The organism is Jeotgalicoccus psychrophilus DSM 19085, assembly GCF_000425845.1.
Lineage (GTDB): Bacteria > Bacillota > Bacilli > Staphylococcales > Salinicoccaceae > Jeotgalicoccus > Jeotgalicoccus psychrophilus.
The window spans coordinates 1-57671 of sequence record NZ_AUEF01000007.1; the positions used below are offsets into that span (position 1 = coordinate 1).

Annotated in this window: 62 protein-coding genes, 1 rRNA gene and 1 riboswitch (1 of these 64 running past the window's edge); of the genes, 46 read left to right on the plus strand and 17 right to left on the minus strand. The window is 40.8% G+C overall.

All coding sequences use genetic code 11. The annotated features are described in order from the left end of the window. The first annotated feature begins 117 nt into the window (after positions 1–117). The 7 genes from rrf to H625_RS0102790 all read left to right on the plus strand — a co-directional run bounded on the left by rrf (position 118) and on the right by H625_RS0102790 (position 5105). Positions 118–232, plus strand: a 5S ribosomal RNA gene (gene rrf, locus H625_RS0102760). A 110-nt stretch (positions 233–342) separates the two neighbouring features. After that, complete coding sequence (gene tsaE / locus H625_RS0102765) at positions 343–804, plus strand: tRNA (adenosine(37)-N6)-threonylcarbamoyltransferase complex ATPase subunit type 1 TsaE (RefSeq protein WP_035785068.1); 462 nt, start codon at positions 343–345, stop codon at positions 802–804. Then, positions 785–1426, plus strand: a complete 642-nt coding sequence (gene tsaB, locus H625_RS0102770; RefSeq protein WP_026858543.1) for a tRNA (adenosine(37)-N6)-threonylcarbamoyltransferase complex dimerization subunit type 1 TsaB — start codon at positions 785–787, stop codon at positions 1424–1426. The genes tsaE and tsaB overlap by 20 nt, the downstream gene beginning before the upstream one ends. An 8-nt stretch (positions 1427–1434) precedes the next feature. Continuing rightward, positions 1435–1860 (plus strand): ribosomal protein S18-alanine N-acetyltransferase, encoded by a 426-nt coding sequence (rimI, locus tag H625_RS0102775; protein ID WP_051238955.1) that lies wholly within the window; start codon positions 1435–1437, stop codon positions 1858–1860. Further along, positions 1853–2875 carry a tRNA (adenosine(37)-N6)-threonylcarbamoyltransferase complex transferase subunit TsaD gene (gene tsaD / locus H625_RS0102780; protein WP_026858545.1) on the plus strand — a complete coding sequence of 341 codons (1023 nt, stop codon included), beginning with the start codon at positions 1853–1855 and terminating at the stop codon, positions 2873–2875. Before rimI ends, tsaD begins: the two co-directional genes overlap by 8 nt. A gap of 268 nt (positions 2876–3143) precedes the next feature. Beyond that, positions 3144–4601, plus strand: coding sequence for a ribosomal protection-like ABC-F family protein (gene abc-f, locus H625_RS0102785; RefSeq protein WP_026858546.1), 1458 nt, complete (start codon positions 3144–3146; stop codon positions 4599–4601). Positions 4602–4667: 66 nt separating this feature from the next. Next, positions 4668–5105 carry a VOC family protein gene (locus H625_RS0102790; protein WP_245573092.1) on the plus strand — a complete coding sequence of 146 codons (438 nt, stop codon included), beginning with the start codon at positions 4668–4670 and terminating at the stop codon, positions 5103–5105. A 335-nt stretch (positions 5106–5440) separates the two neighbouring features. On the opposite strand, the gene H625_RS0102795 is transcribed toward H625_RS0102790, so the two are convergent. Then, entirely contained in the window at positions 5441–7357 is a 1917-nt protein-coding gene (locus H625_RS0102795) for an ABC-F family ATP-binding cassette domain-containing protein (RefSeq protein ID WP_026858548.1), read from the minus strand. 126 nt (positions 7358–7483) lie between these two features. On the opposite strand from H625_RS0102795, the gene H625_RS0102800 reads away from it, so the two are divergent. From H625_RS0102800 to H625_RS0102830, 7 genes are all read left to right on the plus strand, one after another. Further along, on the plus strand, positions 7484–8116 hold the full coding sequence (locus H625_RS0102800; protein WP_026858549.1) for a redox-sensing transcriptional repressor Rex: 633 nt from the start codon (positions 7484–7486) through the stop codon (positions 8114–8116). A 41-nt stretch (positions 8117–8157) separates the two neighbouring features. Continuing rightward, entirely contained in the window at positions 8158–8388 is a 231-nt protein-coding gene (locus H625_RS0102805) for a twin-arginine translocase TatA/TatE family subunit (protein WP_051238956.1), read from the plus strand. Between the two features lie 45 nt (positions 8389–8433). Further along, a complete protein-coding gene (tatC, locus tag H625_RS0102810; RefSeq protein WP_026858551.1) occupies positions 8434–9183 on the plus strand; it encodes a twin-arginine translocase subunit TatC in 750 nt (249 codons plus the stop codon). A 24-nt stretch (positions 9184–9207) separates the two neighbouring features. Continuing rightward, positions 9208–10668 carry a glycoside hydrolase family 32 protein gene (locus H625_RS0102815; protein ID WP_026858552.1) on the plus strand — a complete coding sequence of 487 codons (1461 nt, stop codon included), beginning with the start codon at positions 9208–9210 and terminating at the stop codon, positions 10666–10668. A gap of 140 nt (positions 10669–10808) precedes the next feature. Beyond that, on the plus strand, positions 10809–11645 hold the full coding sequence (locus H625_RS0102820) for a MurR/RpiR family transcriptional regulator (protein ID WP_026858553.1): 837 nt from the start codon (positions 10809–10811) through the stop codon (positions 11643–11645). Between the two features lie 154 nt (positions 11646–11799). Further along, complete coding sequence (locus tag H625_RS0102825; RefSeq protein ID WP_026858554.1) at positions 11800–12876, plus strand: LPXTG cell wall anchor domain-containing protein; 1077 nt, start codon at positions 11800–11802, stop codon at positions 12874–12876. 213 nt (positions 12877–13089) lie between these two features. Next, positions 13090–14145 (plus strand): tartrate dehydrogenase, encoded by a 1056-nt coding sequence (locus H625_RS0102830; RefSeq protein WP_026858555.1) that lies wholly within the window; start codon positions 13090–13092, stop codon positions 14143–14145. Between the two features lie 135 nt (positions 14146–14280). On the opposite strand, the gene H625_RS0102835 is transcribed toward H625_RS0102830, so the two are convergent. Beyond that, positions 14281–15981, minus strand: a complete 1701-nt coding sequence (locus H625_RS0102835) for a M3 family oligoendopeptidase (RefSeq protein WP_026858556.1) — start codon at positions 15979–15981, stop codon at positions 14281–14283. Between the two features lie 165 nt (positions 15982–16146). Between H625_RS0102835 and H625_RS0102840 the strand changes: the two genes are divergently transcribed. Further along, positions 16147–16746: a LemA family protein gene (locus H625_RS0102840; RefSeq protein ID WP_026858557.1), complete on the plus strand. Its 600-nt coding sequence runs from the start codon at positions 16147–16149 to the stop codon at positions 16744–16746. After that, on the plus strand, positions 16746–17585 hold the full coding sequence (locus tag H625_RS13955) for a TPM domain-containing protein (RefSeq protein WP_026858558.1): 840 nt from the start codon (positions 16746–16748) through the stop codon (positions 17583–17585). The genes H625_RS0102840 and H625_RS13955 overlap by 1 nt, the downstream gene beginning before the upstream one ends. Positions 17586–17740: 155 nt before the next feature. Here H625_RS13955 and H625_RS0102850 read toward each other — a convergent pair whose 3' ends face one another. After that, complete coding sequence (locus H625_RS0102850; RefSeq protein ID WP_026858559.1) at positions 17741–18505, minus strand: CPBP family intramembrane glutamic endopeptidase; 765 nt, start codon at positions 18503–18505, stop codon at positions 17741–17743. Positions 18506–18694: 189 nt separating this feature from the next. Between H625_RS0102850 and groES the strand changes: the two genes are divergently transcribed. From groES to H625_RS0102865, 3 genes are all read left to right on the plus strand, one after another. Continuing rightward, entirely contained in the window at positions 18695–18979 is a 285-nt protein-coding gene (groES, locus tag H625_RS0102855; protein ID WP_026858560.1) for a co-chaperone GroES, read from the plus strand. Positions 18980–19018: 39 nt separating this feature from the next. Continuing rightward, positions 19019–20644, plus strand: a complete 1626-nt coding sequence (gene groL, locus H625_RS0102860) for a chaperonin GroEL (RefSeq protein WP_026858561.1) — start codon at positions 19019–19021, stop codon at positions 20642–20644. Positions 20645–21016: 372 nt separating this feature from the next. Next, the gene (locus H625_RS0102865) at positions 21017–22288 is read left to right on the plus strand and encodes a RidA family protein (protein ID WP_026858562.1); all 1272 of its coding nucleotides are present in this window, start codon (positions 21017–21019) and stop codon (positions 22286–22288) included. A gap of 41 nt (positions 22289–22329) precedes the next feature. On the opposite strand, the gene H625_RS0102870 is transcribed toward H625_RS0102865, so the two are convergent. The 3 genes from H625_RS0102870 to H625_RS0102880 all read right to left on the minus strand — a co-directional run bounded on the left by H625_RS0102870 (position 22330) and on the right by H625_RS0102880 (position 24269). Next, entirely contained in the window at positions 22330–22779 is a 450-nt protein-coding gene (locus H625_RS0102870) for a QueT transporter family protein (RefSeq protein WP_026858563.1), read from the minus strand. 9 nt (positions 22780–22788) lie between these two features. Next, a riboswitch (PreQ1 riboswitch) is annotated at positions 22789–22832 on the minus strand. Next, positions 22832–23605: an NRDE family protein gene (locus H625_RS0102875; RefSeq protein WP_026858564.1), complete on the minus strand. Its 774-nt coding sequence runs from the start codon at positions 23603–23605 to the stop codon at positions 22832–22834. It overlaps the preceding riboswitch by 1 nt. Then, positions 23592–24269, minus strand: coding sequence for an RluA family pseudouridine synthase (locus H625_RS0102880; protein ID WP_026858565.1), 678 nt, complete (start codon positions 24267–24269; stop codon positions 23592–23594). The genes H625_RS0102875 and H625_RS0102880 overlap by 14 nt, the downstream gene beginning before the upstream one ends. Positions 24270–24400: 131 nt before the next feature. Between H625_RS0102880 and H625_RS0102885 the strand changes: the two genes are divergently transcribed. Then, positions 24401–25843 (plus strand): phospholipase D family protein, encoded by a 1443-nt coding sequence (locus H625_RS0102885; RefSeq protein ID WP_035785073.1) that lies wholly within the window; start codon positions 24401–24403, stop codon positions 25841–25843. Between the two features lie 209 nt (positions 25844–26052). On the opposite strand, the gene H625_RS0102890 is transcribed toward H625_RS0102885, so the two are convergent. Next, positions 26053–26598 carry a cysteine hydrolase family protein gene (locus H625_RS0102890; RefSeq protein WP_211222569.1) on the minus strand — a complete coding sequence of 182 codons (546 nt, stop codon included), beginning with the start codon at positions 26596–26598 and terminating at the stop codon, positions 26053–26055. A 54-nt stretch (positions 26599–26652) separates the two neighbouring features. Further along, a complete protein-coding gene (locus tag H625_RS0102895; protein ID WP_026858568.1) occupies positions 26653–27543 on the minus strand; it encodes a fructose bisphosphate aldolase in 891 nt (296 codons plus the stop codon). 151 nt (positions 27544–27694) lie between these two features. On the opposite strand from H625_RS0102895, the gene H625_RS0102900 reads away from it, so the two are divergent. Beyond that, positions 27695–28633 (plus strand): aldo/keto reductase, encoded by a 939-nt coding sequence (locus tag H625_RS0102900; RefSeq protein ID WP_026858569.1) that lies wholly within the window; start codon positions 27695–27697, stop codon positions 28631–28633. A gap of 50 nt (positions 28634–28683) precedes the next feature. Here the strand turns inward: H625_RS0102900 and H625_RS13960 are convergent, their stop codons facing one another. From H625_RS13960 to H625_RS0102920, 4 genes are all read right to left on the minus strand, one after another. Further along, entirely contained in the window at positions 28684–28812 is a 129-nt protein-coding gene (locus tag H625_RS13960; protein WP_281170639.1) for a hypothetical protein, read from the minus strand. Between the two features lie 79 nt (positions 28813–28891). Next, positions 28892–30022 (minus strand): ABC transporter permease, encoded by a 1131-nt coding sequence (locus H625_RS0102910; RefSeq protein ID WP_026858570.1) that lies wholly within the window; start codon positions 30020–30022, stop codon positions 28892–28894. Beyond that, positions 30009–31061 carry an ABC transporter permease gene (locus tag H625_RS0102915; protein ID WP_026858571.1) on the minus strand — a complete coding sequence of 351 codons (1053 nt, stop codon included), beginning with the start codon at positions 31059–31061 and terminating at the stop codon, positions 30009–30011. The genes H625_RS0102910 and H625_RS0102915 overlap by 14 nt, the downstream gene beginning before the upstream one ends. Next, positions 31061–31990 carry an ABC transporter ATP-binding protein gene (locus H625_RS0102920; RefSeq protein ID WP_026858572.1) on the minus strand — a complete coding sequence of 310 codons (930 nt, stop codon included), beginning with the start codon at positions 31988–31990 and terminating at the stop codon, positions 31061–31063. Before H625_RS0102920 ends, H625_RS0102915 begins: the two co-directional genes overlap by 1 nt. 114 nt (positions 31991–32104) lie before the next feature. Here H625_RS0102920 and H625_RS0102925 point away from each other — a divergent pair, with 114 nt between their 5' ends. The 7 genes from H625_RS0102925 to H625_RS0102955 all read left to right on the plus strand — a co-directional run bounded on the left by H625_RS0102925 (position 32105) and on the right by H625_RS0102955 (position 39593). Beyond that, positions 32105–33163 (plus strand): sensor histidine kinase, encoded by a 1059-nt coding sequence (locus H625_RS0102925; protein ID WP_026858573.1) that lies wholly within the window; start codon positions 32105–32107, stop codon positions 33161–33163. Beyond that, positions 33144–33743 (plus strand): response regulator transcription factor, encoded by a 600-nt coding sequence (locus H625_RS0102930; RefSeq protein WP_026858574.1) that lies wholly within the window; start codon positions 33144–33146, stop codon positions 33741–33743. The genes H625_RS0102925 and H625_RS0102930 overlap by 20 nt, the downstream gene beginning before the upstream one ends. A gap of 14 nt (positions 33744–33757) precedes the next feature. Beyond that, the gene (locus H625_RS0102935) at positions 33758–34252 is read left to right on the plus strand and encodes a GNAT family N-acetyltransferase (protein WP_026858575.1); all 495 of its coding nucleotides are present in this window, start codon (positions 33758–33760) and stop codon (positions 34250–34252) included. Between the two features lie 77 nt (positions 34253–34329). Then, positions 34330–35274, plus strand: a complete 945-nt coding sequence (locus H625_RS0102940) for a nucleoside hydrolase (protein ID WP_035785075.1) — start codon at positions 34330–34332, stop codon at positions 35272–35274. Continuing rightward, complete coding sequence (locus tag H625_RS0102945; RefSeq protein ID WP_026858577.1) at positions 35267–36202, plus strand: nucleoside hydrolase; 936 nt, start codon at positions 35267–35269, stop codon at positions 36200–36202. Before H625_RS0102940 ends, H625_RS0102945 begins: the two co-directional genes overlap by 8 nt. A gap of 21 nt (positions 36203–36223) precedes the next feature. Continuing rightward, positions 36224–37108, plus strand: coding sequence for a ribokinase (rbsK, locus tag H625_RS0102950; RefSeq protein WP_026858578.1), 885 nt, complete (start codon positions 36224–36226; stop codon positions 37106–37108). Positions 37109–37592: 484 nt separating this feature from the next. Beyond that, on the plus strand, positions 37593–39593 hold the full coding sequence (locus tag H625_RS0102955) for a CocE/NonD family hydrolase (RefSeq protein ID WP_026858579.1): 2001 nt from the start codon (positions 37593–37595) through the stop codon (positions 39591–39593). 47 nt (positions 39594–39640) lie between these two features. Here the strand turns inward: H625_RS0102955 and H625_RS0102960 are convergent, their stop codons facing one another. The 4 genes from H625_RS0102960 to H625_RS0102975 all read right to left on the minus strand — a co-directional run bounded on the left by H625_RS0102960 (position 39641) and on the right by H625_RS0102975 (position 42777). After that, positions 39641–40144 carry a hypothetical protein gene (locus H625_RS0102960; RefSeq protein ID WP_169516107.1) on the minus strand — a complete coding sequence of 168 codons (504 nt, stop codon included), beginning with the start codon at positions 40142–40144 and terminating at the stop codon, positions 39641–39643. A 155-nt stretch (positions 40145–40299) separates the two neighbouring features. After that, on the minus strand, positions 40300–40764 hold the full coding sequence (locus H625_RS0102965) for an S-ribosylhomocysteine lyase (protein ID WP_026858581.1): 465 nt from the start codon (positions 40762–40764) through the stop codon (positions 40300–40302). Between the two features lie 139 nt (positions 40765–40903). Beyond that, entirely contained in the window at positions 40904–42196 is a 1293-nt protein-coding gene (locus H625_RS0102970) for a nucleobase:cation symporter-2 family protein (RefSeq protein WP_035785077.1), read from the minus strand. Next, complete coding sequence (locus H625_RS0102975) at positions 42196–42777, minus strand: xanthine phosphoribosyltransferase (protein WP_026858583.1); 582 nt, start codon at positions 42775–42777, stop codon at positions 42196–42198. The genes H625_RS0102970 and H625_RS0102975 overlap by 1 nt, the downstream gene beginning before the upstream one ends. Positions 42778–42984: 207 nt before the next feature. Here H625_RS0102975 and H625_RS0102980 point away from each other — a divergent pair, with 207 nt between their 5' ends. The 13 genes from H625_RS0102980 (at position 42985) to H625_RS0103040 (ending at position 54144) form a co-directional block, all read left to right on the plus strand. Then, positions 42985–43710, plus strand: a complete 726-nt coding sequence (locus H625_RS0102980) for a GntR family transcriptional regulator (protein ID WP_026858584.1) — start codon at positions 42985–42987, stop codon at positions 43708–43710. Positions 43711–43884: 174 nt separating this feature from the next. Continuing rightward, positions 43885–44304 carry a phosphonate C-P lyase system protein PhnG gene (gene phnG, locus H625_RS0102985; RefSeq protein ID WP_026858585.1) on the plus strand — a complete coding sequence of 140 codons (420 nt, stop codon included), beginning with the start codon at positions 43885–43887 and terminating at the stop codon, positions 44302–44304. A 10-nt stretch (positions 44305–44314) separates the two neighbouring features. Beyond that, positions 44315–44875, plus strand: coding sequence for a phosphonate C-P lyase system protein PhnH (phnH, locus tag H625_RS0102990; protein WP_026858586.1), 561 nt, complete (start codon positions 44315–44317; stop codon positions 44873–44875). Then, positions 44876–45955: a carbon-phosphorus lyase complex subunit PhnI gene (locus tag H625_RS0102995; RefSeq protein ID WP_026858587.1), complete on the plus strand. Its 1080-nt coding sequence runs from the start codon at positions 44876–44878 to the stop codon at positions 45953–45955. After that, positions 45952–46803, plus strand: a complete 852-nt coding sequence (locus H625_RS0103000; RefSeq protein ID WP_026858588.1) for an alpha-D-ribose 1-methylphosphonate 5-phosphate C-P-lyase PhnJ — start codon at positions 45952–45954, stop codon at positions 46801–46803. Before H625_RS0102995 ends, H625_RS0103000 begins: the two co-directional genes overlap by 4 nt. Then, positions 46790–47632: an ATP-binding cassette domain-containing protein gene (locus H625_RS0103005; RefSeq protein WP_026858589.1), complete on the plus strand. Its 843-nt coding sequence runs from the start codon at positions 46790–46792 to the stop codon at positions 47630–47632. The genes H625_RS0103000 and H625_RS0103005 overlap by 14 nt, the downstream gene beginning before the upstream one ends. Positions 47633–47645: 13 nt before the next feature. Beyond that, positions 47646–48821, plus strand: a complete 1176-nt coding sequence (phnM, locus tag H625_RS0103010; protein WP_026858590.1) for a phosphonate metabolism protein PhnM — start codon at positions 47646–47648, stop codon at positions 48819–48821. Positions 48822–48831: 10 nt separating this feature from the next. Beyond that, complete coding sequence (locus H625_RS0103015) at positions 48832–49530, plus strand: phosphonate C-P lyase system protein PhnL (protein ID WP_026858591.1); 699 nt, start codon at positions 48832–48834, stop codon at positions 49528–49530. Next, a complete protein-coding gene (locus H625_RS0103020; protein WP_026858592.1) occupies positions 49527–50345 on the plus strand; it encodes a PHP domain-containing protein in 819 nt (272 codons plus the stop codon). The genes H625_RS0103015 and H625_RS0103020 overlap by 4 nt, the downstream gene beginning before the upstream one ends. A gap of 95 nt (positions 50346–50440) precedes the next feature. Beyond that, entirely contained in the window at positions 50441–51496 is a 1056-nt protein-coding gene (locus tag H625_RS0103025; RefSeq protein ID WP_026858593.1) for a PhnD/SsuA/transferrin family substrate-binding protein, read from the plus strand. Positions 51497–51732: 236 nt separating this feature from the next. Beyond that, on the plus strand, positions 51733–52500 hold the full coding sequence (gene phnC / locus H625_RS0103030; protein WP_026858594.1) for a phosphonate ABC transporter ATP-binding protein: 768 nt from the start codon (positions 51733–51735) through the stop codon (positions 52498–52500). Positions 52501–52510: 10 nt separating this feature from the next. Further along, positions 52511–53323, plus strand: coding sequence for a PhnE/PtxC family ABC transporter permease (locus H625_RS0103035; protein ID WP_084135702.1), 813 nt, complete (start codon positions 52511–52513; stop codon positions 53321–53323). Continuing rightward, a complete protein-coding gene (locus tag H625_RS0103040) occupies positions 53323–54144 on the plus strand; it encodes a PhnE/PtxC family ABC transporter permease (protein WP_026858596.1) in 822 nt (273 codons plus the stop codon). Before H625_RS0103035 ends, H625_RS0103040 begins: the two co-directional genes overlap by 1 nt. An 85-nt stretch (positions 54145–54229) precedes the next feature. Here H625_RS0103040 and H625_RS0103045 read toward each other — a convergent pair whose 3' ends face one another. Then, positions 54230–54496 carry a hypothetical protein gene (locus H625_RS0103045; RefSeq protein WP_026858597.1) on the minus strand — a complete coding sequence of 89 codons (267 nt, stop codon included), beginning with the start codon at positions 54494–54496 and terminating at the stop codon, positions 54230–54232. Between the two features lie 111 nt (positions 54497–54607). Here H625_RS0103045 and H625_RS0103050 point away from each other — a divergent pair, with 111 nt between their 5' ends. From H625_RS0103050 to H625_RS0103070, 5 genes are all read left to right on the plus strand, one after another. Beyond that, positions 54608–55447, plus strand: a complete 840-nt coding sequence (locus H625_RS0103050; RefSeq protein WP_026858598.1) for an alpha/beta hydrolase — start codon at positions 54608–54610, stop codon at positions 55445–55447. After that, positions 55447–56037: a nitroreductase family protein gene (locus tag H625_RS0103055; protein ID WP_026858599.1), complete on the plus strand. Its 591-nt coding sequence runs from the start codon at positions 55447–55449 to the stop codon at positions 56035–56037. Before H625_RS0103050 ends, H625_RS0103055 begins: the two co-directional genes overlap by 1 nt. Then, the gene (locus H625_RS13550) at positions 56038–56202 is read left to right on the plus strand and encodes a hypothetical protein (RefSeq protein WP_156897177.1); all 165 of its coding nucleotides are present in this window, start codon (positions 56038–56040) and stop codon (positions 56200–56202) included. A 111-nt stretch (positions 56203–56313) separates the two neighbouring features. Then, complete coding sequence (locus H625_RS13855) at positions 56314–57666, plus strand: polysaccharide deacetylase family protein (protein ID WP_051238948.1); 1353 nt, start codon at positions 56314–56316, stop codon at positions 57664–57666. Further along, on the plus strand, positions 57663–57671 hold the 5' end (the start) of the coding sequence (locus H625_RS0103070; RefSeq protein WP_026858600.1) for a putative glycoside hydrolase. Its footprint extends 1293 nt past the window's final position; only the first 9 of its 1302 coding nucleotides appear in the window; the start codon lies at positions 57663–57665; its stop codon lies beyond the right edge, outside the window. Before H625_RS13855 ends, H625_RS0103070 begins: the two co-directional genes overlap by 4 nt.

Below are 57671 nucleotides of genomic sequence, written 5' to 3' on the forward strand. Positions count from 1 at the left end.
CGGACAAATACTAATCCATCGATGACTTATTCAAATGTAACAACAGAAATTAAAAGAGTGCGTTCACTCTTCTCGATACTTCTATCCGGTTTTGAATGTATATACATTCACTAATAGTCTGGCGGCGATGGCGGAGAGGCCACACCTGTTCCCATGTCGAACACAGCAGTTAAGCTCTCCAGCGCCGATGGTAGTTGGACTGACGTCCCGCAAGAGTAGGACGCTGCCAGGCGATTACATAAGATTTACAAAATGGATGCGATGAGCCGCATTGAGACCTTTCGAGGTCTCTTTTTTTGTATTATAATAGATTAATATATTATTTATTAGAGGAGTATCATCATGCATACTTTAAAATTTAATTCATTGGCAGATACTGAACGGCTTGCTAAGCTATTATCCGGTAAAATTTCCGGAGGTACTGTTATCCTGCTGTCAGGAGATCTAGGCAGCGGCAAGACGACATTTTCACAGTTTTTAGGTAAGTATTTAGGTGTGAAAAGACATATGACATCACCGACATTTAATATTATAAAATCATATAACGCGGATGTTAAGCTTCATCATATGGACTGTTACCGCCTGGAAGATTCAGAAGAAGACTTAGGCTTCGATGAATATTTTAACGATACTGATATCGCGCTTGTAGAATGGCCGCAATTCATAGCTGAATTTTTACCTGAAGATGCAATCAAGATTAATATTCAGTACGAAAATGAAAACGAGCGTCTTGTGACTATTGAAGCTACAGGAGATAATAATATTAAAATTGCGGAGGATGTCTATGATAAGTTTACTGCTTGATACAAGCAATCAGGCACTGTCGGTTGCGGTAAACCGCAATAGTAAAATGGCTGCAGAAATCAATACGAATTATAAGAAAACCCACTCTGAAACGCTGGTGGATAACATTCAAAAAGTCCTCTCAATTGCAGATATTAAGAAATCTGAGATAGATAGAATAATTGTCGCAAGAGGCCCAGGTTCATATACAGGAGTGAGAATAGGTATTACAGTTGCCAAGATGCTCGCAAAACAGCTTAATGTTCCTGTATATTCAGTATCATCATTATTTGTACTTGCTGTATCGAATCATGTTACAGGAAATACTGTGCCGCTTATCGATGCGAGAAGAGCGCATGTTTACGGTGCATTGTACAATATCGAAGAAGATGATTATACTGAAGTTATTGCACCATCATACGTTGAATTTAAGGCTTTATCAGCTGATGTTGATGAGGCTGTGTATTTACTGAACAGCCAGGAAAAAATTACAATTGATATTGATGAGTATACTCATGTAACACCTAGAATTTCAGAGGTAGAACGTTATGAAAAAGCATTAAAACTTGAAGATGCTGATCAGCTTGTACCTGATTATCTGCGCATCTCGGAGGCGGAAAGAAATTGGCAGGACAACCAGTAATTAGAGCAATGAAAGTTGAAGATTTAAACGCTGTATACGATATAGAAGTCGAAGCGTTTAAAAACTCAACGTGGACGATGGAAGCTTACACGAGAGAACTTGTAATGAATAAATTCGCTCACTATTTTGTAATGGAACTAGAGGGTGAGATTGTTGGTTATACAGGAATATGGCTGGTTGTGGACCAGTGTCAAATTACCACGGTTGCTGTTGCTAAGAAAGTGCGGGGTAAAGGATACAGTCATCTGCTTATCGAGCATATTAAAGAATATGTAAAGCCGCAGGCGGACGTTGTCTCACTGGAAGTGCGGGTCGATAATACACCGGCTATGAGACTGTATGAACGAAATGGCTTTAAATACGGCGGTGTACGTAAAAACTATTACGGAGAAGGACTTGATGCACACGTGATGTGGGTGAATCTTAATGAGTAAAGATATTAAAATACTGGCGATAGAAACGAGCTGCGACGAGACTGCAGCCAGCGTTATTCAAAATGGGAATGAGATTTTATCGAATGTAGTAGTGAGCCAGATAGACAGCCATAAACGATTTGGCGGCGTTGTGCCGGAAGTTGCATCACGTCATCATGTAGAAGCAATTACACACGTTATAGATCAGGCACTAGAGGATGCAGAGCTTGAGCCTTCAGACTTAACGGCAGTTGCTGTGACTGAAGGGCCCGGACTTATAGGGGCACTGTTAATCGGTATTAATGCAGCGAAAACATTTGCTTATGTGCACGACCTGCCGTTAGTACCGGTACATCATATTGCCGGGCATATTTACGCGGCACAGCTTGAAAAGCCGCTCGTATTCCCCCTTATAGCACTCGTTGTGTCAGGCGGGCATACAGAGCTTATATATATGAAGGATCATATGTCATTTGAAATTATCGGTGAGACGAGAGACGATGCTGTCGGAGAAGCTTTCGATAAAGTGGCGAGAGTAATAGACCTGCCTTATCCCGGCGGCCCGCATATCGATAAGCTCGCACAGAGCGGAGAAGATACCTTTAATTTTCCGAGAGGATTAATGAAAGAAGAGACGTTTGATTTCAGTTTCTCAGGCTTAAAATCTGCGGTGATTAATAAACTTCATAACTATAATCAAAAAGGTATTGAAGTGAATAAGAACGATGTGGCAGCGAGCTTCCAGGCAAGTGTCACTGACGTACTGACAGCGAAAACATTCGCAGCATTGAAAGAATATGATGTTGAAAACCTGATCATTGCAGGCGGTGTTGCAGGCAACAGCGAAATACGCAGCAGATTTTCATCGATGTGTATTGATAAAAATATTAATCTGCAAATTCCAAAATTGAAATTCTGTACAGATAATGCTGCAATGATCGGTGCTGCAGCATATCATTTATATAACAAAGACCATTTAGCAGACTTAACACTTAATGGAAGGAATTTTATCGATATAGAAGAATATGCGTTTTAGAATATGAAAAGAGTATATTTTCACTATCGGATATGGTATAATATGGATAAATAATTTAAGGAGGGGCATGACATGATACCGCGTATATGGAACACACTTTTGAATCAATAATTTAATAAAAATTTCAAAAGTCTTGTTCAAACTATATTTATACACGGGAGTAGTATGTCCTTTTTTAAAGTGGAAATATAAGTTTGAGACAGCAAAAGGCTGTCTCTTTTTTTGTATAAAAATATAGTTTGCAAGCTCACAAGGAGTGCAAATTATAATGAATGAATTAAGTATAAAGCTGAGTAACATATCAGTAAGTTTCGGTAACAAAGATATTTTTGATATTGAAAACATGTCGGCATATATGAATGACCGTATTGCTGTTGTAGGACGAAACGGTATAGGCAAATCTACTCTGTTAAAAATAATTGCCGGTGAGTTTAAAGAATTTACAGGTGAAGTTCAGAGAGAAACCGAATTTAATTATTTAAGCCAGATTGGAGAGCTCAATCGAAATATCGATGAGACGCTGGATTTTGAAATGCTGAGCCGGATGAATGTACCGGATAATGCAAAATTAAGCGGCGGAGAAGAAACTAAATTCAGACTGGTGCAGACATTGTCAGACTATAAGACGGGTCTTCTGCTGGATGAACCGACAACACATCTCGATCAGGAAAGTATTGAGTATTTAATCAGCGAATTGGAATATTATTACGGGACACTAATTTTTGTCAGTCATGACAGGCATTTTATTAACAGTCTTGCGACTAAAATCTGGGAAGTCTCGGATGGAACAGTGGCTGAGTATACAGGGAACTATACAGAATATGAAGAAATAAAGAATAAAGAAAAGCTGGAACAGGAACGTGAGCATGAGAATGTGAACAAAGAAAAAGAACGGCTGAATTCTGCTATAAATAAACAGAAAGCCAAAGCAGAAAAAATGATGTCAGGCAGTAAAAGTAAGGGGCAGGATATTAAGCCAGACCGGCTGTCGAGTTCCAAGCAGAAAGATACTGTACAAAAACAGGCGTTTAAAACTGCTAAAGCAATGGAAAGCCGTATGGAGCAGCTGAAAGAAACAAAACTGCCGGAACATCAGGCTGAATTAGAATTTCCACTCACAAAAGCGATGATACTGCATAATAAATTCCCAATAATGGGACAGGATATAACGGTTAAAAGAGGCAGTAAAATTCTTTTGGATAATGTAAGCTTTCAATTTCCGCTTGGACAGACGATAGCGGTGACAGGAAATAATGGCACGGGGAAATCAAGCCTCCTTCAAGATATAGTAAATGGAGAAAATTACTTTGATATTTCACCGAAGGTTACGATAGAACAGTATAAGCAAATGGATTATAAGCTTTTTGGAGATGAATCGGCAGTAAAATTTTTAATGCGCCATACCGAGCTCGAGGAGCCTGTTGTCAGAAGTATGCTCGTGAGTTTAGGATTCAGCCCTCATGAAGTTATGAAACCTGTAAATAAATTAAGCGGCGGTGAAGCAACGAGAGTTTCTCTGGCATTGATGTTTGTGAAACCATCGAATGTGATTATTCTGGATGAACCGACAAACTTTATCGATTTAGCAACGATTGAAGCGCTTGAAAAATTTATAAAAGCATACAAGGGAACGATTATTTTAACGTCGCATGACCAATATTTTGTAGAGCGTACAGCAAATCAGATATATAGGATTGAAAATCAAAAGTTACAGCGGATAAAATAATTTTAATTTATTGTTATCCGGGTGTATAATGTAAATGAATTTAATCTGCAGAACAGAGGCGGAATTATGATTAAAGCAATTCAGTACTTTAACTATTCCAATGCACTCGAAGCGCTCGAATTTTACGAGAAAAATTTTGATGCTGTAATTAACTCCAGAGTACTTGCTTCTGATCCAATGTTCGCTGATGCACTCGATGAGATGGGCATGTCACAAGAAGACGCAGAGACTTTTCTTATGAATGCCGAGTTTGAAATACTCGGACAGAAATTTATGGCGAGTTCTACCTGGGAACAGAAGGAGATTGATAACTCGGGCGCAATTCTGGCCTTTACGTTCGATATTAATAATTCTGATGAACTTGAACAGGTAAAACAATTCTATGAGAAGGCAATTGAAGCAGGTTGCAGAGCGGACATGGAAGCAGGTCCAACAGAGTGGACTGAATACTTCGCGAGTTTTAAAGATCCCTATGGAATTAACTGGATGATCAGCGGAGAATAAATTAAAAACAGGCACTGATCTTAAAATCAAGATTCAGTGCCTGTTTTTTTATTTAAATATGATTATTAATTCGAACGTACATTCACTTAATAATACGTTTGACACAGTGTTTGTTCTGTCAAGACGGAACGTACGTTTTGTCCACAGTTTGTGGATAGAATGTGGATAACTTATCCAGAACTGTGCACTAATCTGTGGATAAGCGTGTTGATAACTATGAATTCTGTGGATAAACGATGTGGAATGCACTAATAACAGCATTCCTCCTGTGCATAACTTTTTAAGAGAAATTTTACTGTTTCATCGAACATACAGTAAAATTTCTGTAAAAATCTTTAAAGTTCAGCGAGCAGTTCCTCAGCTTCTGACCATTCGGTCATCAGTTCTTCAAGTTTCTGATTAATTTCCTGCAGCCTGTCATTTAATTCCTGTGCTTTCTCGTAGTCATTAAATACTTCAGGTGCAACCAGTTTATCTTCTATCATCGTCAGTTCAGTTTCCAGCGTCTGTATTTCCTGCTCAAGCTTTTCACTTTGTTTTTTAACACGCTTTAATTCATTGCGTTTTTGTTTCTGGGCCTCATAATCAGAGACGTTTTCTTTTTTCTCTGCTGCTATTTCAACAGGTACTTCCATAAATTCAGCTTCTTTTTTCTTATGCAGGAAGTAGCTGTAGTCGCCGTCGACCATCATTACCTTATGCGGTTCTATTTCCATGACACGGGTTGCAATTTTATCAATGAAGTAACGATCGTGAGAGACCACGATAATCGTTCCCGGGAAGTTTTCGAGTGCGGTTTCCAGCACTTCCTTACTGTCGATGTCCAAATGGTTTGTCGGTTCATCGAGGATAAGCAGATTATTTTCTTCCAGCATCAGTTTAGCCAGCTGTATTCTTGCTTTTTCCCCGCCGCTTAATGAGTTGACCTGCTTCATTACTTCATCTTGAGTAAATAAGAAGCGGCCGAGTATTTTTCTAACGTCGCTTTCTTTCATCTGCGGATATTCTTTCCAAAGTTCTTCGAGAACATTATTCTGAGAAGTGAACTCGGCTTGTTTCTGATCGTAGTAGCCGATAGTCACATTTGTACCGTACTGAATATTGCCGGACAGTGCCGGAATAATTTTTGCGATTGTTTTAGCAAGCGTCGATTTACCGATACCGTTCGGTCCTAAAACAGCGAGACGTTCTCCTTTATCTACATTAAAAGATAAATCGCTCCGGAGTACAGTTTCATCGTAGCCGATTGATAATTCTTTTAAGCGGAGCACATCATTGCCGCTTTCACGTTTAATCGTGAAGTGGAAGTCTGCACTCGAACGGTCGATGAACGGTTTATCCATGCGGTCCATCATTTCAAGTTTCTTGCGGCGGTCCTTAGCCATGCCTGAAGTTGATGCACGGGTAATATTTTTATCGATAAAAGTCTCTAAGCGTTTAACTTCGCCCTGTTCACGCTCATACTGCTTCATTCTGAGACGGTGTGTTTTCTCTTTTTCTTTAACGTAATTTGTATAGTTTGTATGATAGAGCGTTCCACGGTGTAACTCGATTTCATAAATTTTATCGACGGTGCGGTCCAAAAAGTAACGGTCGTGACTAATAATAACCACTGCCCCGTGATAGCTCTTCAAATATTGTTCCAGCCATTCAACAGTTGCCATATCCAAATGGTTGGTAGGCTCATCGAGCAGCAGCAGATCCGGCTTCGTCAAGAGCATCTTGCCGAGAGCGAGACGTGTTTTCTGACCGCCTGAAAACTCTTCAACTTTACGTTCCAGGTCAGCTTCTGTAAACTGCAGCCCCGTCAGTACACTCTTAATTTGGGCATCGATTGTATAGCCGTCACTGTGTTCATATCTGAGTTGTATATTTTCATACCCTTTAAGTTTTTCAGTATAGTCCGGATGTGTATGTTCATGTTCAGCCAGCCATTCAGCTATTTCTGCCATATCAGTATTCATTTTAAGAATATCAGAGAAGGGCTTCTGAAGTTCATCTCTGACAGTTTCTTCAGACTCCAGCGTCATCTGCTGAGCAAGATATCCGAGTGAAACATTTTTAGGCATGCTGATTGTGCCGCTGTCGTATGTCAGTTCATCAGCCATGACTTTCATTAAAGTACTTTTGCCTGCACCGTTTTTACCGACGATACCAAGCGTTTCCCCTGACTTCACTTCGAGATCAAGGTTTTCAAAGATTGTATTCGTACCGTATGACTTTGAGACATTTCCCAATTGTAAAAGTATCATTATTGCCTACCTCATTTCACTCTTTAGTTTACACGAAAAAACGACATATTTCGACCAGAGAAACCGGTGGCAGCCGCTATATATTATGTTATAATTGAGCGACTAGAAATATAGAGGTGAAAGGGAATGTCTAACAAGAAAAAAATCCCTAATGCAACTATGAAACGTCTACCGCTTTATTATCGTTACTTCAAACAAGAAGAGAATAATGGTAATGATAGAGTTTCCTCGAAAGAAATTAGTGAAGCATTAGACATTGACTCAGCGACTATTCGCAGGGACTTTTCTTATTTTGGAGAATTAGGCAGAAAAGGTTATGGCTATAACGTCAGCAGCCTGCTTAAGTTCTTTCTGGAACACATCCAGGGGAGTAATGTAAAAAATGTAATACTTCTTGGTGCAGGTAATCTTGGCAGTGCGTTATTGAACTACAAATTTGCAAACATTCATGATAAAATGAATGTAGTTGGCGCTTTTGACAGCAATCAATCACTTGTAGGAAATGAAATTAATGGTATTAGTATTTTTCATACAGATGATTTAGAGGCAATCATACAGCAGGAGAACGTTGAAGTTGCAATTATGACTGTGCCGATGGAAGCTGGACAAGAGTCCGCAGAACGTTTAGAACAAGCAGGGATTAAAGGCATTCTTAACTTTACACCTATCCGGCTGAGCACTGGTCCTGATGTGACTGTACACAGTATTGACTTAGGCGTAGAGCTGCAGGCACTATTTTTCCAGATGAAAAATAAATAGGAGGGGTATTCATGATAGAAGTTCTTTTACCAAATACATTAATGGCGGTTACTCCAGTAAGTTTAATCGTTATTGCAGTAGTAGCGCTTATCATTTTCGGACCTAAGAAACTTCCGCAGTTCGGTAAAGCAGTCGGTTCTACACTGAAAGAATTTAAAGACGCTACTAAAGGTCTGGCTGATGACGATGATGATGACGACGACAGAGTCAGCAGAAAATCAGACAGCGAAGCTAAAAAAGAAGAACCTAAAAAAATTGAATCAGAAGCATAAATTAGAGGGTGGCGAAAGCCGCCTTTTTTTAAAGAGGTGATTTAAATGGCCGATGAGGAAAGAGAGTTTACCGAGCATTTTGAAGAGCTGAGAAAACGTTTATTAACGGTAATGTACTTCTTTGCTGCCGCATTATTTGCCGGTTTTTATTTCTCAAAACCATTAATATATCAATTACAGAATGCACCATGGACAGAAAATGTTCAGATGCACGCATTCCAGGTCACAGATCCGCTTAAAATTTATTTAATTGTTATTGTGGCTATTGCCTTTATTATAATTTTACCAGTTATTATGTATCAGCTGTGGTCGTTTATCACTCCCGGGCTGTATGAGAAGGAACGAAGTATAACGCTGCTGTACATACCGGTAGTCATGATTCTAATGCTGCTTGGCATCGCATTTGGCTACTTTGTTGTTGTACCGTATATTATTAAATTTACATTTGATTTATCTGTTGAAATGGGAATTGAAACGACGATTGGTATTAACCAGTATTTCGGCTTCCTGTTCAGAACAATACTGCCGTTCGGCTTTATATTCCAAATGCCGGTGCTGACATTGTTCTTAACACAGCTGGGTATTATTACGCCGATGTTCCTGAAGAAGAACAGAAAATATGCATATTTTATTATGTTTGTGCTGGCAGCAATTATTGCTCCGCCGGATATTATGACGCACTTACTGCTGACAGTTCCGATGATTATTTTATATGAAATCAGTATTCATATTTCAAAAATTGGCTACCGCAGATATTTAAAAGCAGAACAGCAGCAGTTGGAAGATGAGCTGTAATAAAATGGGAGGTAATGAACATATATGCCAAAAAAACTTGAAGAAATTTCGCGTGCAGAGATAGACGATTTAATACAAGCAGCTGATGATTCGAAGTGGAAACAGGTATATCATGTTCAGCCGCCATTTGGATTTTTAGGTGCCCCGACGGGATTTAACTATGTAAATGGTATTTATCATTTATTTTATGAATGGTCACCGGACAGTGATTTAACAGTCACACCTGACAGTAAATACATCTATCATGCAACGTCAAGAGATCTTGTAACATTTCACAGTGAAGGCGTGAAAATTAAACCGGACTCGCTGTATGATGCTGAGAATATATTCGGTGGAAGCTTGTCTAAAGTGTTCAATGAAATCAGTTACTTTTATACAGGAGAACGTCTGAGAGGCGATGAGCTGATGACGTCCCAGCTTGGCGGTTATATGAATACCGACGGTAAAGTTCAGAAGTATGCAAGTCCGCTGATAAGAAATACGCCAGCGGAATATCTTGAGTACTTCCGTAATCCTTACGTTACTGTAACCGACAGAGAAGTCGTAATGTTCGTCGGCACGATGAACCGGGAAGAGTTCGGCAGAGTGCTCATATACCGCGGTCCGTCAGTGGAAGAATTGAGATTTGATAGTGAACTGGATACAGGCTATAAAGTCTTCGGCTACTTATGGGAACAGCCGGAGTTTTTTGATCTGGATATGGATTCAGTATTTATATTCAATGCCAGAGGACTCGATAAATTCTCTACGAATTTTTGGAACATCTACCAATCGGGTTATATGATCGGTGATTTCGAACGTCAGGGAAATTACTTCATCCACGATGACTTTTATGAATTTGACGGCGGCTTTGACTTTTACCGTCCTGCAACGACAGTAGATGAAGATGGCAACAGAGTGCTGATTGCATGGATGGCAGCAGAAGAGAGCGGCTATCCTTCAGCAGCAGACAAAACAGTTAATGCAATGACAATTCCGAGAGTGCTGACGATAGACGGAGAAAGAATTAGACAAACACCTCATCCTAATTTAGAGAAGATGCGCGGTGAAGCAATTACAGCCGAAGGATATTTCAAAGAATATCCGACGAAACTGACGGCTTTTTACGGTGAAGTCTATGAACTGAATATCGATATACTGGAAAACAATGCGTCGATACTACATATATATCTGCGCAAAAACACGCGTCATGAAACTAAACTCGTTTACGACAGTGACGAGCAGATTCTGACGCTGGACCGGACATTCAGCGGTGAGGAAATATTGAATGTAGACGGCCTGGTGAGGCAGATTAAGCTTGAAGAAGACCTTAGTAACATGAGAATTTACGTGGACAAATCGAGTATCGAAGTATTTATTAACGACGGAAAATATACAATGACAGCAAGAATTTTCCCAAGTGATAATGCTGAGGGACTCGAGATGGTAACGGAATTTGGAGACTGCCGTGTACAGTTAACACAGTATCCGCTCGAATTGCAATAACAGATATAAATATAGCGAAAAATTAGATAGTTTTAAAAATAGAAGTAAGAAGCTGTAACAATATATTGCGAGAAGTGATATAATTACACCATATTATTCATATCAAGTGTCAACATAACAGTAAAAAGAGGTGGTTAATTATGTTTTCTGTACTTAGTCAGATTAATAAACGGCTGGAATATATGACGCCGGTCGAACAGCGTATCGCAAAATTTATGCTGGAAAATCCAAATAAAGTTATCAATATGCCCGTCAAAGAAATTGCCAAACACTCATCGACGAGTGATGCAGCGATCGTACGATTCGCTAAAAGAATCGGACTGCAGGGGATCAAAGAATTAAAAGTGGAACTTGCAAAAGAACTGCACACGCTTGAGCAGGAAAAGATTTCACGTGTCATTGAACTTGAAGAAGATACCCATGCGGATATTTTTGATAAAGTATTTAAGAATACGATACAGGCTCTGTACAACACAGAGAAAATCGTCAATCGTAAACGTATGCAGGAAGCTGCAGAGCATATGGTTGAAGCAGATAATACATTTATATTTGGAGTCGGCGACTCGGCTAATGTCGGACATGACATGGAACAAAAATTACACCGGGTAAATATCAATGCTTTCTTTACTGCCGACAAATACTTATGTATGACACGTTTAACAAATGCGAAGCCGAATGATGTACTGTTTGTGATTACTTTATCTGGTAAAACACAGGAAGTTATTGAAATCGTCAAACTCGCTAAAAAATTAGGTGTAATGACGATTATTTTAACGCAGAACCATTCTTCGATTGCGAAAAGAAATTCGGATATTGCTATTGAAATTACTGAAGAAGAAACTAATATTCAGTATATGAATATGACAAGCCGTATTGCTCAGCTGATTATTTGTGATGTGCTGTTTTTCTATGTGTGCAAGGAACTCGGTTCAAGCGCATATGAAACGATTATTAACACATATGACATGACACACTAGTAAAATTACATAATAATACGTGAATATTAAGGTTATGTAACAACTTTGATATTGTATAGAAATACCCTCATGCATCAACTATAATAAGTTGTACATTAATGTGAAAAGTCTACTAAAATGTATAATTTATTTCAGGATGCGTGGAGGGGAAACAATGCGAAAATCAAAAGTTCAAAAAATGAAGCTAGCATCTTTACTGCTGCTGTCCACTGTACTAATCCCTAACATTGCTTATGCTGACGAAGAGATAGATGAGAGTATGGAAGCTGAAACTGCTGTAAACCAAGCTGAAATACAAGATGCAGAACAGACAATTAATGAACAAGAAACAGAGTCTGAAGAAAACGCGGGAACGCCGGAAATCACACCGGGTGAAGCGGCGACTGAAGAAGTAACACCAGACGTAAATACTTATAATAATGATATAGAGACAAATACAGAGAATGCTGAAGAAGAAACTGTTGATGACAGCGGTGGGAAAAATGAAGAAACCGCACCGATACTGCAGCCGGCAGAACCTGAAGAACAGCCGGAAGAAAACCAGGTAGTGACTCCTGAAGAACTTGAGAGTAATGAAGAGACTGCTCAGGAGGAGGAAGAAACTGAAGTACCTGCAGGAGAAGAAGAGACTCCTGCAGATGCAGTCGAGGGTACTGAATCTGAAACTGACAGTACACTTGAAACGCCTGTGACAGAAGAACCTGATAACGGCACTCAGCAGGGTAATATCGACGATAATCAGGAAGCAGTACCTGAATTGCCAATAGAGCAGATTGATCCGATAGAATCAGTTGATCCTGAAGGTGAATCAAGTACAGAAGAACCCTCAGCAGAAGAAAACACTGTAACAGAACAGCCTGAAGAAGGCACTGTGGAAGAAAACCCAAGTACTGTTGAAACTGAGAAGAAGAAATTATACCGTTATGACTACGGAGATATTTTAAATGGAATTTCATTTAGCGAAGAGAGTATCCATGATGACTTGTCCACACTGGATCAGAGAGTATCACGTGTAATGTCTTCCAAAGTTATTGAAGAAAAAGATTTAACAGCAGAACAGAAGTTAGAACTTGAAGAGAAAGTTAAAGCTGAACAGGCAACCTCGTATGACGCGGAAGAACTTCCGAATACAGGTGAAGCGGATTCGACTAACTATGTATTTGCAGGGTTACTGACGATATTCGGTGCAGTATTATTATTTATGAGCAAGAAATTAAAAACAGATAACTAGTAGATTATTGATATCTATAAATTTGAGAGCCTGGCGGCAAACGCCGGGCTCTTTTTATGGAAAGTATAAGATGTTAGAAATATTATAAAAAAATACCAACCAGGGATTACAACGCATCTTCGTTGTCACCTCTATTTTGTATTCAATGTTATAATATTTTTATCAGTATTGTTCAATATTCTGAAATTACATACATAACATCGGGGTGAAGGAATGAAAACATTAAAAATCGCATCTATTCCAGGGGACGGTGTCGGCAAGGAAATTATGCCTGAGGCGATTCGCGTGTTGGAAAAAGTTGCACAGGTTCACGGGGGATTACAGTTTAAATTCGAAGAGTTCCCGTACAGCTGTGACTATTATTTAAAACACGGAGCAATGATGCCTGAAGATGGTATGGATCGCCTCAGCCAGTTCGACAGTGTATTTTTAGGTGCTGTCGGCGATGCAACGAAGGTACCGGATCATATTTCATTATGGGGGCTTTTACTTAAAATTCGTCAGGAGTTCCAGCAGGAGATTAACATCCGTCCTGCAAAATTACTGAAGGGTATTAATTCTAAATTAGCAGATCCTAAAGATTTCGATATTGTTGTTGTCAGAGAGAATAGTGAAGGGGAGTACAGTTCGATTGGAGGACGTATTTTCCACGATGATCACGAGATTGCAATTCAGAATAACGTTTTCTCTAAACGTGCAACGAAACAGGCGATGAATATTGCTTTTGATCTTGCAAGTAAGCGTAAAGGCCTTGTGACAAGCGCGACAAAATCTAACGGGATTTTCCACGCGATGCCGTTCTGGGATGAGATTTTTGCAGAGATTTCCGCCAAGCATACAAATATTAAATCAGAGTCTAAACATATCGATGCATTGGCTGCTTATTTTATTACACACCCGCACGAGCTTGATGTAGTTGTAGGCAGTAACTTATTCGGAGATATATTATCGGATGTCGGTGCAGCGATTATGGGAAGTATCGGTGTTGCACCTTCTGCGAACTTAAATTTAAATGGCAAGTATCCTTCAATGTTCGAGCCCGTACACGGTTCTGCTCCTGACATCGTCGGTAAAGGAATTGCCAATCCCATTGGCCAGATTTGGACAGCTAAAATGTTATTGGAGTTTAACGGAGAGGCTAATATTGCCGAGCACTTGATGAAAGTCATTGAATCTGTCACAGCTGATGGTTATCAGACACCTGATTTAGGCGGTAAATACAAGATGACTGAAGTGACTGATGAAATTATTAACAGATTAGGAAAATAATTGTGTTATCCCCGCATAAAATTTTCATTTTATGCGGGGATATTTTTTAGTTACGTATACATGAAGTCTGCTCATATCAACGCAACGCCACAAAAAAACAGGACCAGCTCAGCTGATCCTGTTTTTTTATGCATTTTATAATTTTTTATCATCAATTGAGTTCAGGTAAGCATGCACTTCATCGATGACTGTTTCCAGTGAACCTTCCTCAAATGGAGATTTCAGGTTGGCAAGTTCTACCAGCGAGTTGAACGGCAGTGAGCCGCCGACTTTACATAAGGCGAGATAATCAGCCCAAGCGCCGTCAAAGTCTTCTTTCGCCCGTTTCCAGAACTGCAGCGCGCACACTTGTGCGAGCGTGTAGTCAATGTAGTAGAATGGTGCTCCGAATACATGTCCTTGTCTGTGCCAGAATGCGCCGCTTTCAAGTGGTTCAATTCCATCGTAGTCAATGTGCGGTAAATATTTCTGCTCGATTTTCTTCCATTCCTGACGTCTTTGTTCAGGTGTCAGTTCAGGATTCTCGTAAACCACATGCTGGAATTCATCGACTGCTACACCGTACGGCAGGAATGAAATTGAATCCGTCATATGAGAGAATTTGAATTTATCGGTATCTTCTTTAAAGAACATCTCCATCCACGGATAAGTGAAGAATTCCATACTCATCGAATGAATTTCCGCCGATTCGTATGTCGGGAATGCGTACTCAGGCACTGTCAAATGACGTGACATATACGTTTGGAAGGCGTGTCCCGCCTCGTGTGTCAGTACTTCCACATCGCCTTGTGTACCGTTGAAGTTCGAGAAGATAAACGGCGCTTTATAATCAGCAATCATCGTACAGTAACCGCCGCCTTCTTTACCTTTCTTAGCTTCTACATCGAACAGATTGCGTTCCGTCATGAAGGTGTAGAACTCATCTGTCTCAGGTGACAGTTCTTTATACATCGCTGCACCGTTTTTCATAATATCTTTAGTTTTTCCTTTTGGTGCTGCATTACCAGTAATAAACTCGAAATTTCCATCATAGCTCTTCAGAGAGTTGAGACCGATACGCTCTGCCTGACGTTGTTTCAATTCTGTAACGATTGGTACAACATATTCTTCAACTTGTTTTCTGAACTTCTCGACCATTTTACGGTCGTAGCCGATACGGTTCATGCGGATATATCCGAGTTCTACAAAGTCTTTGTAACCAAGTGTCGTCGCGATTTCATTTCTTGTTTTTACAAGAGCATCGTAAATATTATCGATTTCTTCAAGGTGTTCACCCATGAAGCCCTGGACAGCAAGTGTCGCATCTTTTCTGACTGAACGGTCAGGGTTCTGAGTATACGGAGTGAATTCTGACAGGTTTAATTTCTTGCCGTCGAATTCAATTTCAGCTGACGCAAGCAGTTTATCGTACTGAGTTGCCAGTTTATTTTCTTTTTGAAGCAGTGTTTTAACTGAAGGGTCAAATGATTTTAAAGCATTGTCCGACAGTTTGAAAAGCTGTTCCCCAAAACGAGCTTCCAGTTTATCGCGGAATTTACTTGTCGTGATTGCTTTACGGTATTTGTTAGTAATTTCAGTGAACGATGGATCATTTTCATCGAAGTAGTCGCGTTCTTTGTCGTAGAATTTATCGCGTGTATCAATTGATGAACGGATTGATGCCAATGTCGCCATCGTATCTAGATGATCAAACTCCGTGTTCAGCTTGTCGATTACAGTTACCTGAGCATCTGCAGAATCAGCAGCATCAAATTCTTTCAGCAGTGAATCTACAGTTTTCTCAAATTGTTCTAAATCAGGACGGTCATATTTAAAATCTTCGAACTTTGTTACCATAAATTAATTCCCCCTTAATGGTCTTAACCCGTATTTTAGCATAAGGATTAAAAAGTCTGTTATAAATATGATAGTGTGTATAGTAATAATTTACTGAAATTGGGGTAATATATAAGAGCAATGTCTTATGCATAAATTTAAAATTTAACGAAAAGAGGACGAACGATGAAGAAATTTCTAATACCTATAGGTGTACTGATTGCGGTAATTGTTATTATTGCAATTATGATTGTACCGAGATATAACAGTCTGGTAAATCTCGATGAAGAAGTAAACCAGAAAGAATCACAAATCGAAACGCAGCTGCAGCGACGCGGCGATTTGATCCCGAACCTTGTAAGCACGGTTCAGGGCTATGCATCTCATGAAGAAGAGATATTTACTGATATCGCAGATGCACGCTCAAGACTTGCGGGTGCAAGCGGTGATGTTGAAGAGCTTGCTGAAGCTAACAATGAAATGACAGGTGCTTTATCACGTCTGTTAGCAATTTCAGAGAACTATCCTGATCTGCAGGCGAGTGAGCAGTTTACAGGATTAAGAGATGAGCTTGCAGGTGCGGAGAACCGTATTGCTGTAGCACGTCAGGATTACAACACAGCGGTGCAGGATTACAACCGCAATACAAGAACATTCCCAGGTAACATTATCGCAGGAATTTTTAATTTCGATGAGAAAGCTTATTTCGAAGCGGATGAATCTGCACAGGATGTACCGGATGTGGAGTTTAACACTAATCAAGATGATACAGACGGTGGAGAGTAATGCAAAAAAGCTTTGCTTTTATAGCTGTTGTTCTTAGCGTTTTACTGCTAAGTACGCCTGTAGAAGCAAGAGTGGATTTGCCGGCGCTCAATGAAAGTCATTATTTTGTGCAGGATAATGCAGGTGTACTCAGCGACAGTACAATTAATGAAATTAATGAGAAGGGTACACATCTCGAAGAAGGAACGGGTGCCGAACTGCTTCTAATGACGATGAGTTCAACAGGCCAGGAACATCGTCAGGACTTTGCTCTCCGTGCACTGAGGGAATACGGTGTCGGTAAAGCCGAGAAGGATAACGGCATTGTCATTCTTTTGAATCTCGATAACGATAATGAATTTAATAATCGGGGTATTGAAGTACAGGTCGGTTACGGTGTTGAAGGATACTTAAACGATGCTAAAATAGGACGGATTATTGATAATGTGGCATATGATGATTTAGTTGATGGTAATTACGAGACGGCGCTCAATAATCTGTATACGGCATTATATGAAGAGTCTTTAAGCGCATACGGTTATGAAGACGGTGAATTCACACGTGAAGAACCAGCTGAAGATACAGAATCAGGACAGAATGACAGTATATTCGCTATTCTGATCCGGCTGGCGATATTTATGACAGTACTGTATATCATTTATAAAATGGTATCAGGCGGTGGAGGTTCCGGCGGTTCCGGAGGCTCAGGCGGCAGACGCAGAAGAAGCGGCGGTCCCGTAATATTCTTCCCTCCAAGCGGAGGTGGATTTGGCGGCGGTTCAGGCGGCTTCGGCGGTGGAGGTTTCGGCGGATTTGGCGGCGGCTCCGGCGGCGGCGGCGGTGCTGGACGCGGATTCTAAAATGTTTGAAGAAATAAATAGGCTCGAGAATCTTGATATTAAGATTCTCGAGTTTTTTTGTTATGACACCCGTTCATGCTACGCAAGATCCGATGGGTATACATCCAATAAAAAAGAGCCAAAGTGCCTGGAACAGACAATTTGGCTCGAAATATTTACATAAACAGCGAAATGATAGCATTCAGCTGGTTTTGAATTTCTTCTGCCTCTTCTAAAAAGTCAGCGAAGACAGTCTGCAAGAGTACTACAAGACCATTCATAATAATATGAACCATCACGGGTACTAAGAGACGTCCTGTAATGACATATAAGAAACTGAATACATAAGACATCGATAAATAAATCAGAATATGTGTAAAGTCAGCGTGAGCGACTGCGAATATTAATCCGCTTACGAGCCCTGCAACTAAAAATGCGAGTACTTTCTGTACGGTGCTGTTAACGGGGATTAATTCGTAAATCTCACCGAATATTGCTCTTCTGAACACATATTCCTCAATAATCGGACCAAATAATACAACGACTAAAATCATCCACGGGGAGTTGAATATCATATCGACAATATCTGTCGTATTCTGGCTCTCGACCGGGTTGCCAAGTACGTAAATATTAATGAGACCGGCGGCAATTTGCGACATATAGGCCAGGAACACACCGCCGATAATCCAGACTGTGGTAATCAGACCGTCTGATTGCGATCCGCGTTCGATTCTGTTTTTATTCTTATGCAGATTGCCGATAAGTATTACAATAACTGTGCCAACGGCGAATGAAGCAACTTGATATGGCATCAGTTTTTCAACCAGTTCAGCCGGACCGAGAGAAGGATCCATACCTGTGAAAATTAAGCCGATGGGAAGGAGTGCAAACTGCACTGCCAAAAATGTTAGGATAATTAATAAACTGTATACGCGTCTCACGTTTAAACCTCCAATAATCAATAATTTTATCTTACATTAAAAAGGTAAAAGTCAAAAGTAATACAGTCTTATCACTTGCATTTTTGACCTAATTTGATTATTATGATTACTGTTAGCACTCAATATTGATGAGTGCCAAATCACACAATTAATTTTATAGAATTTAAGATTAATAAGGAGGGCATTTCCGTGTTAAAACCTATTGGAAATCGTGTAGTTGTAGATTTAACAGAGAAGGAAGAAACAACAAAAAGCGGCATCATTTTAACTGATTCTGCTAAAGAAAAACCGCAGGAAGGCACAGTAGTAGCAGTCGGTTCAGGACGTATACTTGAAAATGGTACAAAAGTAGAGCTTGAAGTTAAAGAAGGCGACAGAGTCGTTTATGCAAAATTTGCAGGTACAGAAGTACAACATGGAGATAATGACTATTTAATTCTCTCTGAATCAGAAATTTTAGCAGTAATTGAATAATATAAACATCGCATATAATTCACTTTGGGAGGCAATATAATGGCTAAAGAAATAAAGTTTTCAGAAGACGCACGCCGGTCAATGCTGGCAGGGGTGGACAAATTAGCTAATGCTGTAAAAGTAACATTAGGACCAAAAGGACGTAATGTCGTTTTAGACAAAGCATATTCATCACCGTTAATTACTAACGATGGTGTAACTATCGCTAAAGAAATCGAATTGGAAGACAAGTATGAAAACATGGGTGCAAAACTCGTTGCAGAAGTTGCGAACCAGACGAATGAAATCGCTGGTGACGGTACGACGACAGCAACAGTACTTGCTCAGGCGATGATTCAGGAAGGTCTTAAAAACGTAACAAGCGGCGCGAATCCTGTCGGAATCCGTACAGGAATCGGCATGGCGGTTGAGCGTGCAGTAGAAACATTGCAGGAAGTATCTAAACCTGTTCAGGATAAAGAAGCGATTGCACAAGTTGGTGCGATTTCTGCAGATGACCCTGAAATTGGTAAGTATATTTCTGAAGCAATGGAAAAGGTCGGCAATGACGGTGTCATTACGATTGAAGAATCACGCGGCTTTAAAACTGAACTTGAAGTTGTTGAGGGAATGCAGTTTGACCGCGGATATCTTTCGCCATACATGGTGACTGATTCTGAGAAAATGATTGCTGAACTGGAAAACCCGTATGTACTAATTACGGACAAAAAGATTTCAAGCATTCAGGACTTAGTGCCTTTATTAGAACAAATCGTTCAGCAGTCACGTCCAATCTTAATTATTGCAGATGACGTTGACGGCGACGCAATGACTAACCTGGTATTAAACAAAATCCGCGGTACGTTTAATGTTATCGCAGTGAAAGCACCGGGCTTCGGCGACCGCCGTAAAGCGATGCTTGAAGATATTGCGACGTTAACAGGCGGACAAGTTATTACTGATGAGCTTGGTCTGGAGCTTAAAGATGCAACGCTTGATTTACTTGGTAATGCGAGCAAAGTTCACGTATCTAAAGACGACACGACGATCGTTGAAGGTGCCGGAGATAAAGAAGTAATCTCAGGACGTGTAAACCAGATTAAAGCGCAAATTGAAGAAACAACTTCAAGCTTTGATAAAGAAAAACTTCAGGAACGTTTAGCTAAATTAGCAGGCGGTGTTGCGGTAATTAAAGTTGGAGCTGCAACTGAAACTGAAATGAAAGAACGTAAACTGCGTATTGAAGATGCACTGAACTCTACACGTGCTGCAGTTGAAGAAGGCATTGTAGCCGGCGGGGGAACTGCACTGGTTGAAGTGTACTCCAAAGTTGCGGCACTTGAAGCGGAAGGCGATGTGAAGACAGGAATTAACATCGTACTTAAAGCACTTGAAGCACCACTTCGTCAAATTGTTGAGAATGCGGGGCTTGAAGGTTCTGTTATCGTGCAGCAGCTGAAACAGCAGGATGCTGGAATTGGCTACAACGCGGCAACTGACGAGTGGGTTAACATGATCGATGCAGGTATCGTGGATCCGACTAAAGTAACGCGCTCAGCACTGCAAAATGCAGGCTCAGTAGCGGCAATGTTCTTAACGACTGAAGCAGTCGTAGCGGATATTCCGAGTGAAAACGACGGTCCTGATATGGGCGGCATGGGCGGCGGAATGCCGGGCATGATGTAAAAATAAAACGATTGGTAAGTGGTCTATATTTAATAATAGTTAGTCCATTTGTAACTTAATATGTTTAAAGAAGGTCTTCCATGAGGTTACTAAACCTCGGGAAGACCTTTTTAAAACTCTATTATTGTAGGAAACAATAATATGAGCAGGTGAAAATGTGTTATCTGACAAATCTATTTATTTGTTACTGATGTAAAGTGGTTAGTGAAATATATACGACAAGGAAGAGGAAATATAAGAATAAAAACTTTGAAACTGACATAATTTTATTCCCTTTATGTTTTACCCTTTCCTTTTAATAGCAGAATGAGCAATAAAATCTGTTAATTATCTATTTCAAATAAACCTAACTTTAAAGGAGAATAATTATTTATGAGTGAATATAATGCAGTAGCACCAACTAATACGGATAACGCACCGAAGTTTGACCAGTCTTCTCAGTCAGCAGCGTTTTCACATTACAGCAATTTATCAGCACAGCTGCCAATCGATCCGGCAACTGGCAAATTAGTAGAAGGCGGCGTTAAAGCGCAGGCTGAACAAAGCTTTAAAAATATCGAAGCAATTCTTAAAAACTTCGGCCACGTAATGAGCGATATCGTAAGAATTACTGTTTTCGTTACAGACATCCAGGATGTAGAGGCTGTAAACGAAGTGTTCCACACATTCTTCCCGACATACGTACCAGCTCGTACGAATGTAGCGGTTAATGCTTTACCGATGGATGCTGAAGTTCAAGTTGAAGCACTTGTATCACATGGTGTAGGTACAATTCCTAATGCGCCGCAGGCTGGCGATTTAATTAAATTAACAAACCATACTGCGAATGCACCGGCAAATGCTTTATCTTCACAGACTGTTGCATTCTCACACTACAACAACATTACAGCTCAGCTGCCAATTGATCCTGCAACAGGCAGAATCGTTACAGGCGGAGTAAAAGCAGAAACTGCACAGAGCTTAAAAAATATTAAAGCAATTTTAGCTGGCATCGATGTTCCATTAGATGACATTGTTAAAGTTAATATTTTCGTAAAAGACCTTGCAGATATGGACGCAGTAAACGAAGTTTACTCAACATTCTTCCCGGATTCTGCAATTGCAAGAACTGTTGCATATGTACCGGCGCGTACTGTTATCGAAGCGGCAGACCTGCAGATCGGTGCATTAGTACAAATCGAAGCAGTAGTATCACACGGAGACGGTACGCCGCCACAGGCTATCGAAGACAGACACGGTATTGTAATCAAAGCACACAACACAGAAAATGCACCGGTTGACAGCTTATCTACACAAACTGTAGCATTCTCACACTACAACCACCTGTCAGCTCAACTGCCAATCGACCCTAAAACTGGTAAATTAGTTGAAGGCGGAATTAAAGAACAGACTAAACAGGTTTTAACTAACATTAAAGCGGTTATCGAAAGCGTTGACCACGTAATGGAAGATATGGTTAAAGTAAATATCTTCGTTAAAGACCTTGCAGATATGGATGCTGTAAACGAAGTTTACGCAGAATTCTTCCCTGAAGGCACACCTGCAAGAAGAGTAGTCGGCGTTTCAGCTTTACAGGAAGATGCTCTAATTCAGATTGACGCAATTGCGGGCAACGCTGAAGGCACACCACCGGAAACTAAATAAAATAAGACACAAAAATGCCTCCATATTAATGGAGGCATTTTTTATTCCGGCAATATTCGATGGCCGATTTTTTTAAATATAAACGTGCCGATAAATGTAGTAATCAGCGTCGACAGTCCAACTGTTGCTGCACTGAACCAGTATGGCAGACCGAGTACTAAATACAGTGCCAGTCCGACTAACAGTCCTGCAAGCACGCTGTACTGAAGTGCATTTACCCAGACGTTTTTTATAAAGTAGCTTAATGAATAAGCGATTACGGATATAGTTACACCGACGAAAACGTCGATTAGGCCGAGGCTTGAGAAAACATTTGCGATACCGACTCCAAGAATCATACCTGCGATATATTTACGGTTGAAAAATGGAATAACACACAGCATTTCACTTATTCTGAATTGAATAGCGCCTGTGCCAATAGGGTTAATCACAGTAAGTGCGACATAAATTGCCGCTAAGACGGCATTAACAGCCATGTCTTTAACATTCATATTGCATAATTCTCCTTAGTTTTTTTGACAGGGAGTTTGCGAACCTGTTTTTTTATTTATTGACTGATATCGTTTCTGATATTTCACCGGTTTCGACACCATTTTTAAATGTGCGCTCAATCAGCGTAATATTATCCTGATGATCGACCAGGACAACAGTAGAACATCGCGTTCCATAATCAAAATCAGGAATATCGATAAACAGCGGCGATAATTTCTTTTCCAGGTCGAAATCGACTCCGGTCTTTTGTACGATGTCATCTGCTGCTTGTGAGTCGATGCGGAGCAGGTTGAACAAGGCGTCAACATCTACGTCCTCTTCAGATAATACTTCATCTAATTTGGCTTTTCCAATCACGACTTTCGGCCACGGCGTATCGAGATATTCATTCGATAAACCATGAGTACCGTCGTCGATACGTGAGACATTGTTGTCGTAGTTATTCATGTAATAAAGCTCATCAGGATTCCCGGCGAGCAGATTAAATCCTGCATAGTCACTGCTCGAGGCAGCAAGATTCTTTAAGTAATCTTCAGGATTATCTTTTGAAAGCAAATAATTCACGACGAGTTCACCACGCGATTTTTTAGCTTCCATAGTCATTTCTTCGGGCGTTCGGATATTAGTCAATGCACCTATTTTACCCGATTTTGACACAGCGAGCCAGGTGCCTTTTGCTTTTAAATCACGGCCGCCTAAAATATTCTGATGATCATCCCAGTAATGCATGGATGCAGTCGGACGGGAATAAAACTCGTCGCGGTTAGCTGCAAGCACCATTTTATATTTTTGGTGCGAACCGATATTAAAATTAATAAGACACATCAAAATCACTCCACGGGAATGTTTCCGGCGGCTTGCAGAATACTTCTACGTATTCATCTTTTGTAGGATGTTTAATACGCAGGTAAGTCGAGTAAAGTGCAATCTGCTGACCGACTTTAGCACTCTTGTTATATTTCTGATCGCCAAACAGCGGGTGACCGAAATGAGACAGCTGTACACGGATTTGATGTGAACGTCCTGTGTGAAGTTTTACTTTTACCAGTGAATAATTATTATTTTCAGCTACCATTTCATAGTCCAGCTTAGCCATTTTTGAACCGCGGTGGTTTTTATGAACGACTTTGGAAATATTTTTCTTTTCGTCTTTAAATAAATGGTTCGTTAAAGTACCTTTTTTCTGTTCCAGATGGTTTTCTACAACCGCATGATACTGACGGTCAAAGTTTTGTAATCTTATTTCGTTTGATAATCTTGCAGCTGCTTTTGACGTTTTAGCAAATACTACAGCACCGCCGACTGGACGGTCTAATCTGTGTACCAGCCCTAAATAAACCGCTCCGGGTTTATTGTATTTCTCTTTAATATATTCCTTTAACATAGTTAATAAGTCTTTATCTTCTGAACTGTCTTCCTGGACAGGGATGTTAACCGGCTTATCGACAATGAGTAAATGGTTGTCTTCGTACAATACATTAATATTCACGCATTTCACTCCTTAAAATTCGTAAGTTATATTATACCATCTATACAGTAAATATCTTATCACTTTCGCAATGTTTATTTGATAGAATGGATATAAGTATAAAATCATACTATTAATCATAGAGGTGAATAATGAGAAAACGTTATTTATTTTTAATTATTATTGCCGCTTTAATACTTATACCTCTAATTGTCGCCGGTGTGCGCTATTTTGTTCCAGTGCCTTCGGGGGTATCTTACGAGTCCGAAGAATATCAGACAGATGATGCAGAGTTTTTATACGACCTTACATATACAGATAATAATAAGGGAGTTACTGAGGAACAGGAAGTTTTTGAAGAGATTTATACGATGATTGACGAAGCGGAAGAGTTTCTAGTCCTCGATATGTTTTTATTTAATGATGATTACAATCATGACACGCTCGACTTCCCGCCACTATCGCAAAATTTAACAGATAAATTAACAGCTAAAAAGGCAGAAAATCCGGAAATGGATATTATTTTTATTACGGATAGTATCAATACTTTCTATGATACGTATACACCGCCTCATATTAATGAACTAAAGGAAGCGGGCATAGAAGTAATTTTTACCGACTTAACTAAGTTGCGGGATTCGAATCCCTTGTATTCCGGTTTTTACAGAACATATTTCCAGTGGCTCGGAACGTCTGAAGATCAGTGGCTGGTCAATGCATTAAGACCTCAGGGTCCGGAAGTAAATATACGGTCTTATTTATCGATGCTGAACTTTAAAGCCAATCATAGAAAAGTAATTATTAATGAAAAGAATGGCCTGATTACGTCGGCAAACCCGCATGACGCAAGTGTTCATCATTCTAATATTGCTGTGAAACTAAGCGGGGATATACTTTACGACATGCTGGAAAGTGAACGGGCAGTCGTGAACTTCAGCGGAGGAAATACGAGAGTCTTCAGTGACTTTGCCGATAAACTTCCTGCAAAAACTGAAGAAGATGAAGGGGAGTATACCGTACAGCTGATTACCGAGAAGAAAATTAAAGATAATATAATCCACATGGTCAATAAGGCAGGGGAAGGGGATACACTCTCTGTCGGACTATTTTATTTATCAGATAGAGAAGTCGTGAACGCCTTTAAAGAAGCACTCGACCGCGGTGCAGAAATGAACATGATTCTCGATATTAACCAGGATGCATTCGGGAATGAGAAAAACGGCGTACCGAACCGGCCGGTGGCTGATGAACTGATGAGTCACGAAACACCGGCGGATATTCGCTGGTATAAATCGAGCGGGGAACAGTATCATGCGAAATTTATAATGCTGGAAACTGCCGGTGAAGTTATATTTAACGGCGGCTCTGCTAACTTTACGAGGCGGAATCTCGATGACTATAATCTGGAAACAAACGTGCTGATTACAGCACCGGCAGACAGTGAGTTTGCAGGAGAAGTTACGGGTTATTACAACAGATTATGGACGAATGAAGGTGCAGAATATACGCTGGATTACGACGAAGAAGCGGAAGAATCGCTATTGAAAACAATACTGTACAGAGTACAGGAATTTACTGGGCTCTCGACGTTTTAATTTGAGCAGGCACTCCACTGGGTGTCTGTTTTTTTATGAGTTAAATTTTGCTCCGCAATGAAGCACTGTCATTCCCGAGTAAAGCCGCTTGCTCCGCAATGAGACGCTGTCATTCCCGAGAAAAGCCGTTTGCTCCGCAATGAAGCTCCGTCATTCCCGAGTAAGACACAAAAAAGCCGGGAATTCACCAACCCCGGCCTCACTCAAAATTATATAATTTTTGCACCAAGCGAATTTTCAAAGTGGCCAAGGGCGACTTCATGAGCGTCCAGGTTAAAGCTTGAGACACCGTTTTTATGAATCACAATATCGAAGCCTTTATTGTACGCATCGATTGCTGTATGCAGAATGCAAATATCCGTACACACGCCGATTAAATGAATTTCTTTAATTTCTCTGGCTCTTAAGCGCTGTTCAACATCAGTTCCTGCAAAAGCGGAATAGCGGGTTTTATTTGTGTAATAGACATTTTCACTATCTGAATGCTCCTTATACAGTGCTTCTAGCTCACCGTATAAGTCGCGGCCACCGGTACCAATAATATTATGCGGCGGAAACAGCTTTGTTTCAGGATGATACGGGTCGTTTTCTTCGTGGGCATCAATTGCGAAAATCGTATAATCCCCCTTAACGATAAATTCGCGCGTAATGTTCACGATATAGTCATGCAGCTTTTCGGCAGGTTCACCGGCTGTTAACTTGCCGTCTGCTGCAACAAAGTCATATGTGTAGTCGATATTAAGCAGTGCTTTCATAATAATTATCCCCTTATAAAAAAAGACAATGGCATGCCATTGTCTTTAGTATTCTTATTTTTTGTTTACTGATGCATCGAAGATAGAGTCGATTGCTTCAGCTAAGCTGCTGTCAAATTCTTCAGCAGATTGTGATGCATTTAAGTCGCTTGACAGTGCGCGTGAGAAGCTCGCGATAATGCCGTCATTTTCTTTTAATAAGTTGTTAGCTTCAGTTCTTGTGTAGCCGCCTGAAAGTGCAACAACACGAATGACATTCGGATGATCCACAAGTTCTTTGTACAGGTTAGGTACAGTAGGAATTGTCAGCTTCAGCATTACAAGCTCATCTTCAGCGAGGCCGTTTAGTTCTTCTAAAATAGCATCTCTTAAGATTTCTTCGATTGCTTCTTTATCCTCAGCATTGATGCTTACTTCAGGTTCGATGATAGGTACAAGACCTGCAGCGATAATCTGTTTCCCGACTTCAAACTGCTGTTCTACAACTGCAGTGATGCCTTCTTTGTTAGCTGAAAGTACGTTTGAACGCATTTTCGTTCCAAAGATATGACGGTCGTTTGCACGTGCTAATAAATCCTCAAGATCTGGTATAGGTTTCATCAGCTGCACACCGTTTTCTAAATCTGCAAGTCCTTTGTCGACTTTTAAGAATGGCACGATGCCTTTGTCAGCTAAATAGTTGCCAGTGTACTGTCCTTCAACTTCGCGGTCCATTGTCTGTTCGAAAAGGATTGCACCAAGTACTTTATCAGAAGTGAAAGAAGGTGAAGTAATGATACGTGAACGCATTTCATGTACCATATCGAACATCTCATCTTCATTAGTATACTGATCTTCATTAACACCATATGCTTTTAAAGCTTTTGGCGTACTTCCGCCACTTTGGTCAAGTGCGGCAATAAAACCATGACCTTGTTTTACTTTATCAAGTTGCTCTTGATTCATTAAAAAACACTCCTTTAATAGTTTTCCACTCCTCTATAGTATGCTAAAAAAAGCGCTTTACTGCAAGGCTTAATCTTTAATATCGCTGATGTTTAACTAATCTGTTAAAAGGAAAGATATCGAATATGTTGAATATCAGGAGGTATGTAAAATGACAAATTTAGTTGAGTTAGGCAAATCGGGAATTAAAGTACATCCGATTGCCTTAGGCACGAATTTTGTAGGCGGTTATAATTTATACGGGGATGTTAATGAAGAAGAAGGAAAACAAACAGTACGGGACGCACTTAATACAGGTGTGACAATGCTCGATACTGCATTTATATATGGGCCGAGACGTTCTGAGGAACTGATTGGTGAAGTGTTAAAAGAGTATAATCGGGAAGATGTCGTTATTGCAACGAAAGCTGCACATCGTGAACTGGACAACGGTGATATGGTCGTCGATAACTCGCCGGAATTTTTAAAGCAGGCAGTGGATGATGCACTGGACAGACTGCAGACAAAATATATCGATTTGTTTTATATTCACAACCCGGATGAAGATACTCCGAAAGATGAAGCGGTAGAGGCGCTTTATGAAATGAAAGTGCAGGGCAAGATTAAAGCAATCGGGGTGTCTAACTTTTCAGTTGAACAGCTGGCAGAAGCGAATAAAAATAATCAAGTTGATGTGATTCAGAATCATTACAATCTTTTAAACCGTGAAGCGGAAAAAGAAATGCTGGATTACACATCGGCAAATAAAATTACGTTTATTCCGTATTTTCCATTGGCAGCAGGACTCTTAGCAGGTAAATACGATAAAAACACGAAGTTTGAAGATTTACGTGCAAACCTGCCGTTTTATCAGGAAGATCAGTTTAAAGAAAATCTGGATAAGGTCGATAAGTTAATAGAACTTGCGAGAAAATATGATGAAGATGTTGCACAGCTTGTTCTCGCATTTTATTTAACGAGACCGTCGCTCGATGTAATTATTCCAGGTGCTAAAAAAGGCGAGCAGATTAAAGAAAATATGCGTGCTGCCGATATTGAGCTGGATCCAAAAGACGTAGAATATATCGATGAAATATTTAAAATGAATTAAAAATAAAACACCGGTTAAGAACATTATGATATGTCCTTAACCGGTGTTCTTTATTTATCTCTGTAAAGAATAAGTACTGCAAACGTTGAACCCACGCTGAATTTAATATCAATTACTTCAATATACTGATTGTCGTAAAAGAATTCTGCAATTTTCTTATCGAGTCCTTTTTCCGTCATGGCGGAAACTGTTTTGGTTTTCAAAGGCCGTCCCGTCCCTTCGAGTGAGATATCTTCACAGCCAGTATATAATATATCATCATAATTGTGTACTTTTACGCTGATTGCTGAAGATTATGCCGATAATCAGGAATGCGACCGTGTACAGTAAGAGAATTCCGATGGACAGTGCCGCTTCGCTCCATGTGATGTCCGCTGCTGCGTAAATTTGTGTGAAATGATACAGCGGTAAAAATTCCGCGATCCGCTGAGCGGTGTCACCGAATAATTCAATTGGAATGAAAATGCCTGACAGAAATGCGAGACCCAGTGTGACAAGGTTTGCAAGGCCATTGACGATAAAACGATTCGTCGTCAGTGCATTTATCGCATACTGCAAAGCCAGTGTAAAGGCCATAATCAGCATCAGCGCTACAAATATATGTGCAAGCGGCATGCCTTCAAGGCGATCGTAATAGAGCCCGATCAGACCGAAGAACATAACCAGCACTGCGAAAATTCCAACCAGTGACTGTGCACCTAATATTTGGAGTGCACTCGATGTTGATGACACCGGTGCTGAAATAATGCGTTTTTGAAGTTCCGGTTTATTGTATTCAGACATCAAGTTACCAACTGAAAGCATAATGAACAGCATGAGCCAGTAAGCAGCGAAGTTTGTATAAGCTGCGGCATTCGTATAGTTTTCATCGGTGTCGATAACCGTATCATTGTTCAGCTCAACATTTACAGTGTCGGTTAATGCTGTCTGGAGTGTTTCTTTGTCGAGTTCTCCATGTTCATTAAACTGGGCATTGGCAAACATGAGAAACTTAGAAATTTCACTTTCCAGCTGAACGGCTGATGTTGCACGTTCGTCGCTGATGATTTCAACAGCAGGTTCACCGTTTTTAACCTGTTTCTCAAAATTTTCTTCTATAATAACTGCCCCGTGAATTTCCATCAGAAAGACTTGTTCTTCCAAATGCTCGCGGTCAGGCTCTGTCATTACTTCAACTTCATGTGAACTGCTTAAATATTGAATCAGTGCTTCCGACGTTTCTGATTCGGAATTGTTCACAACAGTAATCCCAAGCGTTTCACTTTCGAATGTGTCCGTACCGCCGGCTGTACTGAACAGTGCTGCGATGGCAAAAAAGATAAGTGCCAGCGGTATAATAAACCATTTAAATTTCCAGAAGTGGAGGAGTATTATTTTAAATATGGTCATATTGTTTCCTCCTTAATGCAATTAAGGTGATGAAGAAACTGACAAACGTAATGCCAAGTAAAAATAATATTGTCGGCCAGTAGCTCTCGAAGTTATCCATCAAATTTACCCGGTAGATTGTATCTGTAATATGCGCCAGCGGATTTAATTCATTAATGAGCGGCATTTCCCGGTTGATTACCGTTCTGACTCCCGGTCCCATCAGCCCGGCAAGGAATGCCAGCCCGACGATAAAGACGACAGGGACGACTGATTTTACGTTGATGTTCACTCTTGGTGTCAGTCCGATAATAAATCCAAGACCAAGTCCTGCAATATTTCCGGCTAATACGATGCCGAGTGTCGGGAGCAGGTTGTTAAACAGTACCGACTCGCTGAATATCATTAAATATCCGATTAGGATTGCGTTTGACATCAGTCCGAGAAATAAGCCCGCAACTGAACTAGCGAGTATATATTTTGTTTTACTGAAGGGGCTTGCGGAGAATCTGGCGCCCATTGTACTTAGATTCGGACGCATCGATGAAATCAGCTCCATACTTGTAAATACTGTATACAGTGAGACCATTGCGATTGTTGAATAGTACATTACAACCTGTGGTTCTGTCTCCATATCGTTTGACTGAATAAAGTCAGCCTCAAAATTAAAGTTTTCTGGTGAGACACCGAGTATAGACGTCTGGTGAATCTGGTTCATTACAGATTCTAAAACGGATGCATGAAAACTGCTGCCCTGAACGATTAAACTGCCGTCTTCTGTAATATATCCCGTAACATTTTCTGCATCCAGTTCTGCTCTTGCTGTGCTGTCGGACATTTCATTAACGGTAATAAAGTCAATCTGTTTCAACACCTCTGTGTATTCGTTGTCTTCTGTTACAGCGACTTCGATATTTGTCATATCCTCGCCGCCGAGATTGGACGTCGTCGCTATAAAAATCGTTACGAGTACCAGAGGATAGCCGATTGTCCAAAAAATATATCCAAAATCTTTAAAGTTAATGACGAGTAAATAATAGGTGAGACGTAAAAAGTTCATCAGTCCCTCAGCTCCTTGCCTGTCAGTTCCAGGAAAATACTGCTCAGCGACGGCTGTTCACTCGCGATTTCTGTATAAGTCAGCGAGTTATCTTCGATAAAACGGATAAGATTTGCAAGGTTGTTATGATTTTTCTCGAATTGAATACTGTACTTATCCTGAGATTGTAATACCTGGTTGACGTGCGGAATTTGTTTTAGGCGTGATACAAGTGTATCGTCTTCAGTAATAAATTTGACAGTGATACTTTCTGTCGTCGAAATTGATTTCTGCAGCTCGTCGAGTGTACCGTTCGCAACATTGCGTCCGTTATCCATAATGACGAACGAATCACATAAGTCTTCGGCTTCTTCCAGATAATGTGTCGTGTAAATAACAGTTGTTCCCTGCTCTTTCATCTTTTTAACGCCTTCAAGAATAAAGTTTCTGCTCTGTGCATCGACTGCGACAGTCGGCTCATCGAGGAAGAGGATTTCCGGTTTATGGGCGATGCCGCAGGCAATATTGAGCCTTCTCTTCAGACCGCCGCTCAGCTGTTTCGGGACGAACTTTCTGTATTTTTCAAGACCGACAAAAGCGATTGCTTCGTTGACGAGCTGTTTACGTTCCGCTTTATTCGTCACGTATAACCCGCAGTAGAAGTCGATATTTTCTACGACGTTCAGTTTATCGAAAATAGCGAGCTCCTGAGGCACGATGCCAATCCGGCGTTTTGTTTTATTGTTGTTTGGGTTAACCGGTTGGCCGAATAGTTCAATTGTACCCTGATCGAATTTCAGTAAGGAAAGCATGCAGTTAATCGCTGTCGTTTTGCCGCAGCCGTTCGGACCGAGCAGGCCGATAATCTCATTCTCTTTGGCCTGAAAAGAGAAGTGATCAAGTGCGATAACGTCTTTGTATCTCTTAACTACTTTGTCCATTGCAATCATATTATTGCCTCCTGTACTATATTGGTTAATTTAAGTTTATAATATAAATAAATGTACGGTTAGTGTCCGGGGTCATGATTTGTGGTGACAATTGTCATATTGTGAGGTGAAGTAATGTCAAAAATATATGAAAAGATTATGATATTTATAGTGCTGTCGGCTTTCTATCTGCTGTCTTCAGATGACACGCATATAACTGTAATACTAATATCTTTTATTGCAGCATTCAGCATTGATGTCATCAGAAAAAAATATATGCTGTTTATAATTATTGTGATGTTTGCTGTTCTTGTGTACATAGATATAAATTATCTGTATTTCCTGCCGCTTGTTTCTCACATCATATTTAAAGAATACGGCAGGTACGGGATTATTGCATTAGCTCCTATCGTCCTGTTTCAGGAATGGGCGTTGCTGTTTTTAAGTATCCTTATTTTCTACATGACAGTATTGTCCAGTAAATTGTCGGAAGCGAAACAGCTGAACAGAGAAATGCGGGATCAGCTGACTGAAGATAATATGCGTTTAAAGGCACAGCGTAATGAACTGATGAAGACTCACGAGAAAGATATTTATATGGCGGGACTTAATGAAAGGAACCGGATTGCCCGCGATATGCACGATGCACTTGGTCACTCTCTGTCGAGCAGTATTTTGCTGATTGAATCGCTGCAATATGTTAAAGATGAAGAGACATTGCACCATTCATTAAAACAGCTGCAGGACAGACTGAAGATAGGCATGGAAGACGTGCGTCACAGTATTCATAATCTGTATGACACTTCCATAGACCTGGAGGCGAGAATTGAAAGTTATCTCGGGGAAATGGACGATTATTCGAAAGAATTTATATATGATGTAAATATCACGCTGACTCATGAACAGAAAATAGATATGCTGTCACTAGTCAGGGAAGCACTGACGAATATCCGCAAGCATTCAAATGCATCGGCGTTTAAAGTAATCATTAAAGAACATCCTAAATTTTTAGCACTGACTGTTAAAGATAATGGCAATGCTGATAAGGAATTTAACAGAGGCATGGGACTTCAGTCGATGACAGAAGCCGTGCAGAAGTACGGCGGTGTGCTGAACACGTTTAATGATGAAGGCTTTATCGTGCACGCAATATTTTACATGGAGGGGCTCGGAAATGAGAATAGTAATAGTTGATGATGATCCGCTTGTAGTGTCGGCGCTGTCGACAATAGTAGGGAATTCGAATTACGATGTTACAGCCACCGGCACGAGCGGTTTTGATGCGGTTGAATTATATAAAGAACATCGACCCGATTTGTTAATGACAGATATCCGTATGCGGGAGAAGTCAGGGCTCGAGGCCAGTAAAGATATATTGACGGATTTCCCGGAAGCTAAAATTCTGCTGATTACGACCTTTAGAGATGATGAATATATTCACGAAGCTCTGAATATCGGCTGCAAGGGATATTTACTAAAAGATAATCTTGCGGGAATAATTCCGGCGATTGAAGCGGTGCTGTCAGGCAATATGGTGTTCGACAGCAATATCGTTAAAAGCATGTCGGCAACATCATCGCATAAAGATTTGTCAGAGCTGTCTACGAGAGAGCAGGATATTATTGAACTGGTCGCAGAAGGACATAATAATAAAGAAATTGCCGAGCATCTTTACTTGAGTGAAGGCACAGTCAGGAATTATATTTCTCAAATGCTGACAAAGCTGGATTTAAGAGACAGGACTCAGCTTGTCGTTTATTATTATAAAAACTAGACGGAGGTGTTTGGATGACACTCGAAATCAGAAAAACTGAAGTTCGGGATGCTGAACGCATCAGAGAAATCTGCAGTACGGGATGGAAACAGACAGTTCAAGGTAAATTGAGCAGTACGTTTCAGCAGCAGACGGTTAATTACTGGTACAATGCTGATAAAGTGAAGCAGGATATTAAGAAAGGCAGCTATGCTTATACTGCTGTATATGACGGCATCGCTGTCGGTGTTATAGGCGGCGGAATCCCAGGTGCTAAACGTGCTGAAGTGTATGTATTTTATATCGACAGTAAATACAGGTATCATGGAATTGGCAAGGCATTATTACATAAACTTACCGAACATCAAAAGAACAAAGGTGCAGCTGAGCAATGGGTGTCGGTTCAGGCGGACAATGAACTTGGGCTGCCATTTTACAAAGCGCGCGGCTTTATTCAGCAGTCGGTAAAAGAAACAAAGAGCGCATCAGGCGAAGTGCAGGTTTCTTTAAGAATGAAGAGAGACATTTAATTATAGTCTGCCTGTAAAATTAAGGAGTCACATGAGATAATTACTTTAACAACTATGATGAAGTGGAGTGTTTACTAATGAAAAATGTTATTTTAGATTGTGATCCAGGGCATGATGATGCGATATCGATAATTATTGCAGCATCTGATGTCAGTGATTTAAATATTTTAGGTATTACGACTGTTGCAGGAAACGTCGAAGTCGAAAAAAATACTATTAATACATTAAAAATTTGTGAACTCCTGGAGCTGGATGTGCCGGTTGTGCAGGGTGCAAGAAGACCATTGGTAAAGGTGAGTGAAATCGCACCTGAGATTCATGGGGAAACAGGCATGGACGGCCCGGTGCTGGCTGAACCTAAAATGCAGGTGACAGAAGGGCACGCAGTTGATTTTATTATTGACCAGGTAATGAATTCAGCTGAACCGGTTACTCTGGTTCCGACTGGACCGCTTACGAATATTGCGATGGCTTTAATCAAAGAACCGAGAATTATTGAAAACATAGATGAGATTGTCTTAATGGGCGGCGGTACATTCGGTAACTGGACACCGGCAGCGGAGTTCAATATCTTTGTGGATGCTGAAGCGGCGAAAGTTGTCTACGACAGCAGCGTGCCTGTTACGATGTTCGGTCTTGATGTGACGCATCAGGTGATTGCGACAAAAGATATTATTGAACGTGTTGGTAAAATCGATAATGAAATTGCGGTCTTTGTTAAAGAACTATTAATCTTTTTCGGAGAAGCCTATAAAGATCATTTCGGCTTTAACGGCGGACCGATTCACGATGCATGTACGACGATGTATCTTTTAAAACCGGAGCTATTTAAGACAGAATATTTAAATGTAACTGTAGAAACAAAAGGTGAATATTCATACGGTATGACAGTGATTGATACGCTGAGTGTTACAGGCAGAGAGCCGAATACTAATGTTGCACTTGGTGTGGATACAGAAGAATTCTGGACTTTATTTGAAAAGATTTTAACTTCGTTTGGGGATAAAGATAAAAATGAATAAAACAAATATATGGATTGATTGCGACCCTGGAATTGACGATGCGATTGCGCTGGCTGCAGCAGCTGCCAGCAGAGATACTTTGAATATACATGGAATTTCCACTGTAGCGGGCAATCAGACGATTGAACGCGTAACGAATAATGCACTCGCACTGAGTTCTTTTCTCGGACTGGAGATTCCTATTGTTAAAGGTGCGGAAGGTCCGCTGACAAGAACTAAAGAAGATGCGGGTCATGTGCACGGTGAGACAGGACTCGGCAATACTGTATTGCCGAAAACTGCGAAGCAGACCGAAGCAGGGAATTCGTTTCAGGTAATCAGAGATTATATTATGAATCTCCCTGCAGATGAAAAAATGACACTCGTGCCTGTCGGTCCTTTGACTAATATTGCACTGCTGTTAAAAGTATTTCCGGAAGTATCTGAACGTATTGAAGAAATTGTCTTAATGGGTGGCGGCACGTTCGGTAACAGAACACCGACGGCAGAATTTAACATTTGGGGAGATCCGGAAGCAGCAAAAATCGTGTTTGATTCAGGACTGCCGATTGTAATGTGCGGACTTGATGTGACGCATAAGAGCGGGCTTAATCGCAGTCAGGTTGAAGAATTATTTAACAGTACAAACGAAGTTCAGAAAACATTCGGCGAGATGCTGAAATTCTACTTCGATTCACCAGCGTATATTAACAGCGAGCTTGTGCATATACATGATGCAGTCGCGGTAATTTATCTGACAAATCCTGAGATATTTAAAGGAATGCAGGTGAGCGTTGACGTCGATTGTACGGACGATATTAACCGTGGAATGACAGTGTGCGATGTGCGGAAAACTGCACCTGAAGCGGGACGTAACGTGAAGCTTCTTAACGATATTGATTTAACAGAGTTTCAAAATATATTGCTGAATAAACTGGGCAATTTATAGTAATTCTTGGAGGTAAAACAGATGAGTAAGCCTAAAGTAACAATTGTGGGCAGTTTAAATATGGATTTAGTAGTGACAGCTGAACGTCATCCAAAAATAGGAGAGACGCTGACCGGAGAAAAATTTACGACACTGTGCGGCGGTAAAGGCGCAAACCAGGCAGTTGCAGCAGCAAGACTCGGCTGCGATGTGACGTTTATCGGCAGAGTGGGGAACGATGCATTCGGAATTGAAATGATTGAAAGCCTGAAAAATGAAGGTGTGAATGTCGATAATATTGAGATGATTGACGACGTGGAAAGCGGTATTGCAATGATTACAGTGAATCCGATGGACAACACGATTATTGTTGTGCCGGGAGCAAACGCTCATGTTACAAAAGACGTTATCGATAAACACCAGTCAGCAATATTAGAAAGCGATGTTGTTGTGACACAGCTTGAGATTCCAATGGAGACAGTCGATTACCTTGCACAAGTGTGCGGGAAAAATAATATCGATTTAGTCGTGAATCCGGCACCGGCCAGGAAACTGACGGATAATATTATTAATCACAGTACATATATTACGCCGAACCAGATTGAATTAACGCAGCTGGCTGCTGCACATCCTGAAATTTTACAAGATCACGTCGATAAATTTGTTGTCACGAGCGGCAGCAAAGGCTGTTACTATTCAGTCGATGCATTCCGTGTCGATGTGCCGACGATGAAAGCAGAAGTTGTTGATACGACAGGCGCAGGCGACTGCTTCAACGGCGCGTTTGTCAGCTACATTGCACAAGGCAAAACTCTGCAGGAAAGCTGTTATTTCGCTAACACTGCAGCATCGATCAGCGTAGAAAAATTCGGTGCACAAAACGCGATGCCGACAACTGAACAGGTGCTGGAAAGAATGCAGCAGTAAATTTATATTGATTTGACCCGGAAATCTGGAGATTTCCGGGTATTTTTTGTTTTATTCGGCGTTTGCTCCGCAATGAGAGGCTGTCATTCCCGAGAAAGAGCGTTTGCTCCGCAATGAGCGACTGTCATTCCCGAGAAAGAACATTTGCTCCGCAATGAGCGCCTGTCATTCCCGAGAAAGAGCGTTTACTCCGCAATGAGAGGCTGTCATTCCCGAGAAAGAGCGTTTGCTCCGCAATGAGAGGCTGTCATTCCCGAGAAAGAGCGTTTGCTCCGCAATGAGCGACTGTCATTCCCGAGAAAGAACATTTGCTCCGCAATGAGTGCCTGTCATTTTCGAGAAAGAAAGTTTGCTCCGCAATGAAGCTGTCATTCCCGAGGAAGCGTCAAAAACAGAGGAATTCACTGATTAATCGTCTTTCCTTAAAGTTTTTACCGGGTAGTGTAGTATAAGTGAAGTAAATTAATTTTATGAGGTGACAATAATGGGAGTATTCGATGTAGATTACAACAAGGTGAACGAGATAGAAGACCTGCCATATGATGTCGAGATTACGAATCATAGCTGGATTAAAACGAGTGACGGCACAAAGTTGTCGGCAAAATTCTGGCAGCCGAAAGGGCTTGAAGTGACTAGAGGAACAGGCCTCGAGTTTCTACCGTACAGAAAAGATGATTTTACAGCGTTAAGAGATGAAATCAGACATAAATATTTCGCAGGCAACGGATTCACTGCCATGCGTGTCGATATTAGAGGTACAGGTGATTCCGAAGGAATTATTGAAGATGAGTATCATATATCTGAGCAGGATGATGCTATAGATATTATCAGCTGGATAGAAAACCAGAGCTGGTCGAATGGCTCTGTCGGCATGATAGGGAAATCATGGGGCGGGTTTAACGGGCTGCAGGTCGCAGCACGCCAGCCTAAAGCTTTAAAAACGATTATTTCATTATGTTCAACAGACGATCGTTACACAGATGATGTGCATTACCGCGGCGGTGTAATGATGGCATCGGATATGCTGTGGTGGGCATCGACGATGTTTGCTTATAATGCGAGACCGCCGTTTCCGCAGTTTGTCGGTGACCGCTGGTACGATATGTGGATAGACCGCATGGAAAACACACCGCCTTTCGTTGAGGAATGGGTCAGCCATCAGCGACGTGATGAATTTTGGAAGCACGGTTCTGTCGATGAGAACTATGATGATATTCAAATTCCTGTGCTCACAATGAGCGGCTGGGCAGACGGTTATACGGACGCTGTTTATCGTATGATGGATAATTTAAATGTACCGAAAAAAGGAATCATCGGACCCTGGGCGCACGAGTTTCCAGATCTTGCGATTCCAGGGCCGCAAATCGGTTATTTACAGGAATGTGTCGACTGGTTTTCGAAATGGTTTACAGACGATCAGAGTGCAGTTGAACACGAAGATGAATTCCATATTTATATTCAGGACAGTGTCGAACCGTCGACAAGTTACGAGTATAGAGCAGGAAACTGGATCGACGTATACGCGGAAAAATTTGAATCCGTCGATATTCTAAGTCATTTTCACGATGAAATTAAGCTTGCTAATAATCAGCATCACGGACTTTATTCAGGTGTGTACTGCCCGTTTGGACAGGAAGGCGATTTAGCGGCTGATCAGACAATTGATAACGCACTGGCAACAACAATTTCAGTGGATGCTGCTGAAGAACTGAGCATCGCCGGACAGGCGAAACTAAACGTACGTGTTAAATCTTCACACGATGAAGCAAATCTGCATGTACGTTTAACGGACGTTCACCCTAACGGTAAACGTACGCTGATTACAAAAGGGCAATTGAATTTAAATCATGTGAACAGTCACGAGCATCCGGAAAAACTGCCGATCGATGAATATATCGATGCCGAAATTCAGTTTGACGTTATCGGTTATACTGTACCAAAAGGGCACAGCATTGAAATTTCATTTGCGCCAAGCTACTGGCCGCTGATGTGGGCATCGAAAGATAAAGTGGAACTGACAGTGGATTTAAACAACAGTTCACTTGACCTGCCTTACGTTGAAAATTACACGCCGGTTGAAATGAAATACAAGACAGCTGAGATGGCAACGCCGCTTGAAAAAGAAATTATTGAAGAAGGCTACCGTACAAGAAACGTCATTAATGATCTGACGACGAATAATTGGATTCTGGATGATTATTCAAATGAAGGACAAAGGTTCCTTCCTCATTTAGGTATCACTTACGGTACTGAAAACCATAATATTTACACGATAAACAACGATAATCCGTTATCTGCCTCAGTGCAGTGTGACTGGACAGTGGTTGTTGAAGATGCAGATATTAAAACAGAAATGAAAACAGAAAGTATCATGACATGCGATTATGAGAACTTTTATCTTGTAAACCGACTCATTGGTTATAAAGATGGGAAAGAAGTTTTTAATAAAGAATGGAAAAAGACAGTAAAGAGAGATTTTAACTAGAAAAATCTAACAGTCCCTGCCGCTTAAATTCGGCAGGGACTGTTTTGTTAAATTATTGATGAAAATAATGAAGTTGGGATAATAATAATCCACGGTGCCATTAATAATGTAGAGATAATACTGGATTTGGTAACTTGTTTAGCGTCCAGACCAAATTTTGCATAGATTTTCTGAGTGATTTTAAACTGTATTAAAATAATAACCACGAATAAAATAAGGACGAAAATCATACTGTAAATGCTGTTGAACGGATTCGCGATAACCCCTTCGAAGAATGCAACAATCCAGTCGGGTGTAGCATTACTGATTTCTTTAACATCATCAAATGATGTAGGGTTACTTCTGAACAGCGGATCAATGTATAATACTGCGTACATAATTCCGACGGCGGCGAGATGCAGACCGAGATCCGTCAGCCAAATTTTCCATGACGCTTTTACAGTCAGTTCTTTACGGTTATATTTTTTATCGAGTGGTAAATAAATAGCGAACCAGTCGATTAACATTTTTAAAGGTATTATCATAAAAACAACAGGTGGAATTAACCACATTAGCCATACCGGCATAATCATTAGGGAAAACCTCTTTCTTATTTTATGGATTATCCTGTACATTTTACGCCTATCGCGCAGTTATGTAAATTGAAATGGAGAATAGGGGAGATAGCATAAAAAAGGTCACTCCGGAGAGTGACCAGAATCAAATACTATTCAGCAAACACTGTGCTCCATGTGCTGCGTCCCTCAAGCATCTTGCGGGCGATTTCTTTAGCGCCTTCAAGACTGTGGCTCGCTGCCCAGCCGCACTGTACTTCGTTGCAAGCTGGAACTTCAGTTGCTTCAAGCACATCATTTAAAGTTTTTTCCATTACATCTTCAATACCTGTCTTATCATCGTCATTCATTACTGAAAGATAAAAACCAGTCTGACATCCCATTGGGCTTAAGTCGACAACACGTTCGTGGTGGTTGCGGATGTTTTCAGCCATCAAGTGTTCAATAGAATGAAGTGCAGGCATATCCATATGCTCTTTGTTCGGCTGGCAGAAACGGATATCGTATTTGTAAATCGTATCTCCGTGCTGGCCTTCGTTTGTCCCTGCAAGTCTGATATAAGGTGCAGCTACTTTTGTGTGATCCAGGTTGAAACTTTCAACGTTCATATTCTTCATTTATGACACACTCCCTAAATTGTTTACTCCATTTTATCTTATTACAATTTGACGAGGAATGGCAACCGGAAGGATTTTACCGGCGCGCGCCTCAAAAAAATAGCACGCACTGAATAGTCAGCGCGTGCCTTATCAATATCTATATATTTCTCGGATTAATAATGGATTTAAAGTTAAAGATTGCATTAAGTACGATTGCTGTCAGACTTCCCATTACAATTCCGCTGGAAGTAATGACTGACAGGCTTTCAGGCAGTGCCGCGAACAAATCGGGAACGACTGTAACGCCAAGTCCCATTGCTACAGAAATTGCCACGACAACCATGTTATCCTGTTTATTTAAGTCGACACGGGACAGCATTTTAATTCCTGCACCGATAACCATACCGAACATCGCGAGCATTGCGCCGCCGAGTACAGGGCCGGGTATAGCCAGTGTTGCTGCACCGATTTTAGGAACGAGTCCCAGAATAATCAGCATAGAACCTGCGATGTAAATAATTTTATTTCTGCGGACTCCTGATATTTGAATCAGTCCGACATTTTGAGAAAACGTAGTATAAGGAAAAGCGTTAACGAGACCGCCTAAAAATATTGCGATACCTTCAGCGCGGTAGCCGCGTTTTAAATCTTCACCTTTAATTTTCTTCTCTGTAATATCTCCAAGAGCAAAGTACACACCTGTTGATTCAACAAGGCTGACTACTGCAACGAGCGTCATCGTTAAAATTGGAACGATGTGAAACTCGGGTGTACCGAAGTAAAAGACTTGCGGCAAATGCAGCCACGAAGCGTCTGCTACCGGAGTGAAATCAACACGGCCGAAAAACGCACCGATAATTGTTCCAAAAATAATACCGGTTAATATCGCAATAGAACCAAAGAATCCTTTAGCGAATTTCAAAATGATTAAAATAATAATTAAGGTAGAAAAACCTAAAAACAAATTAATTGCTGAACCGAAGTCTTCAGCCCCCTGGCCGCCGGCAAGGTCATTGATTGCGACAGGGATTAATGTAATTCCAATGACTGTAACCACGGTGCCAGTAACGATTGGCGGGAAGAACCGTATCAATTTACTGAAAAAAGAAGCAATCAGTACAACGAGCAGTCCCGATACTAAAATTGCACCGTACACAGACTGGATGCTGTAGGTGTTTGCGATATTTATAATCGGTCCAACGGCGGTAAACGTACATCCGAGCACGACGGGTAAACCGATGCCGGAGAACTTATTCTTCCAAACCTGAAGAATTGTTGCAACACCGCACATCATAATATCGATAGCAATTAAGTATGTCAGCTGAGCGGGTGTCAGTCCGATTGCATTACCGACGATCAGCGGCACAATTACTGCACCGGCATACATTGCGAGCACATGCTGAAGACCGAGAGAAAAGTCTTTAACGTTGGATTGGCTCTGCTCCTGCATTATTCCATGTCCTCGACAAACGTAATTGTCCCGTCAGTTAAAGACTGGATACGTGCAAGTGACTCCACGCGGTAGTTTTTCTCTTTTAGAATTGATGCACCGCTCTGGAATGATTTCTCAATAACAATGCCGAGTCCGGCAACATGAGCGTCAGCCTGTTCAACAATGCTGATTAATGCACCGGCTGCTTCGCCGTTAGCTAAGAAGTCATCGATAATTAAAATATTGTCACCAGGCTGGATAAACTGATTTGATACGCTGATCATGTTCGTTTCCTGCTTAGTGTACGAAAAGACTTGTGCAGATAATAAATCATTAGTAAAAGTAAGTGATTTTCTTTTGCGTGCGAAAACGGCGGGCACACCAAAGTTCAATGCAGTCATTACCGCAGGGGCAATACCTGAAGATTCTAAAGTAAGCACTTTTGTAATTTGATTATCTTTGAATCTGGCATGGAATTCTTTGCCGATTTCCACCATTAATTCAGGGTCAATTTGATGATTTAAAAATTTATCTACTTTTAATACGTTATCGGAAAGTGCGATACCTTCTGACAGAATTTTATTTTTTAACAAGTCCATTCCGAGTGCTCCTTTTTTATGTAAGTTAATGAATGTATTTATATTAACAGAAATAACGAACATATCAACATTTATTTTAAATAAAGTTCCTAAAAAAGCTTATTTTATGTATAAATATATAAAAACATTCGGTTATTGTTATTATTAGGATGAATTTTGACCTGCATGTATAATTAATTTATCGTGTCATAAGGAGATTGGGAAAGAATGGAAATAACAAAAGAAATTTTAATCAGAAGTAAAGTTCATGAAATGATACTGCGGGGAGAACTGCAGCCCGGAGATAAACTGCCGAGTGAAAATGAACTTGCTGACTTATACGATGCAAAAAGAATTGATGCGAGAAATGCGCTGGTTCAACTTGAAAAAATGGGCATCGTATACGGCAGACAGGGTGTTGGTCGTTTTGTGAATGAACCGCTGCCGACGATAGAATTTTTAATCACGGGAACGACGAGTTTTTCTGAGAAAATGAAGGAGCAGAACATACCGTATGAAAGCCGTGTTATTTACGCGGATTATGCAAGTGATGCCGAACAGGAGCATTACCGTGACTCGCTCAGGACTGGTAAAGATGTAAAAATATTTAAAGTATCACGCTTAAGAATTGTCAATGAAGTACCGTGCGCAATTCATATTTCATATATTCGTGAAGACCTGTTTCCTCATATATATAAGGAAAGAGCAGATCTTCAATCGGTATACAATTATTTTAAAGCCGCAGGGCGAGAAAATTTAAGCAGCAAAGACCGCGTGGTATTGACACAGTTTCCAACTCTGGAAGAAATGAAGTTATTGCAGTGCAGCGAACTGGTGCCGCTGCTCGTCTTTGAAACTGACACGTACGATAAAGATACAGATGAATGTTTGGAAAGAGTGAAAATATTATACAGAAGCGATTTGTTTAAACATCAGCTGTCAGATGAAAGTTAGACCGGGACTTTATGTTCCGGTCTTTTTTTGTCTTTTTGTCTATTCAGCAGTCTTAAAGTCACCATTTTAACCAAGCCGAAACATTCATCAATTGAATGTTTACATTCCTTTACCAACACTTAATCATACTGAACTTGGCAACAAGTTAGGATTAAATCATAAGGAGGTTGTGACATGCACAGAAAACAATGGACGCGCATTTTTGCGAAGTATGGCAGAACAGAAGCTCTAGAATTTTATAACAGGTATAAAGAAGAACTCGAGTTCGATATCATCAGCGAACCTGAAGAAGGTCTCGTAATGGTGAAGACGAGAGAGCATGCAAGAAATACTTTATTTTACATGGGTGAAGTACTGGTTACAGAAGCTAAAGTAAGACATGGCTCAACAGTGGGTCTCGGTCTCGTGAAAGGTTCTGATGAAGAATTCGCAGAGGCAATGGCTTTTATCGATTTAAGTTTTAAAAAGGAAAAATTTACAGCGGAATTAAATGAAATTTTAAACACGCTTAAAAATATTGAAGCAAATGATGTTGCAGAACGCACTGAAAAGATTTTACAGACTAAAGTCAGTTTCGAAATGATGAACGACTAGGAGGATTCCGGTGAAAACTATAGTACATACAACACAAGCGGTGTACCGCCAGCTTATCAACACAGTGAGCCGTCCCGGCCACACAGAGATAATTACTGAAGAGGTTAAAAATTATTCGGATTTCAGCGATGCAGCACTGCTTATTTCGATGACGCTGTTCGATAATGAAATTTCTTTTTTCTCATGTGATAAAACAATGCAGAAAGAATTGAAAGTTTTAACAGGCGGCATCCCAAATAAAGATTACACGACCGCTGATTTTATCGTCTCAAAAGAAGCGGATTTAAAAGAAGAATATTTTACTGAAGTTATGCACGGCGTATTAATTTCTCCGGAAAAGTCGGCGACGTTAATAATTGAAGCAAACAGTATTGGTGAAGGCAATGAATACCGCCTCAGCGGTCCCGGCATTAAGAATACGACAGATGTAAAGCTGTCTTTAGACAGCCGCTGGATCGAACTCCGCAATGACATATGTAAAGAGTACCCGCTCGGTATTGATCTCATTCTGACAGATAAAAATAACAACGTAGTAATGATTCCGAGAACGTCCAAAGTGGAGGTGCTGTAGATGGGTTACGTTGCAGTTAAAGGCGGCGCACATGCTATTAATAACTCAGTTATTTTATATAAAAACAGACGTCTTGAAGAAGGCGCGGATATCGAAGTCGAAAACATTAAAACGAATATGCGCCAGCTAATCAATCAGATTATGAGCGAAGCGAGTTTCTACGACCGTAATACCGCGGCGCTGGCAATCAAACAGGCGGAAGGGAATATGGAAGAAGCGGTTTTCTTAATGCGTGCACACCGTTCGGCATTGCCGAGATTATATTATTCAACAGTAACGGATACGCGTGAAATGTTCGTTGAACGCCGCGTGTCGGCAAGTTTTAAAGATATTCCCGGCGGACAGATCTTAGGCGCATCACCAGATTTTACGCACCGTCTTTTGGATGATGCTTTAAAAGAAATGGCGGATGGTCCGAAAGAGACAATTAAGTATAAAGAAGTGCCGTTCAATTACGAACTCGATAAACTGCCGAAAGTTATCGATTATTTAGAAGATGAAGGACTCTTCAAAAGAGAAGAAGTAAATAATGATGAACCGGATGATATTACGAAGAAAGCAATTGAGTATCCGAGTACAAGAAGTCAGCGGCTGCAGGCATTGACACGTGGTCAGACAGGCGCAGTAACATCACTCGGCTATGCGGAAATTCGCGGTTACGGTATTTCAGCGCATCCGAATATCGGTGAATGCCGTGTCGGCCAGCAGCCTGTCTATATTAATCCTGACGATGATTACGGAGAATATTTTATCGGTGATTTTGAAGTAACAGAAATAGACGCATTTATGCCGGATCTTGATGAAGATGACTCGGATGCCGGGGACAAAGATCTCATGATTAAAATCGGCTACGGTCTCGTCTTCGGTCAGAACGAAACGAAAGCGATCGCAATGAGTGTACTCGATTACAGTCTGGAACATCCAGTGCCGGGTGTTGCAACGAGTGATGATGAATTCGTTCTGTATCATATCGATTCGGTTGAATCGACAGGATTTATCTCACACTTGAAACTGCCGCACTACGTAACATTCCAATCGAAATTAGACCGTATGCGTCAAAGTAAGGGGGAACAGCAGTGAGCCAGAATTTTGCATTCCTAGATGAGCATTCTAAAAAAGAAATACGCAGAAAAACTTTAAAAGCCATCGCCATTCCAGGTTATCAGGTACCGTTCGCATCGCGTGAGCTGCCAATTGCCCGCGGCTGGGGAACAGGCGGTCTGCAGCTGACACTGTCATTAGTCGGCAGAGAAGATACGCTGAAAGTCATTGACCAGGGGTCGGATGAATCGGTTAACGCGGTAAACATAAGAAATCTCGTGCAGAACACGACAGATGTTGCAGAGACAATTCATACAGGTGAAGCGACTCTCATACAGTCACGGCACAGAATTCCAGAAGTCCCGTTGAAGCCGTTCCAAATATTAGTGCTTCAAGTACCGCAGCCGGAACCTTTAAGAGCAGTCGAAGTCAGCGAACGCAAAACAAAAATGCTCCACGGTGATAAAGAGTACAGCGGCGCGTTTATAAAATTATTCGAACAGATTATGAAGTTCGGTCATATTACTGATGATGCGGATTATCCTGTAATGGTAAATGACCGTTACGTGATGGCGCCAAGCCCGATTCCAAGGTTTGATAATCCGAAGATGAATTACAACGAAGGACTGATTCTGTTAGGTGCTGGACGCGAGAAAAAAATTCACGCAGTGCCGCCTTATACGAAAGTTGAGTCGCTGGCATTTGAAGATTACCCATTTGAAGTTGAACAGTTCGACGACAAAGTGTGCCGTGAATCCGGATTGTCAGGTGTTTATATGGATGAACTGCAGGACGAAGAAACAGGCGAGACTTATTATGTCACGAATGATACGAGTTACATGCTTGAGAAGCTGAACGAGGAGGCTGTGAATAATGCCGGCAAATGATGATGTAGTTTTATCGATCAGAGATTTATCGAAACAATTTGGCAGCGGCTGCGAACACTGCCGGGACCAGTCTTTTGAACTGCAGAAAAACATGTGTCCCGAGTGCCATACAGTATTCGCAGTAAGAAATGTGTCATTTGATTTATATAAAGGAGAAATACTCGGTATTGTCGGAGAAAGCGGCAGCGGTAAAAGTACATTAATGAAAATGATGTATTTTGATCAGGAAGCGACGTCAGGAAATTATATTCTGCCGGAAGACAATACGGTGGAAGGCAACGTATTTAATGTGTCGAGCCAGAAGAAAAGACAAATCAGAAACGAGCAGCTGGGGATGGTATATCAGAACCCGATTCTTGGATTAAAGATGGATTTTTCCTCGGTGACAAATATCGCAGAAAAACTGATTGCGAGCGGCAGCCGCAACGTCGGTAAGATGACGGAACGTGCTGATAACTTTTTAGAGAAGGTAAATATTTCTCTCGACCGTAAATACGAAGCGCCGAAAAACTTCTCAGGTGGAATGCAGCAGCGCGTACAAATCGCGAAAGCATTATCGAACTACCCGCCAATTTTATTATTGGACGAAGTAACAACAGGGCTCGATTTATCTGTACAGGCGGATGTACTTGAACTGATAAAAGAAATTCAGCGGGATATGGGCGTCAGTATGATTGTCGTATCGCACGATCTGGCAATTATCCGTATGCTCTGCGACCGTACGATGGTTATGCTCGACGGGGAAGTTATCGAGCACGGCATTACCGATCAGATACTGGAAGATCCGCAGCACAAATACACACAGCAGCTCGTGTATTCAATTCTTTAGGAGGTAACAGGTTTTGATAATTATAAACAGCAGCGTTATTACAGCAACTGAAATTCTGGAAGATTATGCAGTCGTGATAAACGGCGACACTATTGAAAAACTGCTCCCGATGAATGAAGTAAACACAGAGGATTACGGTAATGTCATCAACGCAAAAGGCGGTTACGTTACTGCAGGGTTTATCGATATTCATTCGGATTATATTGAAGGGATTATTGCACCGAGACCGACGACAATTATGGATTTTAATATTGGTATTAAAGAATCGGAAAGAATTTTAAGTTCACATGGTATTACGACAATGTTCCATTCACTATCGATTTATAAAGAAGATTTATTCGGGCATAAGCCTGTCAGACAGCCGGATAATGTGGATAAACTGATTCATGCGATTCACCGTACGCACTCTGAGAAACATTTAATCAGACACCGTATGCACGCACGCTTTGAACTGGACTCACTCGGCATGGTCGATACTGTAAAAGACCATATTGAAAACGAACGCGTTCATCTCCTCAGCTTTATGGATCATACCCCCGGTCAGGGACAGTACCGTGATATTGAAAAGTACCGTCACACGATGAAGGGCTACCAGGATCTTTCTGATGAAGAAATTAATAAACAGATTGAAAACAAAAAAGAAATGAACAGACTGTCAGTTGAAGAGATGGAAACAATATCGAAACTGGCGAGGTCAAAAGGTATTGCTGTCGCTTCACATGATGACGATGCAACGGAGAAAATTGATTTTAACGAAGCGCTTAACACATCAATCAGTGAATTCCCTATCACTATGGAAGTGGCGAAGTATGCACATGGTAAAAGAATGTACACGGTGGCAGGTGCACCAAATATTATGCTTGGCGGCTCTCACTCCGGAAACTTAAATGCGAAAGATGCAATTATGGAAGGCTGCATATCTATCTTATGCAGTGACTATTATCCGCCGGCAATGCTGCACTCGGTATTTAAGCTGCACAGAGAAGCGGACTATCCGCTCGTTGAAGGCTTTAAATTAATTACATTGAATCCGGCAAAAGCAGTACAGATGGATGATGAAATCGGTTCTATTGAAGCCGGAAAAAAAGCAGACATAAATATTATCAGACTGTTCGACGACTATCCGACGATAACAGAATGCATCGTCAATGGAAAAGTAGTCAGCCGTTACCACTACAGAATCGATTAGGAGGAAAATCATGATTACAATAAATGATTTCAGCAAATCATTCACAATACATCATCTTAAACAGACAAGAGAAGCAATCAACGGCGTATCGTTCGATGTAGAAAAAGGAGAGTTTCTCGGTATTGTCGGGGAAAGCGGCAGCGGGAAATCAACTATTTTAAAAAGTATATACGGTACGTATAAGCCGACGTCAGGCATCGTCAGCTATGATTCTGAAATATTTGGAAAAGTAGACCTTCATACTATTTCAGACAGAGCACTGATTAAACTGCGCACACGTGAAATTGGCTATGTCTCTCAGTTTTTAAAAGTAATGCCGCGTACGACAACGCTTGAACTCGTAATTAATTCCATGCTCGAAATGGGTGAAAATAAAAAAACTGCAGCTGAAAAAGCTGAAGAAACACTCAAGCATTTCGATATTCCAGAAGCGTTGTGGCATAACTACCCAAACACTTTCAGCGGGGGAGAGAAACTGCGTTTAAATATTGCTTGTGCAGTCGTTAAAAATCCCCGTCTGCTGCTGCTGGATGAACCGACAGCGTCACTTGATGAGAAGTCGAAACTGAAAGTCAGAGAGACGATTTCAAAACTGATTGATAACGGCACGACGCTGATTGGTATTTTTCATGACCTCGAATTTATGGACGGACTATGCAATAAAGTTTACGACATGAATTCAAAAACGCTTGAGGAGAGAGCAATATGAACAGCAAAATAGATCTGCATGTGCACAGTAACTTTTCCGATGGTAAAGATAGTGTAAATAAAGTGATGGATCTTGCAAAAAAACGCAATGTTGAAATGTTAAGCTTCGTCGACCACGACACAAATCAGACATATTTTGAAGCGCTACCATATGCGGAGGCGCTCGGTATTGACTTAATTTCCGGCATTGAAATATCAGCATATGATTTTAAACGCGGTCGAAAAGTCCATGTGCTTGGGTATAACTACAATCCTGACGCACCGAATATAAATAAATTAACAGAGCCTTTACTTAACGAACGACATAAGCACTCAATGGAACAGATTAAAAAGATAGAAGAATACGGTATTGATATCGATATGGACGAAGTAAAAAAGACTGTCGGACCGCTTGGTGTTATATATAAACAGCATATAATGCACGCAATTTGCGACAATCATTATACATGTCCGAAGTACACAACGAAATACCGTACACTGTTTAAAAACAACGGTCCGGCAAGCGGGGACATTGAGTATATCGATTATATTGATGCCTTAAAAGCGATAAAAAAAGACAACGGACTCGCTGTCATTGCTCATCCCGGCCAGCTGCACAGCTACGAACTGATTGATGAAAGTTATCAGCTGATAGACGGACTCGAGAAGTTTCATCCCGATCACAATCAGGAAGATTATGAAAAAATTGATGCACTGATAGAGAAGTACGGTTTCTTTATGACGGGCGGTTCGGATTTTCACGGAGATTTCGGAGCGTCAGTTGAGATTGGTATCGACAGTTCATTATTAAGAGAAACAGCCCAATTATTTAGATAGCATAAACATGTGTTAAGTAGCTGTAAAGTGCATTTACTTGCAGCCTGTAATGCCTTTAAACTAAGCGTGTAAATAAAACTTAAGGGAGTTTGAAAATGAAAAAGTTATTCAATGTTTTTCTTGGTTCAGCATTTGTATTAGCACTTGCAGCATGCGGCACAGAAGAGAGTACTGAAGAAAGTTCAGCAGATGCAGCGGCAAACAGTGACGAGCCTCTAAGTGTCGTCTGGTACCCTAACGAATCCGGCAGTGAGCTGGCAGATGCACGTGAAGAAATCGGAGCGATTTTAGAAGAAACGACCGGCAGAGAAGTAGAACATGAACTGACTACAGATTATGCGATCGCAATCGAGAGCATTGTTAATGATAATGCGGACCTGGCATTTACAGGCGCAGAAGGATACATACAAGCTAAAGAACGCAACGACAACATCGTTCCTTTAGTCGTGCCGTCAGGCCCGTCAGGAACTGAAGAAGACGCGTTATACTACAGCTGGTTTGCAACTGCAGTTGAGCACATGGAGCAGTATGAAACAGGCGAAGGCGAATACTCAATCGATGAATTTCCGGGGAGCAACTTCTCATTTGTTTCAACTTCATCAACTTCAGGATTCAGAGTGCCAACATCAACGATTTTAAATGAATTTACTGAAACTGAAGAGTTTGCAGATTTAACAGAAGAAGATTTAGCTGAAAGCGGCCGTTTCTTTGAACAGGTCATGTTCGGGAACACTCACCAGGGTTCTGCAGTGAACTTAATTAACGACAGAGCGGATGTTGCAGCATTTTGTGACACTTGTCTTGAAAACTACGTAGAACTTGCTGAAGGTGAAGAAAATATACCTGGAGCAATTTACGAAGTTTCTGAAGGCGCGGCAGATCCATTTTCAAACTTAGCAGGAGAACAATTTGGAATTATTTCAGCAACACCTGTACTGAATGCTCCGTTTATCGCCAACGAAAGCACTTTAGGTGCAGATGTTGTAGCAGAACTTCAGGAAGTATTCGCATCGGATGAAGTAGCGAATAACGAAAAGATTTTCGTACCTGAAGATGCAGAAGAAGGCGGCTTATTCTCTAAATCGGCAGACGAGCGTTTCGTAGTTGTTGAAGATGAGTGGTTTAATCCAATCAGAGAATTGAGCAACTAATTTATGACTGAACGTACCTGACAGCATAAAATATTTATTTTAACGAAGAGGGGATTCCCCCTCTTTTTAATTAGGAGGCAATATTCATGGCGGTGGACAGTAAAGTAAAAAAAGTCACGGAAACCAGAACGGATTTTAATAATAAAGAAACAGAAGAAGTACTTATTTCATTCGACGAAGATTTGGAAATTACAGGTGATGAAGTAGAGATTGCGACGAAAGAAGAACTGAAAGAAATGCCTGTAATTATGTCGATTGAAAACCTGAACAAAGAATATTCAAAAGGGAAATCGGTGCTTAAAGACGTTAATTTTGAAATTAAGCAGGGTGAACTGCTGTCTATTATCGGTCCATCGGGAGCCGGGAAATCTACTTTACTTCGTTCGATTAACCGCATGATAGAACCTACTTCCGGAAAGATAACTTTCGACAAGCAAAATATAACGAATGTTAAAGGGAGAGAGCTCCGTAATATGAGAACAAATATCGGGATGATTTTCCAGCATTATAATCTGGTGGACAGATTGTCGGTATTTGAAAATGTGATGCATGGAACACTCGGATATAAAAACAGTCTGCAGGGAATTTTTTCATTGTATACAGAATCTGAAAAAGAAGAAGCAATTGATATCATTACCGAACTCGGTATCGAAGATCATATTTATAAACGCTGCGATGAGCTGAGTGGCGGACAAAAACAGCGTGTCGGCATTGCTCGGGCTTTAGTGCAGAAACCGAAAATTATTTTATGTGATGAGCCGATTGCGTCGCTTGATCCAAGTTCTTCTAGAGTAATTATGGAACACCTGAGAAAAATTTGCAGTGAAAAAGGAATTACAGTCATAGTGAACCTGCATCAGGTGGATGTGGCGAAAAATTATTCCGACAGAATTATCGGCTTAAACAGCGGTGAAATTGTTTTTAACGGGCATCCGACAGAAATTAATAAAGAAGTTATTCAGGCTGTTTATGGTACAGACTTTGACGATTTAATCATGGAGTAGGTGACGAGTGATGAGTAAAACGGGCACTATTAATGCAAATGAAATAACTATTATTCAAAAGAAAAATTTATATCTGCTGCTGACAGTCGTCATTATCGTCGGTTTGATTATGCTTGCAGGCTACATAACAGAATACAGTCACGTTGAAGGTATCATGTCAATTCCGGCGGCAATATCATGGATGGCAAGCAACATGTGGTTTTCACAGTCTACCTTGTCAAATCTCGGCAGTGTGCTGCGTCTGTTATGGGAAACAATTTTAATTTCGATTGTTTCGACAACAACAGCTGCAGTATTCGCAGTCGTCTTTGCACTGTTAGGCTCAAAGCTGACTTATATAAATAAACCGCTGATGTATGCAGCGAAAATCGTGGCATCAATTTCACGTAACATTCCGGTGGTAGCGTGGGCGTTAATTTTAGTCATCAGTTTCGGAACGAACTCAATGACAGGATTTTTAGCTTTATTTTTCGGTTCATTCGGATTTTTAGTCAGAGCATTCCTTGAGACTATCGATGAAGGCAGTGAGGATTCAGTCGAAGCTCTGAAAGCGACAGGAGCAACATACTGGCATACGATTTTTAAAGCGGTACTGCCTGACAGCATGCCGCAGATGTTCAGCTGGATTTTATTTATGATTGAAACAAATATTAGAAGTGCCACGCTTGTCGGACTTCTGACCGGTACAGGTATCGGCTACTTATTCGACTTGTATTATAAACAGCTGAATTATGAAATGGTCTCGCTGATTACACTTGCGATAGTACTTGCTGTCTTAGTTATCGAGGCAATATCGAATATTATCAGAAGGGAGATTTTATAATGACTGCAGTTGTTGAACATAATAAAAATGGCGGCATTAAAGTCTCTAAACCGAACAGAGGACAGAGGATCTTAAAAGGACTGTTAATCGGTTCTGCGATTTTCACAGTAATCGGATTCTTCTTAATGGATTACTCGGGTCTCGATTTAGCACATGCAATTCCGATGACAATCGATAATCTCAGACAGATGTTTTTATCGCCGAGTTTAAATAATACAACATGGTCCAGTGCATTATGGCAAGTTGCCATAACATTGTCCCTCGCTTTTTTAGCGACGATTTTAGGGGCAGTGATTTCACTGTTTCTCGCATTCGGTACGGCAGTAAACTTATCGAAGCCGTGGATCAGCAACACGATAAAAGCAGTTATAACAGTCGTGCGTGCAGTACCGACTGTATTATGGGTACTGATATTTGCGATTGCGGCAGGACTCGGCGCAGTTGCGGCAGTTATCGGGATGATTTTCCACTCGATAGCGTATCTTGTAAAAGCATACTCGGAAGCATTTGAAGAAGTCGATCAGGGTAAAATAGAAGCACTTCGTGCAACTGGCTCAAGCTATCCCCATATTTTATTCCAGGTTGTAGTACCGCAGACGAAAAGCTTTTTAATTTCATGGACGTTTCTGAGGTTCGAAATTAACTTCGGTGTGGCAGTTGCGATGGGCGCAGCGGCAGGCGCCGGAGGTATAGGTTACGAGTTATTCATGGCAAGTTCATTCTATTACGATATGCAGGAAGTCGGTGCAATCACGCTGATTATTCTTGTTGTTGCGATTATCCTGGAACTGATTGCGAACCGTTTAAAAATGGCGGCGTAACAGTAAGAAAAGCATTTTAAAATTTAAAAATCGTCCTTGCGCTCTAACAGGCAAGGACGATTTTTTGTTTATACTGTTCCAGATTTTATATAAAGAACAGCATATGAATCAGCGTCGGCACAACAAAGCTCCCGATAAAGATCATATAGTACAAATCCGGACGATCGCCTTCTTTTGCGAATTTATTTGCAAGTGTTCTAAACAGAACCGATGAAATAAAAGCAAAAATAACGAAAGCGAAAAAGCCGGTCGTATAATAAATAAAATTAAAATAAATTAATGCGACAAACATAATAAGGTATAAGAGAAAGCCGCATGTGAATGAGAGTATATATTTTTTCTGATTAGACATAGGACACCTTTATAATTAGTATTTCTATCAATAATATATTAACCCTTTAAGATATGCAATTTCACAGTTAAAAGGTTATAATTCCAAGTAACAGAGATTGGAGTGATGAGTTTGTCATTTGTAAAATACATTGAGTCCAAAGACGGAACACTGCTTTACACGAAAGTACAGACGACAGAAAAGCCGGAAACAGCAAAGGCGACAATCATTATTGTCCACGGTCTTGCAGAACATCTTGGAAGATACGATGATATCGCAGGGGTGTTAATACGGAGCGGATTTAACGTCATTCGCTACGATCAGCGCGGACATGGTCATTCATCAGGAGAGAATACTTTTTATTCTAAAGTCGATGAGATCACGGATGATCTCGGTGCAATTGTGCTCTATACGAGAAAACTTCTGCCTGAACAGCAAGTATTTGTTATCGGCCACAGTATGGGCGGATATACTGCTGCTCTGTACGGCACAAAATATCCAGGTAAAGTTGAAGGGTATATTACATCGGGCGCTTTAACGCGTTACAATCATGAATTATTTGCCGGTGTGCCTGTCGGTCTAGACAGTAATGACTATGTCAAAAATGAACTTGGCAAAGGGCTCTGCAGCACCGAAATCGTCCTTAAGCATTACGTTGAGGATGCGCTGAATAAAAAAGAAATATCTGTCGGTCTGATCAGAACTCTTGAAAAAGGAATCGAATATTTAAAACTTGAAGCAGGAGACTTTAAAGATCCGGTGCTCATTCTTCATGGTGAAAATGACGGACTGGTTTCTAGTGAGGACTCAGTGCAATTCCATGAGGAGATATCTTCAGATGATAAGAAATTGATTATTTATCCTGAGCTGGAGCATGAAATATTTAATGAATTTACTATGAAGACAGAAATTTTCAATACTATTATAAACTGGATTGAGGAGCGTCTGAAAAGTACGGAGGAAAAAATATAATGAATATAACTGAAGCAATACAAACAAGGCGGAGCATTAAAATCTTTAAAGATAATGAGCCGGTTAGTAAAGAAATTGTAGAACAGCTGCTGCAGGCAGCGATAATGGCACCGAATCACCACCATACAGAGCCGTGGAAATTTTTCGTGCTGCAAGGCGACGGACGTCTGCCATTGTCACGCATCATGGGTGAATGGGCGAAGACAAGAGTGGACGATCCGGCAAGTGAAGCGGGTCAGAAACGCATTGAAAAACTTAGTGCGAAGCCGCTTGTTGCACCAACTGCAATTGTTGTGGCACTGAGTCCTAAAGCAGGCAATGACAAGGCGATTTATATTGAAGACGTATCCGCGGTCTCTGCTGCAGTCCAGAATATGCTTCTTGAAGCCCACGGTCTCGGCCTTGGTGCGATATGGAAGAGTGGTCCGGCTTATTATGCTGAACCTGTTAAAAAATACTTTGAGCTGTCAGAAGAAGAAGAAATTTTAGGTGTAATCTTCGTTGGAGAGCCGGATATGAAAAAAATACCGGAAGCAAAACGCATGCCGTTTGAAGAGAAGACGGTATGGATTACAGAGGATGACAAATAAATGAAAAAAGCAGCAATATTTTTATTTTTAACAGCAACGCTGCTGATGTTCAGCGTAGGTACAATTATTCCTGTGGAGTATAATTTTATCGTTTATCTGGCAGTGCTTATCTTATTCATTGCGGGAATGTACTGCAGTGTAAGTATCGATCCGGATTCTAAATGAAATAAATGTAAAATATGCATTTTTTACGGCAGAGAGGGTAACTTCATTATATGGAGTTACCCTTTTTTATTTTATAGAGCTTTTTAATGAATTTTGAATGGGGTGTTATCGATGAAAAAATACATAATGACCATGATGCTTAGTGCAGCAATGGTTATACTTGGCGCATGCGGCAGTCCGGAAAGTAAAGTCTTGTCAAATATCGATGATTTTGAAGCGGAAACGATACCGGCATTAACGAGCAGTATTCAGAGCATGATTGATTATGAAGCGGAAATGTCCGGGTTGTTTAATGAATCACTGACGGACGAGGAACTGGCTGACTTTAAGGATGATCAGTCACCGCTGTATCAGAATTTAAATGAACGGAATGAACTGGCAGAAGGACTGTCAAATATACATGAAGAACTGCAGAACAGAGCTGAAGAGTTTGAATCGGCTGATGTCAGCGGCAGCGAAACGCTGAATGAAGAAACGGTGCAGAATTTATCTGCAACGCTGGGACAGCTGGCCGATGATGTTAAGAATGTCCAGTCGGACTATGAAGAAGTCTTAAGTTCAGAAACAGCGTTTTTTGAATCACTTAAGAGCGAAGAAGCTGATTATAATACATTGACTGACGGCATGGCAGAAGTAAACGGCGTTCATGAAGAGGTGACTGCACACTATGAGTCCATCAATGAACAGCTTGCAGCCTTTCAAAATTACAGTAATGAAGTAAAAACTGCTCTTGGTGAAGAAACTTCAGACAATGAAAAAGCGGTACAGGTTGACGCTGATTCATCTGGTCAAGCAGCAGAAAACAGTGAGCCGGAAATGATGTACACAGTAGATGCTGCAACGTCGGCTATAGTACCATCAGCAGATGACGCTGAATCTTCGGCTGTGCTCATTACGATAGACGATGCACCGGATGAGAACGCGGTTGCTATGGCTCATAAATTAAAAGAACTTGATGCCCCTGCAATATTTTTCGTAAACGGTATGTTTATAGAATCGGAAGAGGGCAAAGAGAAGCTGAGAGAAATTCACGAGCTCGGTTTTGAAATTGGTAATCATACTTACAATCACTTCAATATGCAGGAAATCACTCCAGAAGATACAGCCCTTGAAATTATCGAGACAGGTGACTTGATTGAAGAAGCAATCGGGGAGCGTCCAAAATTTTTCAGAGCACCGTTTGGCGTGAACAGTGAAGCGTCAATCAGCATTGCGGAAGAAGAAAATATGACCGTAATGAACTGGACATACGGTTTTGACTGGGAACCTGACTATCAGGAGGCGGGAGCACTCAGTGACATTATGGTGAATACTGAAATGCTCGGTGATGGTGCTAATCTGCTGATGCACGACCGCTGGTGGACGAGTGAGGCCTTGCCGGATATCGTAAATGGACTCAGGGATAAAGGGTATTCGCTAATTGATCCTAAACTTATCGATTCAGAAGGCGGGGTGACTGAATGAGTACG

Coding starts and splice junctions, on each gene's coding strand:
- H625_RS0102835 (WP_026858556.1), bottom strand. CDS start 15,981: ATGGTAACAAAGTTCGAAGATTTTAAATATGACCGTCCTGATTTAGAA.
- H625_RS0102915 (WP_026858571.1), bottom strand. CDS start 31,061: ATGAACTTTTTACGTCTCACCTATTATTTACTCGTCATTAACTTTAAA.
- H625_RS0102830 (WP_026858555.1), top strand. CDS start 13,090: ATGAAAACATTAAAAATCGCATCTATTCCAGGGGACGGTGTCGGCAAG.
- H625_RS0102895 (WP_026858568.1), bottom strand. CDS start 27,543: ATGAATCAAGAGCAACTTGATAAAGTAAAACAAGGTCATGGTTTTATT.
- H625_RS0103015 (WP_026858591.1), top strand. CDS start 48,832: ATGATTACAATAAATGATTTCAGCAAATCATTCACAATACATCATCTT.
- H625_RS13955 (WP_026858558.1), top strand. CDS start 16,746: ATGCAAAAAAGCTTTGCTTTTATAGCTGTTGTTCTTAGCGTTTTACTG.
- H625_RS0103055 (WP_026858599.1), top strand. CDS start 55,447: ATGAATATAACTGAAGCAATACAAACAAGGCGGAGCATTAAAATCTTT.
- H625_RS0102840 (WP_026858557.1), top strand. CDS start 16,147: ATGAAGAAATTTCTAATACCTATAGGTGTACTGATTGCGGTAATTGTT.
- H625_RS0102975 (WP_026858583.1), bottom strand. CDS start 42,777: ATGGACTTGTTAAAAAATAAAATTCTGTCAGAAGGTATCGCACTTTCC.
- tsaE (WP_035785068.1), top strand. CDS start 343: ATGCATACTTTAAAATTTAATTCATTGGCAGATACTGAACGGCTTGCT.
- H625_RS0102925 (WP_026858573.1), top strand. CDS start 32,105: ATGTCAAAAATATATGAAAAGATTATGATATTTATAGTGCTGTCGGCT.
- H625_RS0102930 (WP_026858574.1), top strand. CDS start 33,144: ATGAGAATAGTAATAGTTGATGATGATCCGCTTGTAGTGTCGGCGCTG.
- H625_RS0103040 (WP_026858596.1), top strand. CDS start 53,323: ATGACTGCAGTTGTTGAACATAATAAAAATGGCGGCATTAAAGTCTCT.
- H625_RS0103045 (WP_026858597.1), bottom strand. CDS start 54,496: ATGTCTAATCAGAAAAAATATATACTCTCATTCACATGCGGCTTTCTC.
- H625_RS0102800 (WP_026858549.1), top strand. CDS start 7,484: ATGTCTAACAAGAAAAAAATCCCTAATGCAACTATGAAACGTCTACCG.
- rbsK (WP_026858578.1), top strand. CDS start 36,224: ATGAGTAAGCCTAAAGTAACAATTGTGGGCAGTTTAAATATGGATTTA.
- H625_RS0102960 (WP_169516107.1), bottom strand. CDS start 40,144: ATGTGGTTAATTCCACCTGTTGTTTTTATGATAATACCTTTAAAAATG.
- H625_RS0102815 (WP_026858552.1), top strand. CDS start 9,208: ATGCCAAAAAAACTTGAAGAAATTTCGCGTGCAGAGATAGACGATTTA.
- H625_RS0102865 (WP_026858562.1), top strand. CDS start 21,017: ATGAGTGAATATAATGCAGTAGCACCAACTAATACGGATAACGCACCG.
- abc-f (WP_026858546.1), top strand. CDS start 3,144: ATGAATGAATTAAGTATAAAGCTGAGTAACATATCAGTAAGTTTCGGT.
- H625_RS0102900 (WP_026858569.1), top strand. CDS start 27,695: ATGACAAATTTAGTTGAGTTAGGCAAATCGGGAATTAAAGTACATCCG.
- H625_RS13855 (WP_051238948.1), top strand. CDS start 56,314: ATGAAAAAATACATAATGACCATGATGCTTAGTGCAGCAATGGTTATA.
- H625_RS0102890 (WP_211222569.1), bottom strand. CDS start 26,598: ATGAAAGCACTGCTTAATATCGACTACACATATGACTTTGTTGCAGCA.
- H625_RS0102920 (WP_026858572.1), bottom strand. CDS start 31,990: ATGATTGCAATGGACAAAGTAGTTAAGAGATACAAAGACGTTATCGCA.
- H625_RS0103005 (WP_026858589.1), top strand. CDS start 46,790: ATGCCGGCAAATGATGATGTAGTTTTATCGATCAGAGATTTATCGAAA.
- tsaB (WP_026858543.1), top strand. CDS start 785: ATGATAAGTTTACTGCTTGATACAAGCAATCAGGCACTGTCGGTTGCG.
- rimI (WP_051238955.1), top strand. CDS start 1,435: ATGAAAGTTGAAGATTTAAACGCTGTATACGATATAGAAGTCGAAGCG.
- H625_RS0102820 (WP_026858553.1), top strand. CDS start 10,809: ATGTTTTCTGTACTTAGTCAGATTAATAAACGGCTGGAATATATGACG.
- H625_RS0102885 (WP_035785073.1), top strand. CDS start 24,401: ATGAGAAAACGTTATTTATTTTTAATTATTATTGCCGCTTTAATACTT.
- H625_RS0102965 (WP_026858581.1), bottom strand. CDS start 40,764: ATGAAGAATATGAACGTTGAAAGTTTCAACCTGGATCACACAAAAGTA.
- H625_RS0102870 (WP_026858563.1), bottom strand. CDS start 22,779: ATGAATGTTAAAGACATGGCTGTTAATGCCGTCTTAGCGGCAATTTAT.
- H625_RS0102980 (WP_026858584.1), top strand. CDS start 42,985: ATGGAAATAACAAAAGAAATTTTAATCAGAAGTAAAGTTCATGAAATG.
- H625_RS0102790 (WP_245573092.1), top strand. CDS start 4,668: ATGATTAAAGCAATTCAGTACTTTAACTATTCCAATGCACTCGAAGCG.
- H625_RS0102970 (WP_035785077.1), bottom strand. CDS start 42,196: ATGCAGGAGCAGAGCCAATCCAACGTTAAAGACTTTTCTCTCGGTCTT.
- H625_RS0102995 (WP_026858587.1), top strand. CDS start 44,876: ATGGGTTACGTTGCAGTTAAAGGCGGCGCACATGCTATTAATAACTCA.
- H625_RS0102875 (WP_026858564.1), bottom strand. CDS start 23,605: ATGTGTCTTATTAATTTTAATATCGGTTCGCACCAAAAATATAAAATG.
- tsaD (WP_026858545.1), top strand. CDS start 1,853: ATGAGTAAAGATATTAAAATACTGGCGATAGAAACGAGCTGCGACGAG.
- H625_RS0103020 (WP_026858592.1), top strand. CDS start 49,527: ATGAACAGCAAAATAGATCTGCATGTGCACAGTAACTTTTCCGATGGT.
- H625_RS0102805 (WP_051238956.1), top strand. CDS start 8,158: ATGGCGGTTACTCCAGTAAGTTTAATCGTTATTGCAGTAGTAGCGCTT.
- groL (WP_026858561.1), top strand. CDS start 19,019: ATGGCTAAAGAAATAAAGTTTTCAGAAGACGCACGCCGGTCAATGCTG.
- H625_RS0102955 (WP_026858579.1), top strand. CDS start 37,593: ATGGGAGTATTCGATGTAGATTACAACAAGGTGAACGAGATAGAAGAC.
- phnC (WP_026858594.1), top strand. CDS start 51,733: ATGCCTGTAATTATGTCGATTGAAAACCTGAACAAAGAATATTCAAAA.
- H625_RS0102935 (WP_026858575.1), top strand. CDS start 33,758: ATGACACTCGAAATCAGAAAAACTGAAGTTCGGGATGCTGAACGCATC.
- tatC (WP_026858551.1), top strand. CDS start 8,434: ATGGCCGATGAGGAAAGAGAGTTTACCGAGCATTTTGAAGAGCTGAGA.
- H625_RS0102910 (WP_026858570.1), bottom strand. CDS start 30,022: ATGACCATATTTAAAATAATACTCCTCCACTTCTGGAAATTTAAATGG.
- phnG (WP_026858585.1), top strand. CDS start 43,885: ATGCACAGAAAACAATGGACGCGCATTTTTGCGAAGTATGGCAGAACA.
- H625_RS0102825 (WP_026858554.1), top strand. CDS start 11,800: ATGCGAAAATCAAAAGTTCAAAAAATGAAGCTAGCATCTTTACTGCTG.
- H625_RS0102795 (WP_026858548.1), bottom strand. CDS start 7,357: ATGATACTTTTACAATTGGGAAATGTCTCAAAGTCATACGGTACGAAT.
- H625_RS0103025 (WP_026858593.1), top strand. CDS start 50,441: ATGAAAAAGTTATTCAATGTTTTTCTTGGTTCAGCATTTGTATTAGCA.
- H625_RS13960 (WP_281170639.1), bottom strand. CDS start 28,812: ATGACGGAAAAAGGACTCGATAAGAAAATTGCAGAATTCTTTTACGAC.
- H625_RS0103035 (WP_084135702.1), top strand. CDS start 52,511: ATGAGTAAAACGGGCACTATTAATGCAAATGAAATAACTATTATTCAA.
- H625_RS13550 (WP_156897177.1), top strand. CDS start 56,038: ATGAAAAAAGCAGCAATATTTTTATTTTTAACAGCAACGCTGCTGATG.
- H625_RS0102945 (WP_026858577.1), top strand. CDS start 35,267: ATGAATAAAACAAATATATGGATTGATTGCGACCCTGGAATTGACGAT.
- H625_RS0102940 (WP_035785075.1), top strand. CDS start 34,330: ATGAAAAATGTTATTTTAGATTGTGATCCAGGGCATGATGATGCGATA.